This window comes from Methylocapsa aurea (assembly GCF_000746085.1).
GTDB classification, from domain to species: domain Bacteria; phylum Pseudomonadota; class Alphaproteobacteria; order Rhizobiales; family Beijerinckiaceae; genus Methylocapsa; species Methylocapsa aurea.
Genome location: NZ_KN050805.1, coordinates 57,672 through 115,342 on the forward strand (window position 1 = coordinate 57,672; position 57,671 = coordinate 115,342).

Genomic DNA, 57,671 nt, shown 5'->3' on the forward strand with positions numbered 1-57,671 from the left:
TCAAAGCTTCCACCATGCAGCGCGTATCGTCGACCGAAAGCGTCGTTTGCGTGACATAGGCCAGATTATTCTCGTCCAAAGGCTGCAATGTCGCGATATCGTCGAGCGTCTGAACCAGAATGATCGAACCGCTCGGCAATTGACCCAAGGTGCCAACCACTTCGGGATGTCCGGCATGGCCGACGAGGAGAACCTGGCGGCCTTGCCTGTGATGCAATTCAGCTTCGCGATGTACTTTCGTCACCAGCGGGCAAGTCGCGTCGATTGCGAAAATATTACGCGCCTCGGCATCCGCCGGGATCGATTTCGGCACCCCATGCGCGGAAAAAATCACCGGCTGCGTCGTGTCGGGAACTTCATCGAGCTCCTCGACAAAAATCGCGCCCTTGGATTTGAGCGTTTCGACGACATATTTATTATGGACGATCTCATGGCGAACATAGACCGGAGCGCCGTGAATCCGCAGCGCCTCCTCCACAGCATCGATGGCGCGAACGACGCCCGCGCAGAAGCCGCGCGGCGCGCAAAGGAGGACGTGTAATTTTGGCTTGACGGTCATGCGGCCCTTGGTCCGGATTCGCCCACGTTTATGAGTTAGCGGCTTCGCCTGTCAAGTGCGCGCTGGCGCCGCGCCTTCAAGATAAAAATTTATTGAGAGCGCGCGCCGCTCATCGCCGCGCGGCGAAAAACCGACGCAGCAAATCCCCCGCTTCGCTTTCGCGAATGCCGCCATAGAGTTCCGGCGCATGGTGGCAGGTCGGCAGCGCGAAGAAACGCGGACCGTGCTCCACCGCGCCGCCCTTCGGGTCCGCCGCGCCCCAATAGAGCCGCCGCACGCGGGCGAAGGAAATCGCCGCCGCGCACATGGCGCAAGGCTCAAGCGTCACATAAAGATCGCAGCCGGTCAGCCGCTCCGAGCCGAGCGTCCGGCACGCCGAACGAATCGCCAGGATTTCGGCATGCGCGGTCGGGTCCTTATCCAAAAGCACCCGATTGCCGGCGCTCGACACAATCTCGCCGGCGCGAACGATCACCGCCCCGACCGGCACTTCGCCGCGCCGAAAGGCGCCTTGCGCTTCGGCAAAGGCGCATGACATTGGGTCCGACTTAGGAGCAGACCTGGGATCAGCGCTGACATCGTCTTGCAATCGCCTATCCTCGAAGACGGCTTAGCTTCAGCTCCCGCCGGCGCGACGAATGCTGATAGCCTGTTTCCCTTTTACTCTCGCATTCTGCTATCAGGAATGATGCAAGATCATCCGACCAAGAACCGGCCTCCGTCGCGCGGCGCGCCCCGCCCGTCAAACAGCAAAGGCGCGCCCAAGCACAAAGGCGCGGCGAAGTTCAACGCGTCCAAATTCGATGCGTCCAAGCCAGGCGCGCGCCCGGCGCGCGGCAAAGCGCCAGCGATCGGCGCGAAATCAAAACGTGAGCCGGCCGAAGGCATCCGCCAGCCGCGCCAGAAGATCGCGCCTAAGTCTTTCTCCGGCGACAGAAACGCCGGTCCGCGACCCGAGAATGCGCCCAAAAAGACTCCAGGAGCGGCGTTCCGCTCGGATTCGACGGGAAAGCGCTCCGGCCATGCAGGCGCTCGAAAGCCAAACAAGGCGCGCGACGTCGAAGCGCGGGGCCGACAATCGCATCATCAAGACGCGGATCATCAGGAAATCCTTGCCCTGGAAGCCCTTGGCGAAGAAGCCGGCGCCGGGACGCAACGGATCGCCAAGGTCATGGCGCGGGCCGGGGCCTGCTCTCGCCGCGACGCCGAAGCCTGGATCGGCGAAGGCCGGGTCGCGTTGAATGGCGTCGTGCTGACCAACCCCGCGATCAATGTCGGCGACGCCGACCAAATCACGATCGATGGCGAACCGCTCGCCCAGCGCGCGCGGACGCGGGTGTTCCTGTTCCACAAACCACGTGGCCTCGTCACGACGGAGCGCGATCCCGAGGGCCGGCCAACGGTTTTCGACTATCTTCGCGAGCATTGGCCAGAAGGTCCGCGCGTCGTCAGCATCGGCCGGCTCGACATCAACACCGAGGGGCTCTTGCTGCTCACCAATGATGGCGGGCTCGCGCGCGTCCTTGAACTTCCCTCGACCGGATGGCTCCGGCGTTATCGCGTCCGCGCCAAGGGCGAAACCGATCAGGGCGTTCTTGACCGTCTCCGCCAGGGGGTGACCATCGATGGCGTCGATTACGTCGGCGTCGAAGCGACATTCGATCGCCAGCAGGGCGCCAATAGCTGGCTGACCATGGGATTGCGCGAGGGCAAGAACCGCGAGGTCAAGCGCGTGCTCGAACATATCGGGCTAGAGGTCAATCGCCTCATCAGGCTGTCGTTTGGACCGTTTCAGCTTGGCGAACTCGCGGAGGGCGCGGTCGACGAGGTGCGCACGCGCGTGCTGCGCGACCAGCTTGGACCTTCGCTCGCGGCCGCCGCCGGCGCGGATTTCTTGAGCCCAACGGGCGACGAAATGGAGCCTCCGCCGGCGTCCGAGCCGCCACGCCAAAGACAGGCGGGGACAAGGGGAGGCTCCGATCGCGCGAGCGCGCAGCGCCCGCCGTCCATGAGAGCATCCGGCCAACCAGACCGTGCGAAAGAGACGCGCCAATATAGCGCCCGCCCTTTCGAGAAAAACGCGCGTGAATCGCGGCGACCCGACCCTCAAGCCCAAACAAAGGGCAATGAAGCGAGGGGCAAACCCGCGCCCGGCCCACGCAAGCATATTTCCGCCTTGCGCACGGAAGACGGCGCTGGACGGGGAGCGCGCAAGCGCATCGAGCGGGCCGAAACCGAGGATCGCAGCGGCCGGACCGTCCGTGTCGAGCGGCTTGTCTCCACCGCAAGCAAGGACAAGCGGCAAGGCAGCCGCGAACCGCCGACGACCCGCAATGGTCGCCGCTTCGAAGCCGAGCGCAAAAACCGCGAGGGCGAGAGCGCCCGCCCGGCGCGCCGCTCCAGCGGATTTTCGGGGGCGGAGGGTTCGCGCGGGCCCAAGCGGGAGCGCTCGCAAAGGCCAGCGGGAGTGCAGGAGCGTCCCGCCTTCGGTTCGCGCAAAACCGAGCGGGACAGAACCTCCGATCGCCCGCAAGGGCCGACCCAATATGCAGCCAAGCCCCAACGGAACTATGAAGGAAAGCGCGGCGAGCCAAATCGCGGAGCACCCGAAGATCGCGCCGCTGCGCCAAAGCGTCCGGCGCGCCCGGCGGGCAAGACGGAGAGCGCTCGTCCGTTTAGCGCAGGCCGGTCCGCTGGCGGCGGCAAGTTCGCGGCGGCCGGCGGCTACAAAGGCGGCGGAAAGCCGGGCGGCAAAGGCGGCCCTGCGCGCGGGGCCGGAGCTGGAAGAAATGGGCCCAGCAAAGGGCGCCCGCGCGGCAAGCCTTGAGGCTACATGCGCATCGTCGGCGGCAGCTTAAGAGGCCGGGTGCTGAAGGGTCCCGCCGCGGACGCAATCCGGCCGACTTCGGACCGCCTGCGCGAGACGCTTTTCAACATTCTCGTTCACTCCTACGGCGATCCGATCCAAGGCGCGCGCGTCCTTGATCTTTTCGCCGGCACCGGAGCCCTGGCGCTTGAATCCCTGTCGCGCGGCGCGACTTGCGCCACGCTCGTCGACCAGGGCGCGGAAGCTTACGCCCTCATCCGCGCCAATGTCTCCGCTCTCGGCCTTGGCGATGGCGCGCGAATCCTGCGCCGCGACGCGCGCAAACTGGGGCAAGCGCCAGAGGGCGAACGCTACAATCTCGCCTTTCTCGATCCGCCCTATGGCCGGGGCCTCGCGCCGCCGGCGCTCATCGCCTTGCGCGATGGCGGCTGGCTCGAAAAGGACGCGCTCGTCCTCGTTGAGGAAAATGCCCAAGCGGATGTCCCTTTGCCGGAGGGCTTCGCACTACTCGAAACTCGCCGCTACGGCGATACGCAAGTGCTGTTTGTCCGCGCAATGTAGCCGGCCGTTCAAGGCAGGCCCGCGCTACTTCCCTACACGACGTTTGTTGCGCAATGCATATGTTGCAATGGGCGACGCATGAGCACGACCCCTCGTCCTTCGAGATGCGAGCTTCGCTCGCTCCTCAGGATGAGGGATCGATTATGGCCTGGCGTTAAGCGGCGGAAGAAGCAATTCCGATCAGGGCATCAACACCTTGTTGATGACATGGATCACGCCATTCGACTGCAGCACATCGGCGATCGTGATGCGCGCGGTGCGGCCCTTCGAATCGGTGATGTCGAAAGCCTTGCCTCTTTCCGTGATGGTAAGCGGCTCGCCCTGCACGCTCTTGAGCATCGCCTGACCGCCGCCTTGTTTCACAGCGTCGGCAAGATCGGCCGTCGTCAAACGGCCCGGCAGCACATGATAGGTCAGGACGGCAGAGAGCTGATCCTTGTTCTCTGGCTTCAGCAACCCTTCGACGGTTCCCGCGGGAAGCTGATTAAACGCGGCGTTGGTCGGCGCGAAAACCGTGAACGGACCGGCGCCTTGCAACGTATCGACGAGGCCCGCCGCCTTGACCGCCGCGACGAGCGTTGTGTTGTCCTTGGAGTTGACGGCGTTCTGGATGATGTTCTTGCTCGGATACATGGCCGCGCCGCCGACCATCTTGGTCATTTCGGCGAAGGCTGTTCCGGAGAGTCCAGCAACGGAGATGAAAGCGGCGGCAAATGCGATGCGATTGAATTTCATGGATGCGCTCCTCTTTAAGACTTGCCGGCTGTGTCTTGCCGGCATGTTGGTCTTTACGGAGGCCCGCGCGAAAAAGTTTCAGAGCCGTTGCAACGCCCGCCAGCCGATGTCGCGCCGGCAGAAACCTTGCGGCCAATCGATCGCATCGATCGCCGCATAGGCGCGCGCCCGCGCCTCGACCACATCAGCGCCAAGACCCGTGACATTGAGGACGCGGCCGCCATTAGCGAGCAGCCTTGTCCCCTCAACCTTCGTCCCCGCATGGGTGATCGTGACGAAGGGCATCGCCTGCGCGCGCGCGAGGCCGAGGATTTCGCTCCCCTTTTGCGGCGCTTCGGGATAGCCCTTGGCGGCGAGAACGACGCTGAGCGCGGTCAGCGGCGAGAGTCGCAGCGGTGGCTGTGGAAGATTGCCCTCGACGCAAGCGAGCATCAACGCGAGCAAATCCTCTTCGAGGCGCGGCAGCATGACCTGGGTTTCCGGATCGCCGAAGCGCACATTGAACTCGATCAGCTTGGGACCCGCCTCGCCAATCATCAGACCGGCGAAAAGCACGCCTTTGAACGGCATGCCCATCTCCGCCATGCCTTGCAGCGTCGGCTCAATGATTTCGCGCATGACGCGCAGGCTCATCGGCGCGTCCATCACCGGCGCTGGCGAATAGGCGCCCATGCCGCCGGTGTTGGGACCGCGCTCGCCTTCGCCGAGGCGCTTGTGATCCTGCGCCGAAGCGAAGGCCACTGCGCGCGCGCCATCGCAAAGGGCGAAAAACGAGGCCTCCTCGCCTTCGAGAAACTCCTCGACGACAATCGTTCGTTGGCCCCCGGCCGGTCCTGCTTGACCGAAGCCGCCTGCAAACATCGCCTCGATCGCGGCCTCGGCCTCATCGAGGCTCATCGCCACGACGACCCCCTTGCCGCTCGCAAGTCCATCCGCCTTGATGACGATCGGCGCGCCCTTTTCGCGCACATAGGCCGTGGCGGACGCGGCGTCGGAGAAGAGCGCATATGCGGCGGTCGGAATCTTGTAGCGGGCGCAAAACTCCTTGGTGAAGCCTTTCGATCCCTCAAGCTGCGCGGCGGCCTTGCTAGGCCCGAAGGCCTTGATCCCCGCCACCGCCAGATCGTCGACGATTCCGGCGACGAGCGGCGCCTCAGGGCCGACCACGACGAGATCTATCGCCATCAGCTTGCAAAAATTCGCCACCGCCGAGTGGTCGGTCACATCGAGCGCGACGGCGCGCCCCAAAGAGAGCATGCCGGGATTGCCTGGGGCGACAAAAAGCTCCCTCAGCCTTCGGCTTTTCGCAAGCGCAATAGCGATGGCGTGCTCGCGCCCGCCGGACCCGAGGAGAAGAACATTCATGGTCGAGCCATCGCCATTCGAAGGGGGATGTTTGACGCAAAGTCAGGCGTCGCCGCAATCCTTCCTTGCAATGCCATAGCTGCAGCCGAAAACATACCGGAAAGAGAGACTTGCCTACCCTGCGGCAAAGTGAAAAACTCCTCTTGCGACAGGTTGCCGCATGAACTCCTCGTAAAAGCTTTTATAGGGAGAAGAACGATGGCAGAGACGCCAAGATTCATGCAAGGTGTTTATCAGTTTGAAGGCAAGGGGCTCGACAAGCCGCTCCCGCCTCAATCAAAGATTGCGTATACGGTTCCTGGCGACAAGCGGGTGCGGCCAATTTATGTCCGCGCCGGAAATTCATCAGCCGAGATGGTCTGTCTGGTGTTGACAAGCAACGGCGACCCAATTCGCTATTGCCCTATAGGCGCCAAGAGCGGGATCGACGTCGGCCTTCACGTGATTGAAGAACGCGGTCCGGGCACGGCGCTGGAAGTGCTCGTCGCCGCCCCCGAAGGCGTCAAAGGCACGGTCGTCATCGATGTCGGCTTGATGGAAGCCTAGAGCATATTCCGAACGGATTGGTTCGATCTGTTCGACAAGAATATGCTCAGACTTCTTAACGGTGGAGCGATGTCTGATCGACCGAATGACCCCATTCGATCGGAAGGCGCTTTAGCCCGTCCGCCTCGACAAGACCCATGCCCGCGTCGCGCCGGCCGCTCGCAATGCGACGATCGCCCGGTGCGGCGCGATGCCCGCGCAGGCTGAGGTTGCTTATAATCCCCACGAACTCAGCGCCGCCGCCGAGGCGGATCATTGCCGCCTCAAACCCGCTCTCCGGCCTCCTTTGCGCAAGCGCGCATTCTCAACCTGGAAACACCCTATCTGCGGCCAAACAGCTTTTCGACGTCGCTGAGTTTTAGTTCGACATAGGTCGGGCGGCCGTGATTGCATTGGCCAGAGCCCGGCGTGCGCTCCATCTCGCGCAACAGGCTGTTCATTTCCTCGGCGCTGAGATGGCGCCCGGCGCGCACCGAATGGTGGCAGGCCATGGTCGCGAGCACATGGTCCAAACGCCTTTCCAGGGAGGCGAGGCCGCGCTCGTCCTCGCTGAGCGCGGCCGCAAGATCGCGCAGGAGCTGCTGCGCGTCATCGGTCCTCAAGACCGCCGGCATTTCATGAATCGCGAGCGCGCCCGGTCCGAAGGGTTCGACGACGAGGCCGAGTTCCGCAAGCAGCGGCGCGGCGTCGGTGAGGCGCTCGACGTCGCCCCGCCCCATTTCGACAATGATTGGCGCAAGAAGCGCCTGACGTTCGACCGCCATCGCGGCCCGCGCGGCCTTCAGGCGCTCATAGACGAGACGCTCATGTGCGGCGTGCTGATCGACGATGACGATCCCATCGCGGGTTTGCGCCACAATATAGGTCTGATGGATCTGCGCGCGGGCCGCGCCGAGCGGAGCGTCGATGTCCGCGGGCGAAGGCGGTTGCGCATGGGCCCGCGCATCGGCGGCGCGCGCATCGGCTGGTGAAGAGAACTCCCCAAACCCTTGCTGCGCCGGTTCCGAGAAGCCGGGATATGCCGGCGATTGCCGCCAATCCCAATTGGCCGATGGCGCGGGCCGGGCGGGAGTTCCGCGCTCGAAGCCGCGCCGCGCGATCAGGTCAAGCGCCGCCGCGCCATTGTTCGGGGTCGCGCGATGAAGCGCGGCTTGCAAGGTTTGCTTCAGCGCGCCGACGATGAGGCCGCGCACGAGCCCGCCATCGCGAAAGCGCACTTCGGCCTTGGCCGGATGGACATTGACGTCGACCTCGCGCGGATCGCAGGAGAGGAACAGAACCAGCGCCGGATGGCGCCCTTGCGGCAGAAAATCCATATAGGCGGCGCGCACCGCGCCAACCAAAAGCTTGTCGCGCACCGGGCGCCCATTGACGAAGAGATATTGAGACGAAGCATTGGCGCGATGCCAGGTCGGCAGCCCGGCGAATCCATCAAGCCGAATGCCTTCCCGCGCCGCCTCGACGCGCAGCGCATTGGCGCGAAACTCTTCGCCCAGAATATCGGAAAGGCGGGTCAAAAGCGCGGCTTCGCCAAGGCCGGTCGCGGCAAGTTCGAAGCTGGCGGCCTCGCTCGCCGTAAAGGTAAAGCGCACCGTTTGATGCGCCATGGCGAGGCGCTGCACGACATCGGCGGCGGCGCGCGCCTCGGCGCGATCGCTCTTCAAGAATTTCAGCCGCGCTGGAGTGGCGGCAAACAGATCTCGGATTTCGACCCGCGTTCCCTGGGGGTGGGCGCATGGCGCGACGGCGCGCTTGTCGCCCTGATCGACAAGAATATGCGCTCCATGCGGCGAATCCATTGCGCGGGAAAAAACTTCGAGCGTGGCGATCGAGCCGATCGAGGGCAGCGCCTCGCCGCGAAAGCCAAGCGTCGCGATGGCGGAGAGATCGCCATCGGGGAGTTTCGAGGTCGCGTGGCGCTCGACGGCGAGGTCGAGATCTTGCCCCGACATGCCCGATCCATTGTCGATGACGCGGATAAGCTTTTTTCCACCCGCCTCGATCGCAATGTCGATGCGGCTCGCGCCGGCGTCGAGAGCATTCTCGATCAATTCCTTCAGCGCGGAAGCCGGCCGCTCGACAACCTCGCCCGCCGCGATGCGGTCGACGAGAACAGGATCGAGACGGCGGATGGGCATGGGTCCTCCTTTTATGAGCAAAGTCCGACCATCCTCGGCGTCATTTGGCGCCAGAGCATATTTCGAGAATATGCTCAGCCTCTTTAACACTGGAACGATTTCCAATCGATCGAATGACTCCATTCGATCGGAAAGCGCTCTAGAGCCGGATTCAGACTTTGGACGGAATCGCGACGCGATCTCGTCCAAAGTCTGAATCCGCCTCTCATCAAAGAGTTAGAGCATGATGCCGAAAACCGGTTTCCACTTTTCGGCATCATGCTCTAGGGAGCGGAAATCGGTTAGGGTGGCAACCCTGCGCCTGCCGACGACGAGATGGCAATGGAAAAAGACCGCTTTGACGCCAGGCGCGGATTCGGCCTGATTCTGCGCCGCCTCGCAAGGCGCTTGTCCTTTTTCGAAAATCGGCTTTCGGCGTCACTTTGGCGAGAAAAGCTGTTGCGAAGCGTGCAGCGCTACGCGCCGAGCGAAGGCCAAGCTCCCCACCCGACAGCGCTCCTGCTGCATGGCTGCGCCGGCGATAAGGCGCATGCCGTCAATTGGGCGCGCCTCCTCGCGCGCCATGGGATCCTTGTCTATACCATCGACAGCCTGACTCCGCGCAACATCGATGTCTTGCAGGCGCGCTGCCTTGTCTGCACGGGGCTGCGCCTGCGAGGGCGCGAACGCAGCCGCGACATAACCGAGGCCCTTTCCTTTGTGCTGCAAGACCCCATGGTCGATCGTCGGCGGATCTCCCTCATCGGCTGGTCGCATGGAGCCTGGACCATCATGGAATGGATGCTCGACGAAAGGGCCGCGGCTTTCGCCGAGCAGGCGGATCTCGCCATCGCTTCCCTCGTCCTGATCTATCCCTATTGCGGCCTTGCCTCCAACATCCATGACAAAGACTGGAGCCGCCATTTGCCCATCATGGTAGCAACGGGAGGAAAGGATTCCATCGCGCCCAACAAGAAAGCTTTCACTTCTATCGAACGGCTTTCAGCAATCAACGCGCCGGTTGAGCATATGCATATCGAATGCGCGGGGCATGGTTTCGACGTCGAAGGAAATGCGCACTATAGCGCCGAGCAAACGCGGCGCCTCCAAGAGGCCGTTCTCGCGTTTCTGGGCCGCATCAATCGGTGAGCCGAAGATTCTCTTCCCCAGGCCGCAATCTCAAGAGGACGCCCTCACATCCCTTCCGGGCGCCCGGCGACGGCGACGAGCAGCTTCGCATCGCCGAACAGGCGCTTGGCCGCGCGTTTGGCGTCTTCCATCGTCACCGCGGCGATGAGCTTGTTGCGCTCGTCGAGATATTCGACGCCGAATCCTTCGGTCTGCAGATGGGCGAGCTGGCTGGCGATCTTGGTCGAGGTGTCGAAGCGCAGCGCATAGGAGCCGATCAGATATTTCTTCGCCTTGTCGAGCTCCTCCTCGGTCGGCCCGAGATCCGAGAGGCTCGCGATTTCGGTCTCGATCACGCCCATCGATTCGGCCGCGCGTTCGTTCTTGGTCGAGGTGCCGCCGGTGAGCATGGCGGCGTGATCATAGGTGACGAGCTGCGAATAGACCGAATAGGCGAGACCGCGCTTCTCGCGCACCTCGCGAAACAGCCGCGCCGAAAAAATGCCGCCGCCGAGAATATGATTGATGACAGTCGCCGCGATGAAATCCTGGTCCTTGCGGGCAATGCCCTGGCGCCCGAAACGGATGGTCGATTGCGGCACGTCGATGTCGACGACCCGGCGCCCGCCTTCGCCGGAAAACGCCACGGTTGCGATTGGCGCAAGCGCGCCTTTTTCGGGCAGAGCCCCGAAAACATCGTCGAGATGGCCGGCAAGCGTCGCCGCGTCGATGGCGCCGACCACGGCGATCTTCAGCTTGTCGCGCGCGAACGTGGCGGCGCGCATGTCGATCAGATTGCCTTGGGTCAGCGTCGGCAAAGTCGCGAGGTCGCCGCGCACCGGCAGGCCATAGGGATGATCAGGATAGGACGCCGAGCGGAAAGTGCGGCTGGCGACATAGTCGGGATCATTGGCCTCGCGCTTCAAGCTCGCCGCCACCTGGCTCAGCACCCGCTCAAAGGGCTCGGCGTCGAGACGCGCCTTGGTCACCGCAAGCTGCAACAGCTCAAAGGCGCGCGCGCTATTGCGCGACAGAGTCTGCATCCGCCCGCTCAAAATGTCGCGATCGGCCGAGAAGGACATTTCGATCGCGTCCTCGTCGAGAGCGCGATGGAAGCCCTCCGCGTCATAGGGACCCGCCCCTTCATCGAGCAGGCCGGCGAGAAGGGTGGCGACGCCCGGCTTGCCAATCGGGTCTTGCGACGCGCCGCCTTTGAAAGCGAATTCGAGAGCGACGAGAGGAACCGCATAATCCTCGACAAGCCAAGCTTCGATGCCGCCTTTCGAGACGACCTTCTGCACGGCGGCGGCGCGAGAGGGGCTTTGCGTGCTGGCGCGTGCGGTCATGAGCTTTGCATCCAAAAAATCCGCGTCCCGAAACACTCCGGGACGCGGCGAAAGAAGTATTCAGCCGGCAATGGGCGCTGTCTCGGCGGCGGCTTGCGCGGGCGCGGAGGCCGGCAGCAGAAATCCGGTCACGCTCCGCTTTTTGTCGAGCCAGCGCGCCGCCTTCCTTACGTCCTCGGCGCTCACGGCCTCGATCCGTTCGGGCCAATGCGCGACATCCTCAAGCTTCATGCCGGTCGCCAGAGCCGCGCCATACCAGCGCGCGAGCGTCGCCTGATTGTCCTGCGCATAAATCGCCTCGGCGACGAGACGGGTCTTGGCGCGCAGGAAATCGGCCTCGTCGACGCCGTTCGCGGCGACGCGGGCGATCACGGCGTCGATCGCAGCTTCAAGACGATCGAGCCCGACGCCGGGCGCCGGCACCGCGAAAACGTAGAAGCGCGTATCGTCGACCGCCGTGCCCTGGTAATGCGCTCCCGCCGCAACGGCGAGCTTGTCATCCATGACCAAGGTCTTGAAGAGAAGGCTGGTCTGGCCGCCGCCAAGGAGATGGGCGAGAACCTCGAGCGCCTCCGCCTCCCCCGGCGCTGCGGTGCGGTAGGAGGGCGCCAGAAACACGCTCTGGAGCGAGGGCTGCTCCACTTTTTCGTCGGCGAGCGTGACGAGACGGTGCGCGCGCGGCTGCGGCTCGCGCGGGCGGGTCCGCTTCGGCGGAACGCCGCGCGCCGGGATAGGGCCATAAATCTTTTGCGCGAGGTCGATGACCTCTTGCGGCTCGACATCGCCGGCGACGACGAGAATGGCGTTTTCCGGCGTGTAGAAACGATCGTAATAGGCGAGAGCGTCGTCGCGGCCGAGGTCCTCGATCTCATGGCTCCATCCGATAATCGGCTTGCCATAGGGATGATGGGTGTAGAGCGCGGCCTGGACGGCTTCGTTGAGCTGATCGGAGGGATCGGAATCGGTGCGCATCCGGCGCTCTTCGAGTACGACATCGCGCTCGGGCGCAACCACCTCGTCAGTCAGAACGAGGTTTTTCATGCGGTCGGCCTCGTATTCCATGCAGACGCCGAGGTGCTCCTTGGCGACCCGCTGGAAATAGGCGGTATAATCGTTGGATGTGAAGGCGTTCTCCTGGCCGCCGAAATCCGCGACGATTTCCGAGAACTTGCCCTGCGGATTGGCCTTGGTGCCTTTGAACATCAAATGTTCAAGGAAATGCGCGATGCCGGATTTGCCCAGCGGATCGTCCGCCGAACCGTTCCGATACCAGACCATATGAGTCACGACCGGCGCGCGATGGTCGGGAATGACGACGATGTCGAGACCGTTGGCGAGCTTCGCCTGGGTAATGGCTGGCCCCGCGGGTCTGGCCGAGGATGGCGCGGCGGGCGTGAGAAAAACGGCGCCGGACGCCGCCGCGGTGTGACCAAAAGACATCCGAGCCATCGCTTTCTTCAATCCATCGTGCTCAGGGAGCCGCGCCCAAGGCGGCGCTCCCGCGACATTCGTCCGCCCGCCGTTCGTCCAGCAAGCCGATTGAAGCGAATATAGGATGAAAAAACGAAAGCGTCATAGTTTTATCGCGACGAATAATCGCGACCGCCGCCACGGAGCGCATTCCGATCGCAAGGATCGACAAGGGTTCGCTTGGATCTGACATATTGGAGCATTTGCTCATCCAAAAAGTCTGCAACTTCTTGGGATCATGCTCGAAAAAGCGACATCGTTAAGCGGGCTCGACCTTGCCCGCTCTATCTGAGCCCGCTCGTCAAGCTCACGCCTTAGTTCGGGACCGATGTCTTGTGCCGCTGCGAACGAATATAGGCGGCCGCGTCGCCAACGTCGGGCTGATCCTTTGGCGCTTCGGCGGCGGTGGCTTTCACTGCGGCGGTCGCCTTCCGGTACCCCGGCGGCGGTTCAGTCAGATACTTGCGCGGCGGTTCGACGCCAGGCGTGAGGGTCTCAGGCTGTCCGCCTCCAACGACGGCTTGCAGGGCCTTCCAGGGCGCATAAAGACAAATTGGCGTGCCCGAACTCGCCTGACATTCGCTGGCGGGCCCCTCGGTCGGCAAATCGCCGCGGCCGCGCTGCAATTCCGCCTGGGTGAGTTCCGCGCGGGCATTTTCCATAAGTTGCGGCGCGGGCCGCTGCGATTCGAGCGCCGCCCGGCGCCTTTCCGCAATATCGGGATCGGCTGGCCATGATGGGTCGCGCACGGCCTCTTTCGGCGGGGGCAGATCCAATTTGGGCGGAAGAACAATTGGCGGCCGGGCGCGATAATCGATCGATTCCTTTTCCTTGTCGAACTGCAGTCCGACGAAGCCGAGAACCGAATTGAAGGGATTGGTGTCCTCCTGGGCCCTGGCCGGCAAAGAGCCGATCAGCCCCGAGGCGACAAGCACGCCAGCCGCGGCCATCAGAACGGCCCGCCCGCCGGGTTGAATTTTGTCGAAGACCATGACGTCCATCCTCTTCAAATCTCGCGGGCGAAAGCCGGCCTCCGCAAAGCCGCGAGTCTTTTTGCCGACCCCGCCCAAATCCTTGCCGCGCCCATAAACTTTGGCAAGCCCGCGCGTGACGCAAAGGTAGCGATAACGGCCATTTTAGGTAACTTCGCGGCAATTTGACGGCAGAGCGGGCGCCGAGACAGTTTTCCAAACATCTTTATTGGCCGGCGGCGCGCTCCGGCTCGCTGGCCTTGCCGGCCAAAAACACGGATTCATAAAGCAGAAGCGCGACGCCGACGACAATCGCGACATCGGCGAAATTAAAGACGTACCAGGAAAAGGAGCCAAGGTGAAAATGATAGAAATCGGCGACGAACCCATAGGCGAGCCGGTCATAGGCATTGCCGAGCGCGCCGCCGACGATAAGGCCCAGCCCAAGGCCGACGGTCTTGGTTCTGGCCCTCCAGAGCCAGAGGCCGAGGAGCGCCGTCGCCGCAACTGTTAGCGCCAGCAGGCCGTAACGCTCCATATCGGTGCGCGCACTGAGGAGCGAATAGGAAATCCCAGGATTCTTGGCGAAAATCACGTCGAAAAAGGGCGTCAGCCGCACCGGCTGGCGCGCTTCGATTCCATAGATAAAAATAAGCCAAAGCTTGTTGGCCTGATCCACCGCGAGAGTCGCCAGGACGGCCAGCGCGCCCAAGATCCGCGGCGTCATAGCCATCGGCCCATCGCCCTGAGTTCGCGCAGGGCCTGCGCATTGCGCGGCGTCACGTCGGGAAATTCGGGATCGCTCCCGACCAGCGTCGAGATTTTCCACGACCTCGCGCATTTTTTTCCATCCGCCCGGCGCGGCAGGACGGCGACGCCTGGAACCTCGTCAAGCCTAAAGGCCTCCGCCGGCCCCTCCCCCGCTTCGATCGCGATATCGGAGGTGATACAGATTTCGGAAAAATCCACCCCTTCGAGCAGCGCCCGCCAGGACTCCTCCGTGATGAAGACCCTTGGAGCGGCCTCGAGCGAAGAGCCGATTCGCTTTTGCGCCCGCTCAATTTCCAGCGCGCCGGTGACGACCGAGCGGATGCGACGGATGATTTCCCATTTGGCGGCGAGTTGGTCATCGCGCCAGGCGTCCGGAACCTTGGGAAAACCTTCGAGATGAACCGAGAGCGCGTCGGGGTAGCGCGACAGCCAGGCCTCCTCCGAAGTGAAAGCGAGAATCGGCGCGAGCCACAGCGTGACGCAGCGAAAAATCTGTTCGATGGCTTCGAGCGCCGCCCGCCGCTTTTCGCTCGAAGGCGGTTCGCAATAGAGCGCATCCTTGCGAATATCGAAATAGAAGGCCGAAAGATCCGAGTTCAAGAAAGCCGACAGGCGCGCGACGATGCGCTTATAATCGAAACGCTGATAGGCGTCGGCGATCTCGCCATCCAATTCGGCGAGCCGATGCAGCATCAGTCTTTCGAGTTCGCCCATCGCGGCATAGGAGACCGCGTCTTTCGCATCGTAATGGGCGAGCGACCCCAGCATCCAGCGGATCGTGTTGCGGAGTTTCCGGTAGGTCTCCACAAAGGTCTTCAGGATTTCCGGACCGATGCGGAGATCGTCCGAATAATCGGAGGCCGCCACCCAGAGCCGGAGAATATCGGCGCCGGCGTCCTTGATGATCGTTTGCGGCGCGGTGACGTTGCCGGCCGATTTCGACATTTTCTGGCCCTTCTCATCGAGAACGAAGCCATGGGTCAGAACGGCGTCATAAGGCGCCCGCCCGCGCGTGCCGCAGGATTCGAGCAGCGAGGAATGGAACCAGCCGCGATGCTGGTCCGAGCCTTCGAGATACATGATTTCATCGGCGCCGCCGTCGCGCAGCCGATGAATGCCGGCAAGGCCGGGAAAATGCGTCGGATCGTCCAGCGTGAAGGCGTGAGTCGAGCCGGAATCGAACCAGACGTCGAGAACGTCGTCGATTTTTTCGTAGTCGCGCGGGTCGTAGTCTGGCTCCAGAAAACGGTAGGAAGCCGATTCGCCAAACCACGCGTCGGCGCCGTCTTCCTCGAAGGCCTGTGCGATGCGTTGATTGACCTTCGGGTCCTTGAGGATTTCCTTGGTTTCCCGATGGACGAAGATCGCGATCGGCACGCCCCAGGCGCGCTGGCGCGAGACCACCCAATCGGGGCGATTGGCGATCATGCCAGTGATGCGGTTTTCGCCGGCGGCGGGATACCACTTGGTGAGGGCGATTTCGCGCAGCGCGATCTCACGCAGGGTAGGAGCATTCCTTAACGCACCCTCGCCCTTCGAGACGGCGCTTCGCGCCTCCTCAGGATGAGGGTTTTGAGAAGTTGTTCCCATAGACTTGTCGAGCGCGATGAACCATTGCGGCGTGTTGCGGAAAATGAGAGGCTTTTTCGAGCGCCAGGAATGCGGATATTGGTGCTTCAGCTTTCCCCGCGCCACCAGATTGCCGGCGTCGATCAAGGCCTTGATCACCGCCTCGTTGGCGTCGCCCTTATTGCCTTTGTCGTCGATGACGCGGCGGCCTTCGAAGCCAGGAGCTTCGTTGGTAAGGAAACCGTCGGCGTCGACGGTGTAGGGGATGCGGGTTTCGATGTTGCGCTCAGCAAGTTCGCGGCCATGCGCCATCCAGATGTCGAAGTCGTCCCGGCCGTGGCTGGGCGCCGTATGGACAAAGCCGGTGCCCGTATCGGCGGTGACGTGATCGCCATCGAGGAGCGGAACAGCGAAGTCGTAGCCGGTGATCGCTGTCGCGAGCGGATGGCTACAAACAACATCGAGCAAAAGTCCGGGTGTTATCCGGGCTGGCAGGCGCTCGTAGCCCTCGACCTTTGCGGCGCTGAAGACGCTATCGGCAAGGGCATCGGCGACAACATAATGCGAGCCGACTCTTGCCCAATTGCTTTCGGGAGCGGCCGTAACGCGGTACAATCCATAAGCAATCTTCGACGAAAAACTGATCGCCCGATTGGCGGGAAGCGTCCAAGGCGTGGTCGTCCAGATGATGATGGCTGTCCCATCCGGCAACATTGGCTGCATCATCGGGATAGGCTTGCCAGGCTCCAGCGGGCGACCTTCAGGCGACCAAGACTCTTTAACCGGAAACGCCACATACACCGCATCGCTGACGTGGTCTTCGTATTCCACCTCCGCCTCGGCCAGCGCGGTCTTCTCAACAACGCTCCACATCACCGGCTTCGAGCCGCGATACAATGTCCCGTTCTCGGCGAATTTCATGATCTCGCGGGCGATCTGAGCCTCGGCCGGATAGCTCATTGTCAGATAGGGATGATCCCAATCCCCGGTCACGCCAAGGCGCTTGAATTCTTCCCGCTGCACATCGACCCAATGCTCCGCGAAAGCGCGGCATTCGCGGCGGAATTCGATGACTGGCACGGCGTCCTTGTTTTGGCCCTTGGCGCGATGCTGCTCCTCGATCTTCCATTCGATCGGCAGGCCATGGCAATCCCAGCCCGGCACATAGTTCGAGTCTTTGCCGAGCATCTGCTGCGAGCGCGTCACAAGATCCTTGAGAATCTTGTTCAGTGCATGGCCGATATGGATATTGCCATTGGCGTAGGGGGGGCCGTCATGGAGGACGAATTTCGGCCGTCCCCGCCCCGCCTCGCGCAGGCGGCGATAGAGCTCGATCTCCCGCCAGCGGGCGAGCAGCTCCGGCTCTTTTTTCGGCAATCCGGCGCGCATCGGAAAATCCGTCTGCGGCAGATAAAGGCTCTTGGAGTAATCCTGGCCATCGGGCTTCTTGTCAGCCGTTTTGACCGTCGTCTGTTCATTCATGATTGTTTTGGCCTGCTCGAGCGTGGCGCGGCTCCCGCCGCTGAATGGGCGTGACGTCCCCGGCTGGGCGCGAGCGGCAAAGTGCGCGACTTTGGCGCTCAGGCGCGCGCCGGGCCCATAATTCGGAGCGGACGAGACGGGAGCATGAACATAATGCGTTCTAGCAACAGAACCCGAAGGAATAAAGCTTTTCGGCGCCGCGTCGCCGGACCGCTCTATGCCCACCGCTTTGACGCGCGCCAAAGCGTCCATTGACGCCGCCATTGCGGCAGCGCGACCGCCGTCTCGAATGGATCGTAGCCGCGCTTTTCCATCTGGCGGAGATAGGGTCCGCAAAGCGCGGCGGGCAGAAAGGCGGCGCGGCCCCGATCGGGAAGTCCCGGCAGCCGCGCCGCGAAAATGTCGAGATGGCGATGGGCATGGGCGCGAAGCTCCTCCAGCGCGGCCAGAACCTCCGGCGTCGCCCGCCCGGCAGCAAAATCCTCCCGCTGCGCCCCAGTTTTGCGCAAAATCTCAAGCGGAACATAGAGTTGTCCGCGCGCACCATGCCAAGGCAAGGCGCGCAGGATGCCTGTCAAGGCATAGGCGATCCCGGCATGCTCGGCCGCGCCGAGCCCGTCGGCTGGCTCATCCGGATTGAGGATCAGCCGCGCCAAACGAAACAGGCTGGAGGAGGTCGCCCTGGCATAGGCCTCAAGCGCCTCGAGCGTTTCCATCGGATCGTCATAGAGGTCGAATATCCGCGCATCGATCAATTCGAGCAGCGCCGGTTTCGGCAGGCTGAAACGGGCGATCGCATCGAGCAGCGCCGCCGCGACGGGATTGGCCGAGGCCTCGGCCCCCTCTGGCGCATCAAGCGCATCGCGCCACCATTGATGCCGAATTTCGCCGAGCAAAGGCTCGGAGACGATTTCCCGCACCCGCGCGATCTCCAGGTTGAAAGCGTAAAGCGCGTGAAGGTGCGGGCGCAGAGCCTCAGGGGCAAACAGGCTCGCCAGCCAGCGATCGGGATCGTCGCGACGCAGCAGCATCTCGCAATAGGCGTAATCGGCTTCGCTCGCCTCCGCCGGCCGCGCGCCCATTATGGCACGGCCAGAAGGGCCGCGGCGACCCGGCGCTTTTCGCCCAGAAGAATGGAATAGGTGCGCGCCGCGGCCCCGGTCGGCATGGGCTCGGCCCTGATCCCGGCCTCACGCAGGCGCTGGCGTAGCGCAGCGCCTAGGGGGACAAGCTCCAGTCCGGTTCCGATCAGCAGATGTTCGATCGACCCCGGCGGCTCGGTGAAAAGCGGCGCGAGCGAGGCGACGCCGATGTCCGCCGCGTCAACCGCGCTCCAGGCATGGATGCCCGAAGGCAAAGCCAGAATCGAGCCGCGATGCGACATCCCGCCAAACCGGAAGCCGCCCGCTCCATATCCCTCGATCGGATGAGCGCCCGGCAAAAAGCCAGCATATTTTTGTTCCGCCATGATCGCATCGCCCGCGCGCATCCATCAGGATCGCGCCGCTTACGCCGAAGCCTTCCCGAGCTTGCCGGCGGCCGGCGGCGCCGTCCCGACGGTTTCACTGCGCAGGCCAAGATAGATCAGCATCGGCGAGCAAATGAAAACCGAGGAATAGGTCGCAACGAAAATGCCCCAGATCATCGCGATCGAGAAAGAGCGGATGACTTGCCCGCCGAAAACCACGAGCGAGAGCAGCGCAAGAAACACGGTGGTCGCGGTCATGACCGTGCGGGGGAGCACCGCATTGACCGAGAGATCGATCAATTGGTCGGTCGGCATTCTGCGATATTTCCGCATCATTTCGCGAATGCGGTCGAGCACCACGACGGTTTCGTTCAGCGAATAGCCGACGATGGTGAGAATGGCGGCGATCGACGTCGTGTTGAATTCAAGCCGCGTCAAAGCGAAAAAGCCGACGGTCAGGAGCAGATCGTGCATTGTCGCGATGATGGCGCCGACCGCGAATTGCCATTCGAACCGGAACCAGAGATAGCAGAGAACCGCGACGATCGAAATGACGACGCCGAGCGTGCCCGATTGCACGAGTTCGCCGGAGACGCGCGGGCCGACGACCTCGGTGCGGCGGATCTCATAGCCATCACCGATCGCCGCCTTCACGCGGCTCACGGCGACCTCTTGCGCGGCGTCGCCGCCCTTTTGAAGGCCAAAACGCAAGGTCACATCGGAGGGCGCGCCAAAGCCCTGCACCTCGACATCGCCCACGTCCATATGTTCGGCGGTCGCGCGCAATTTAGCGATGTCGGCCGTCCCGGATTTGGCGCGCAATTCAATCAGCGTGCCGCCGGAGAAATCGATCCCGAAATTCATCCCGAGGCTGAGAAAGAGCACGACCGAGGCGATAGAGAGAACCGCCGAGAACGGATAGCTCACGCGGCGGAACCGCATGAAGGGAAATTTGGTGTCCTCTGGCGCCAGGCGCAGCAGCTTCATTGGTAAGACCCTTTGCCGCGCCCGCGCGGCCGACCCTCGCACTAGACCATTTTCTAGGCAAAGTGGAAATAGATTGGCGAGACCTAAATCGGCAGCCTGGCCGGCCGCTTGTAGCGATACCACAGCGTGATCATCATGCGCGTCATCGTCACCGCCGTTATGATGGTGGTGAGAATGCCGAGCGCCAGCGATACCGCGAAACCGCGCACCGGTCCCGAGCCGAGAAAGTAAAGGATGGCCGCGGCGACGAACATGGTGACATTCGAGTCGACGATGGTTGCGAAGGCGCGGTTGAAGCCAGCGTCGAGCGCGGAGAGGATCGAGCGGCCCTGATGCGCCTCCTCACGGATGCGCTCATAGATCAAGACGTTGGAATCGACCGCCATGCCGATGGTGAGGACGATCCCCGCGATGCCAGGCAAAGTGAGCGTCGCGCCAAGGAGGACAAGGCCCGCAAAAATGAAGGCGATATGGACGGCCAGCGCGATATTGGCGAAAACGCCGAAGACGCCATAGGTGATCAGCATGTAGAAGGCGACGAGGCCGGCGCCGACATAGGCCGCGCGTTTGCCGGCGTCGATCGAATCCTGGCCGAGGCCAGGCCCAACGGTGCGCTCCTCGACGATGGTGAGCTTGGCTGGAAGCGCGCCCGCGCGCAAGAGAATCGCCAGCTTATTGGCGTCCTCGACGGTGAAACGCCCAGAAATTTGGCCCGATCCGCCGGTGATCGGACCCAAGATGCGCGGCGCCGAGATTACCTTTCCATCAAGAACGATGGCGAAGGGCCGGCCGACATTTTCCGAGGTCACCTCGCCGAATCTTTGCCCGCCGCGAATATTGAAGCGGAAGTTGACGATCGGCTCCTGCGTGCGGCTATCGAACCCCGGCTGCGCGTCGGTCAAGTCCTCGCCCTGCACCATCACCCGTTTCTCGACCGGCAATTTTGCGCCGGGCCGCTCCGTATCGTCGAGGGATTCGGTTTCGGACGGATCGGCCCCGGGTTCGGCCACAAGGCGAAACTCGAGCTTGGCCGTGGTGCCAAGAATTTCCTTGAGCTTGCCGGTGTCTTGCAGGCCCGGCACCTCGACGAGGATGCGGTCTTCGCCCTGGCGCTGGATATTGGGCTCGGTTGTGCCGAGCGCATCGACGCGGCGGCGCAGAACTTCGATCGATTGCTCGACGGCGCGGCGAATCTTGGCGCTAACGCCAGCCTCCGTCACCGTGAATTGGACGAGACCGCTTTCATTTTCGGTCACATCGAAGGCGGGAACGCGGGAGCCATCCGCCGAAGCGCTCGCCGCCGAAGCCGCCAATTGCTTGAGTTTGGGCATGACCCTGGCGCGCTCGGCCGCATCCGGGATGCGCACTTGCACCCCGCGCTGCAGCACGCCAATTCCGCCGGTGATAGCAATCTTTTCCTCGCGGAGCGTGCGGCGGACGCTGTCGCGCAGATTGTCGATCAGCGATTTCGTCACCGAGGCGCTGTCCACCTCGAGCAAGACATGCGAGCCGCCCTGCAAATCGAGACCGAGCACGATCGCGCGCGCGGGAACCCACGACGGCAGATGCGCGATCAGCGCCTCGCGGTTTTCGGGGCTCAAAAGGCTCGGCACGATTACGAGGACGGCGAACGCCGTCATGGCCAGGATGGAGACGATCTTCCAGGTCGCGAAACGCAGCATGGCGTTGCAATTTATCCAGAATTTGGGGCCGGAAGCCCAGGGTCAGGCGGGTTCAGGCTTGGTCCTTGACGGGTTCGCCCTTGGACCGAACATCGGCGATCATGTTGCGGATCACGCGGACCCTGACATTGGGGGCGATTTCCAGTTCAAGTTCGGCGTCGTCGATGATTTTGGTGACCTTGCCGATCAGCCCGCCATTGGTGACGATGCTATCGCCCCTGCGCATGTTCTTGATGAGATCGGCATGCTCCTTCGCCCGTCTTTGCTGCGGCCGCATGATCAAGAAATACATGATGATGAGGATCAGCACGAAAGGCGTCAGCGTGCCGATCATATCTGTCGCGCTGGGGGGCGCTGCCCCGGCGGCTTGGGCGAAAGCAGATGTGATCAACACGTTCCCTTCTCCATGTTCATGTGCATCGTCCGGCGCTCCCGCCTGGACGGCGCGCGAATATAACCGGAGTCGTCATGAAAGCAATGGCGCGCGAGCGCCTGCGTCGGCATTGGGCGCTTTGAGCATATTCTCGTCGAACAGATTGAATCAATTGTTCGGAATATGCTCTGGGCGTCGAGATGGAAAGCGCTCGAGCCCCGGGCGGCTTCGCGTTGAATTCATCACGCTCTATGCCTTATTGGCTTTGGGCAGGATTCTGGCCCAAGAAGCCTGGACTTTTGTCCCGCTCCAAGTGGAGCACTCTTCTGGAGCGTTGCGACAATGAACAAAGACTCCGGCGGCGGCCCTGCCGACTCCCTGTCCGGCAAGGCCCTGGAGCGGATCGCGGCGGCGCTCGAAAAACTTCTTCCGGCCGAGCCGCCGCCCTGCGACTTCGATTCCGCTGACGCCTTTGTCTTCGCGGCGGCGGCGGCGCGGCTGCAGCCCGTCGGGCGGGTCAACCGCGTCGACATGGCGCTGCTGCGCGGAATCGACCGGTTGCGCGATATTCTTTCGGACAATACCGAACGTTTCGCCAAGGGCTTTTCCGCCAATAACGCCCTGCTCTGGGGCGCGCGAGGCATGGGCAAGTCTTCTCTCGTCAAGGCGGCGCATGCGGAAATCAATGCCCGGCTCACCGCCTGCCCCGGCTTCAAACCTCTTAAGCTCGTGGAGATTCACCGCGAGGACATCGACAGCCTTCCAGGGCTCATGGCGCTGCTGCGCGAGGCTCCCTATCGTTTTCTCGTCTTTTGCGACGATCTTTCCTTCGACGCCGCCGATACGAATTACAAATCCCTGAAAGCCGCGCTGGAAGGCGGAATCGAAGGGCGCCCGCGCAATGTCATATTTTATGCGACGTCGAACCGGCGCCACATCCTGTCGCGCGAGATGGTCGAGAATGAGCGCGGAACGGCCATCAACCCCGGCGATTCGGTTGAGGAAAAGGTCTCGCTATCGGACCGTTTTGGGCTTTGGCTCGGCTTTTATTCCTGCTCGCAAGAGGATTATCTGGCGATGGTCCTGGGCTATGCTGAATATTTCGGCCTGCTGGCGGACCCTGCCGGGATTGAGCGCGAGGCGATCGAGCGCGAGGCTCTGGAATGGGCGGTGACGCGCGGCTCGAGATCCGGGCGCACCGCTTGGCAATATATCCAGGACCTCGCCGGAAGGCTCGAGAAGACGACCGAGTAAAGGAAGGGGCGGCCGCTCAAGCCGCGGCGTCGATCCCGCGCCGCGCCTGGACATAGGCGAGGGCCGCGCGCAAGACCCCGGCGTCGGCGCCTTGGCGCACCGCCTGCGTCGAAAGATGGCGGCGCCAGGCGCGCGCGCCTGATCTTCCATTGAAGAGGCCGAGAAGATGCCGCGTCATGGCGTGGAGAGGAATCCCCTCGGCCAGGCGCGCCTCGACATAGGGAATGAAAGCTTCTACCGCCGCCGCCGGATCGGCGACCGGCGCCGGCTCGCCGAACAGCATTGGATCGACGCCAAGAAGCAAAGCCGGATCCTGGTAGGCGGCGCGCCCGACCATCACGCCATCGACATGGCTGAGTTCAGCGCGCATCTGATCCAGGCTCGCAAGCCCGCCATTAAGAGCGATCGGCACATTAGGAAAGCGGCGTTTCAGATCATGGACGAGACCATAGTCCAACGGGGGAACGCAGCGGTTCTCCTTGGCTGACAGGCCTTTCAGCCAGGCCTTGCGGGCATGCACGAAAAGCCCATCGGCCCCGGCGGCGATCACCGCATCAGCAAGCTCTCCAAGCGCGACGACAGGGTCCTGTTCGTCGACGCCGATGCGGCATTTGATGGTCACCGGAAGGGCGACCCGCGCCTTCATGGCGCTGACGCAATCGCCGACGAGATCGGGTTCGAGCATGAGGCAAGCGCCAAAGGCTCCGCTCTGCACCCGCTCGGAGGGACATCCGACGTTGAGATTGATCTCGTCATAGCCGAAATCGGCGCAAATCCCCGCCGCCGCCGCCAATTCAGCGGGATCGCTGCCGCCAAGCTGCACGGCGAGGGGATGCTCGGCTTGATCAAATGCAAGCAGCCGATCCCGTTGGCCATGAATGACCGCCGCGCTCGTCAGCATCTCTGTGTAAAGGCGCGCCCGCCGCGACAAGATGCGATGGAAGTAGCGGCAATGCCGGTCCGTCCAATCCATCATAGGCGCGACGGAAAATCTTACATCTCGACTTGTCAGCATTTCCTGTCGGCTTCAAATTCGCCTATGTGGCCGGAGCGCCCAGCGCGACGCCCCGGAATGTTAAGCGGACCTGCGCGAAGACCGATCCATCGTTACGGGCGAGCATCCGCAAGGATTACATCGGCTGCTTTTTCCCCCACCATATAGACTGAGGTCACAATGAAAAATCCCGGAATTCTGGGAAACACCGATGCATCCACAACCCTCAGGCCCTGCGTCCCCCTGACCTTGAAATTCCCATCGAGGACAGCCATCGGGTCGCCGTCCCTGCCGATCGCGCAGGTGCAGGAGGCGTGATGCCCCCAGGACTGATATCGCACGAAATCGCGCAGCTGTTCATCCGTTTGAACGGCCTCGCCGGGCTGCTCTTCTTCGACGATTACACCCCGCTCCCGCAAAGGCGCCGCCAGTTTCCGGACAAATTTGACGCCCTCGACGACGGAGTCCAAGTCCTTTTTCTGGCTGTCATTGCCTTCTTCGAAATAATGGAAGTTGATGTAGGGCCGCTCGCGCGGATCGGTCGATTTTAGCCTGACCTCCCCGGCGGTGTTATTCGTATGCGCCTTGAGAATGGCCCAGGTCAGATAGTTCAGCTTGGTCACGACATCAACAGAATAGGTTGGGAAATAGCCCCTAAAATACCCCAGTATGGCGAAGCAGAAGAGGTCGGGCAGCGGTCTTTGCGGAACCGATCGCTTGATCACGGCCAACACGGCGCCGTTGGTGGCGTAGACGCCCTCCCTCTTGCCTTCCCATTCGGCGTATTGCGGATCGCCTTTCGCATATTTAGCGTCTTTCAGGACGCCCCAGTCCTCCTTGACCCTATTGACCACGCCGACTTCGTAGCGATCCTGAAGGTTCGAGCCAACTCCCGGTAGATCGACGCGAACCGGAATGGCGTGCTTTTCAAGCTCCTCCCTCGGGCCGATTCCTGACAGCATCAGCAATTGAGGGGTATTGAAGGCGCCGCCCGCCAGGATCACCTCCCGGGACGCATGAACTTCGCGCTTTTCGCCAAGCTCGCCGCTTGGTCCTTTATGGGCTTGATAAAGACGGGCGCCCTTCAGATATTCCACGCCAACCGCGCGGTTGCCTTCATCGAATAGAATGCGCGTAGCGAGGGCGTCCAATTCAATCGTCAGATTGTCCGGATATTTGGCCTGCGCCTCGAGCAGGCGCTCGCGCGTGCTCGTCCGGGAGTGGCCGCGGGTCGCGAGCGGCGGATAGTGGATGCCAATTGCGTTCTTGACGACGAGACGCCAATCGTTGGGATCGCCTTGGCCAAGGACAAACCATAGGAGCCGCTTGAGCGGCGAGGCCAGCGCCTTGATCTCGCCTTGCACCGATTTCTTGAGAAAATTTACCAGCTGTCCGTCTTTGAGCGCTTCTTTCGGAATAGACTTTTCGGTGTGCAGCCAGCCCTTCCAGCCGTGCCGCGTGGGGTTGAATCCAAGCGCGGCCAACCACCGGTAGAGAAAAACCCGGTGCTGGCAATTCTCCAGCCTTTCGAAATATTTGCGCATGTTGCTTGCGCTCCACGAGGCGTCATCGGTAAGCCGCGCCAACGAGTCCCAGTCTTCGTTGTGCGGATACACGGTGATCATGGCGTTATGCGCGGTGCATCCGCCAAGACAGCCTGCGCGCGGATATAAAACGCCGTCGACTCGCTCCCCGTCCCAATCCTCGCGATATTTCGTGTCTTTTTTCTGTAATTCGTCCTTGGTGAAATGACGGACCCAAAAATCCCACGCCATCGCCTTGTTTTCAGTCGAAATGGGGTGAAACACCGGGACTTGATAATCATCCGGAAGCCGATTTTCGTCCGGATAGGGGGCGTCTCCGCCGGCCAGCTTCATCGGGTCTCCGCCGGCCTCCAGCACGAGAACTTTTCGGCCTTGTTCCGCCAAACGCGCCGCTACCGTGCCTCCGCCAGCGCCCGAGCCGACAACGATATATTCGAAGCTGGCATTGTTGCTGATGCTCATGACTTTTCCTCGCCTCGTTTTTATGCCGGAGCAGGGGCGACATTTGGCGCGCCCCAACGACTTGTCCGCGACAAGCGGGGATCGCGCCAGGCTGCGCCAATCCGCGATCCCGACAGGTCGCGGGGACCAGGCGTCATGAACGATAACGCCGGCTCCCGCGCGCTCACATTGTCTTCAAAAAGGCGATCAAGGCCCGTTTGTCATCGTCGCTCAGGCCAGGCTCTTCCTTGAAAAAGTCGGTGCCGAAATAATGCCCGCGGTTGACAATGAAGTCCGGGCACTTGCTGTTTTCCAGCAATGGATTAACGACATTGGCAAAGACCGCGCGCGCCTCTTCGTCGGTCGCCGATTGGGGCAGCGACTTGAGATCCCGCTTGATCTTCAGCAATAGGTCCAGAATCTGGACCTTATGTTTTACATTGGCGATGATCCCTTCTCTCTTATCGAGGTCGAGGTTGGAGAGCAGGGCGATTGGCGTGCCTTTCGGAATTGGGCCAATCTCAACCCCTTCGTCGCTGAAGAATTTCACGAAGTTCAAGGGCCCGACCAAAGGCTGAAGAAAATCAGGCAAAAATCCCTTCGGCGCCCGCAGGTAGCTTGTTGCGTTGGTCAGGTCGATCTGACCGCGAAGCATCTTCCCGGAAGCGGTCTTATAGTCGATATTGCCGGTCCGCTTTTCGGGCCAAAGCATCTGTTCGATCGAGCCTTCGAAGGATTTCATCCGGCTCGCCACCGACGGGCTTGGGTCGAACGGGCCGACAGTATTGTTGAGCAGGAATGGCGCGGTGGACCATAGGCTGATCAACGAGGCCGGACGCGTGTAGCCGCGCCCGCCAGCCGGCATCTCAAAGGACCTCGGCTCCCCGGTGAAGGGATGATGCACCGTGATCGTCCCGACCGATGGGAGATCCTTGTAGGATTGAGACGAGAAATCGTTCCAAATGTTCCCTTCGATTGCATTCGTAGCGAGTGGGCTGCACGCATTGGTTTCCAGCAAAGTCACCGGAATTCGCAGCTCCGTCGACAGGAAATTATCGGCCAGGAAATCATCCGCGGCGACGATTGGCTTGATCTCCTTCTTGTACTCGTCCGACTTGGTCCAATCCCAATAGGCGTTCCAACACTTGAGATAATCCTTGCCGACGCAGCCATTGTTGGGGAAGAACGAATAGGCCTTCTCCGGCAATTTGCTGGAATGGCAACGGGCGCATCTTTCGCCGAACATCTCTTTACCGCGATTCAAGACCGCCGCGTCGGCGGTCAGAAACGCGTCGCCGCCGGGAGCGTTTTTCAAATAATCGGGCTTGGCGGTCGCCAGGAAGAACAGAGCCAAGTCCGGCGTCTGGTTTTCGGTCGCCTGCCAATAAGAGGAATGGTCGCGGCCGACCGCGATCTGGATCGGGGTTATCGGCTTGCCGCCGATGACGGGATTGAAGTGCTCCAACCACTCTTCGCTAAACATTCCAATGTTGATGAAGACGCGGTTGAGAGAGCCCAAGGCGCCAACCGAATCGGATCCATCCTTGAGCACCCGCGGGGTCCAGACCGAGTCCGGCTTGCGGAAGAATTTGCTAAGGGGCGAGTCCGCCGGCACGAAGTCGTTAAGCTGCTTGTTGTTGAGTCCGCCGCCGGCCAATTTCTCGCCGCCGAACTTCAAGGCGTTTTGCAATCGCGCGCCGAGATTGTAGACGGCGTTCATCGTGCGCGGATTGCCGATATAATCGCTGGAGACCAAAGACGTGTCCAGCGCTCCAGGGCGGGAGGTGTGGAACAGCTGATAGGGGAAGCTCGACTGATCGACGGTCCATGTAAAGATGCGGTCCCACCAGAAATACTGGGCGCCGGGATTCGAATTGAGATTTTCCCATTTGGGGTTTTCAGGATCTTGCGGAGGGTTCGCCGGGTTTGGCCCGACGTGGCAAAACCCGCAGGACATGCCAACCCGATAGGGCCGGACCAGTTTCCGATCGTTGTAATAGTCTGGATCGGTGTAGAATTTTTCTGGGTCCCAGTTTTTCGCCGCTTCCTCGTCAAAATCCGGGTTGGGAAACAGGCGCAGGCCGACAATGCCCGTCGCATAGCCATAGTAAGAGCCGACCGGAATATTGCTTCCCCGCGCGCCAATCTTGACGCCCGGATATTTCGCCTCGTTTTCGAACGGGTCCGGTGCGCAGCCAGGATCGCGGACGTCGAGCCACAAGCCGTATCGGTCCTTCCGAGGTCCGGTTGGCTTGGCGAAACAGGGCTCATTCACCAGCCCAAGATAATTCCAGCGATTGGCGCGGCTGAACTTTAGACTTGGATGGTTCGACAATGTTTTCAAAAAGTCGATATTGCCGAAGGTTCTGTAGCCCAATTCATTCCAGAACCGGTCGTTGCCGGCTGTCCAGACAATCCAGTTGTTCCGGCCCGCCGCCGCGGCTTTGACGGCCTGCTCCGGCGTTATTCCCGGAACATAGGAGGCGAGAGCCTTGGCCAGGGCCTCGGGAGATTTTGTCGCTCCATAATCCATGTCGCGAAAATAATCTTCGTCCGAACCCGCCAAGGTTTCGGCTGTTCGCCCGACACATTTGGCTTCATCCAGAACCTCTCCGGCGCCTGAGCCGCAGAAAATCGCCGGTCCCGCCAATCCGGCGCGAGGAAAGCCCGCAAGCGCCGAAATCGTCAGGATCGCCAAAAAGACTGCGATTTTCGATAATTTAATCTCCATGCCATCCTCCCCTTCATTTCGTTCCGTGCGCACAGCCGTGGCCGGCGACGGTTCTCCGACGTCGGCTCCACCGCGCGTCGTCGGCGCCTGCTCCCCTTCTCTTGCTCTCCTGCTTTCGCTCAATTGGAGAGCTTCCGGACGAACTTAACCATTCGTCCCGGCCGTCAGGATCAAACCGCTCGTCTACGCCGCCGCAAGACGACGATGCCGACGATCAGCGCCAGCAAGGCGACAATCAAACCCGCGATCACTGCGGGATGCGACAAATATCGAACCACATAGGGCCCCCATGGTCCGGGCGCCTGCGGCTTATAAGGCCATGGCTCCGCCAGATAGGGGAACTCCGCCAGCAACGGCTTGTCATTGACCGTCGCGCGCGGCCATTGGTCCGAATCGATGAAGGAGTTTTCCTGCAGGGGGCAATCGCCCTGCTGACAGGTCAGCAACGCGACGTCATCCTGAAGCCGGCGTCCGTTGGGAAATCCCGCCGGCCTTTGATTAGTGTAGACCATGACATCGGGGACATAATCGTAATGCCGGATCAAAAAGCCGCTGAGTTGATTGAGATTGGCGAGCGGCGGCGCTGCGTCTTTCAAGAAATCCTGAATCTTGGCTCTCGTCTCCGCTCTTTCCTTGATCGCGGCCACATGTTGGCTCGGCGGGATCGTGTTTAGGAATTCGAACCGTCCCAACTGCGTCCGGTTGGAGCGCCCGACATGATCGATCTGTTCTCCGTTGGCCACGCGGTGGCTGGTCGCCCAAAGCAGCCAGTTCTGTTGATTGTCGGGAAATGATGACTTTGGAATGCTGATCGCCATCGTGACCACATTCACTTTGAAAAACTTCGGAAAGATAAATGGGTCATCGCGGATGCCGACATAGACCCTGATGTTTTCCGGATCCTTCAGCCCCTTGAACGACTGCTCCTTGACCGTCACGTCATTGTTCAAGCGGAATTTCAGCGTGACATCGGGACTTATGGTCTCCGGCGCGGCAATCGTGCCGCCGTAGCGCGCGAGATCCTCGAGATCGCCGAAGGTTACAGGACTGTGAAGGTCCATTTGGATATTAAATTCGAAGGGCTCGAAATTATAGGGCGGCGGCCCGATCAGAGACCTCCTTACGTCCAGAATAGCGATCATCCGGTCGCCTTCCGGGAAAAAGAAAAGCCCGGTGAGATTTGCTTCCTGCTCGTCCTCGGGCAGCAACATCGGGTCGGCATGATCTGAGGCGCGACTCGAACAGGAAGCGAAGGCGGCAGCAAGAAGAACAAATAATGCCAATAGCTGTTTCATATATTGCTTCCCTCCGATTGACGAATCCCCTTCGCCGTCCGAGATCCAAACAAATTTGGCGCTTCCTCAATACGCCAGAAGCGAATAACTTAGCCCTTTGAACGCGCGTCCTGTCTCCAGCGGCTCACATTCCCATTCAAACCTGGCGCGCAGCGATCCAATCGAAGTCTCGACTTGCGCTGGAGCTGATGAGGCGGCATTCTCGACGTTAGATATGCAATGAACTATACAACCGAGCGATCGCCATCCGGGTTAGAAGCAAAAATCCATAAACAATAATTGCCTATCGGTAGGCCGCTAAAATAACAGTAGAGCACGATCACATCAACGTAAAACAGCTGCGTCTCCACGGTAATTATTTCAACGCCGAATTTGTTCCGACGAACGCGCAAGGGCCCGGAGAAAATCGGGCGCTTCCTGGCGACGCCGCGCGAATGCAATTCGGGACGCCCGATCAGGCGTCCAGAGCATGGGCAAAGGGCGAGACGTTGTATTTCGATTCGCGCCGCCTGCTCCAATGGATCGCCGCCATCGCTCTTGTCGTGGCGCTTGCCTCGCCTCTGGCGGCGTTCGCCGAGCCATTCATTCCGCGCGACGATGACGAGGTGCTGGCGCGGCTGCCGCTGTCCGCCGAGCCGGTCAACAAGGAGATGCGCGAATTGCGCGCCGCCCTTCGCAAGACGCCTCGGACGGTCGAACGGGCGGTCAAGCTCGCCCAGCTCTACATCAAACTTGGAAAGGCGGAGTCCGATCCGCGCTATTATGGCAATGCTCAAGCGGTGCTGTCGCCTTGGTGGCGAGCGCCCGAGCCGCCGTCGAATGTGCTTTTGCTCCGCGCCTTCATCAAGCAGAATCGACACGACTTCGATGGCGCATTGCAGGATCTGGAACAGGTTCTGGCGCGGGACCCGAGCAGCATGCAGGCTTGGCTCACGCGCGCAGCGATCCTGCGCGTGCGCGCAAGCTATGATCAAGCGCGGCTAAGCTGCCTGCCTCTTGCCAATTCCAACGATCCATTGCTCGCCATGACTTGCCTTTGTGACGTGAATAGTTTGACCGGGCGCGCGCAGGAAAGCTACGATCTTTTGCAAGCGTTTCTACGAAGCCACGACGCAGCATCCAATGAGCAACGGCTCTGGACTTTCACTGTCTTGGCGGAAATGGCGGCGCGAATGGGCAAGAACGCGGAAGCTGAGTCCTTTTTCAAGGACGCGCTCGCGCTGGAGCGTCCAAGCGCCTATCTGCTTGCCGCCTACGCCGATTTTCTTCTGGACCAAGGGCGGCCCGCGGAAACAGTTGCGTTGCTGGCCGATAAGACGGCCGTTGACAGTCTGTTGCTGCGCTTCGCCTTGGCCAAGCAGAAACTTGAAGCCGACGATCTACCGGAGGTCATTGCCAAGATACGGGACCGGTTCAGGGTGAACCAGTCACGCGCTGAAAATCCTCCCCAGGGCGATGAAGCGCGCTTTGCCCTGTATCTCCTGGGACAATCAGAAGAGGCATTGCGCCTCGCCAAGGCCAATTGGTTGACCCAGCGCGAACCGCAGGATGCGCGCATATTGCTCGAAGCCGCCCTTGCCTCCCATGATCGCGCGGCGGCGCAGCCGGTTATCGATCTGCTGGCTCAGACAGGAATGGAGCATGTGCGCCTCAAGCATTTGGCGGACCAGCTCGAAAAACTGCCGGGACGCTAACGAGGCCGCTCGTCGCGCCTGTCGCCTGCCCCCTATGGCGGGCGGATCGCCAAGGTCATTTCGTTGATAATGGCGCGCCAACACACGCGCCGCTCTAAACTCAGATCGGGCGCGGTTCAGGCTTGAGACCCGCGATGACGCTATCTTGTATGCGCTTGCGGGCCTGATCCTCGCTCTCGCCCGGCCGCGGCGTCACCGCAAACGGCGCATCCCCCGTCAAGAGCCCCTTCATGATGTGGAAGCCAAGGGCGCGATAGGCTTCCAATTGCTCCTCGCTGAAAAACTGATCGCCGGTCGTCTCATGCGGAAACGCCCGGTTACGCCGCTTGTAGTCGAGCAGGTAATCGTCCTCGTCGCCACTCAACGACGCCTTGACGTAAAGAAGGATTCCTTTTTCGTTTGGCCCATATTGGATCTCGCCGGCGGCGCAATGGGGCCCCCGCAAGCAGGGGATGGCGGAGCCGTCCGCATCGGCCTTGTCAAAGGCCTTGTTGATATTCAAACTCCCATCGCGGATGGCTTGCCAGGGCAATTCGATGATCGCGCCAAGGTCGATGCGCGCATAGCGTTCAAGGATTAGAAGCGAGCCGAAGCCCATCGTCGGGTCGGCCTCGGCGTCGATCACTATAATCAACTGGCAGCGCCGCTTCATCAGCGAATAGAGACCGAGATTCTCGAGATTGCCGCCGTCGGTGAGATAGACTGTCGGGCTGACCTCGGTGATCCAACTGAACATTTCCTTGATCAGGAGGAAGCTCGGGCTCTTCTCGGTGATCCACCCCAATATTTTTGTGAACCGGAGAAAGCTCCCCGATTGCGGCATTCGCTTTAGCAAAGCGCGGGCGCCGCCGACTGCTTTCGGATTGCGCAGCCAATAGCCAAGCCGGATATTCAGGAGCGCAAGCGTCAAGGTGAGCGGCCTGATGGTCGCCGAGCCCATGTTGGCCGAGATCGCGGCCCCCGAAATCGCCATCGCCGTTCCAAGGTCGAGCGCCGTCTCCTCCGCCTCGATCCGCTTCGTCCCAACGTAGCCCGTCGCATCGCTGCCGGTGTATTCCGGGCTGAAAATGAAAAAGTCGGCATTGCGGCCGCGCTTGTTGGCGTATTGCGACCCTTCGATGTTCAGAGACGCGTTGATGATCGGATAGGGAGATAATTTGACGTCGATCTGGTGAAGCTCCGGCTCCGCCGCTTCGAGATCGCCATGCGGGTCGCGCTTTTCCGCATCAAACAGAAACGCCTTGCTGAGGCGGTCGCGATACAGGCGGTGAAGGGAGGTCGCATTGGGATTGATAAACAGCGCGACGATCAGACTGACGCCAAACGCCACAAAATAGAGTCGCGCCGCGACCGTCTCGCCGGCCCAATGCGCGAGGTCCTGAACCTGATTGATGGCCTGCGGCGCGAGCCCCGCGAGCGCCTGCAGCCAGTCCGGAGCATCGGCTGGCCGAAGCCCGATAAAGGTCAGCCGGATGTACAACAGCCAGAGGAAAAATGGGACGACGATCGCGGCAAACCATAAGGCGGCTTTGGCTGCGATTTTCTTGAACCAGGCCCGCCAGCCCGTCGCGCGCTTCGCAGCGGCGATGATCTCGGTCAGGTTTTTGGAGAAATAGGCGAAAATGGCCCCGATCGACGCGAGATAGGGGGTGACGCGCACGACCAAGGTCTCCAAGAACGCGCCAAAGCAAGCGCTCGACAAAGCCCAATCAGAACAGGCGCCGCCTTCCGTTGACAAGCGCTCTGTCAGCGCAAGAAGAATGAAAGGCTGCGTCTCGAACCACACGGCGAGAAGCGTCGCGAAAAACAGCGCTTTCGAAACGGCGACAAGCCCGCCGTTCAGTTCGGCGCTGTCTCCAGGCTTGCGCATCCATGCGAACCATGTCCGCCAAAAATGCGAGGTTGAGATCGATTTGGCGAAAGCCCAAAAAATAAGGAAAACGACGTTCAGCACGCCAAGGCAGAGGGTGAACCAATAGCCATGCAGCCCCCATAGCGGCTTTGAGGCTGGCAGGCCTAGCGCGGCGACGCCATCGGCGAGATTCCATATGAGAAACTTCGGCTCGTCCAGCGAATCCACGGTTGGATGGAAAACAAGCGTGATCCAGACGAAGAACAACAAGATCGGCAGGATAATGAGCGCGTTGGCGACGAGGCCGCGCGCGATGATTCCTATCGCTGTGGCGACGTCCAAAAGGCCATGGGGAATAAGGTAATTGGAGAAGTCCCGGATGTGGCGGACCGAGGCGGTGTCGTCGAAAGATTTTGGGTTGGTAAAGGGAAAATCGCCCTTGGTCGACTGCATCGCGGCGGTCATCGCGCAACCGATATAGCCGCCCCCAGACACCGTCGAGAGATAGTCGATCCCCTCGATGCCGGAGTGGGCGTGCAGCGCCTGCAAGGTCCCAAGCCCGAAAGACGCCGACCGGATGCCGCCGCCAGAAAGCGCAAGGCCGGTGAACGGAGCATGGGTGCGATCCCTGCCCTTATTGTCCCTGATATATTGGCGGCGCTCGTTGATCGCGACGTTCTCCGCCGCCGTGACGGAATTTGGCGGAAGCCTCGGCCGAAGCTCGTCGGGCTGACAAGCGTCCACATAATCGTGATCGCCGCGCATAAGCTCCCCCCTTCGAACTCGCCGCTATCTTTGTCGCGTGCGCCGAATGCGGACCCTGGCTCCGCCCGCGCTCGAACGATCGGCGACGGCTAGGCTGGACTCGAGCTAGCATTGACGCTTAACAACAGCACACAGTCCAAATGCGGTCCAGCGGAATGTAGGACCCGAGCGCGCGCTAGCTTGACGTAAGTTCATGATACGTTCGCAAGCGCGCCTCAATTTTAGCCAAGAATGGTCTGAGTCAGGCTGCAATGAATCAATTAGCGGTATTCAAATCGTCTCTCAAAAAATATAAGTCCGCTAATCCGCCCGGTTCGGTCCAGTCATTCCGGCTGGCGCTTTCGTCTGAGGCGCGAGCGACGGCGCCTGAGGCCTCGGAATACGTCTTGGAATAACGTCTCGGAATGAAGCATTTTGGAAAGAGGGGCATGTTCGATAGCGTCACCGTAACAGCCCCTGCCCGTCTTCATCTCGGCTTTCTCGATTTGAATGGTGGGCTGGGCCGGCGCTTCGGCAGTCTGGGGCTGGCGATCGATGCGCCAGCGACCCGGCTGTCGATTCGCCGCGCGGCGACGCTGGAGGTCGAGGGCGTTGAGCGGGACCGGGCCATGCGCCATCTCGAGCTGCTCGCCCGGCGCTTCGGACTTCAATCTGCGTATAAGCTGATCGTGCGCGACGCGATCCCGGCGCATGCCGGCCTGGGCTCGGGGACGCAGCTCGCGCTCGCCATCGCCGCCGCCTTGCGGCGCCTCGAAGGCCTCGCCCCCGATGCGCCGGACGACGCCGCGCTGCTGCAGCGGGGCGAGCGCTCCGGCATTGGCGCTGGACTGTTCGACCGCGGCGGGTTGATCGTCGATGGCGGGCGCGGCGAGCTAACCCGGACGCCGCCGGTCATCGCCCGCATGGAATTCCCGCAAGAATGGCGCGTCATCCTGGTGCTCGACAAGCGAATCGAGGGCGTGCATGGGCCGCGCGAACGCGAAGCCTTTGCTCAGCTTGCGCCGTTCAAAGCCGCCGCCGCCGCCGAAATCTGCCGGCTCGTTCTGGTCAAGGCGCTGCCCGGCTTGGCCGAACGCGATCTCTCGTCCTTCGGCGATGCGATCGCCCGCATTCAAGACGTCGTCGGCGAATATTTCGCGCCAGCCCAAGGCGGCGCGCCGTTTGCGAGCCCGGCCGTGGCCGAAGTCATGCGCGAGCTTCGCAGACATGGCGCGAAAGGAACTGGCCAATCATCCTGGGGACCGACCGGCTTCGCTTTTGCCGTCAACCTGCATGAAGCGCAGCATCTTTGCGATCTCGTGCATGAAAAAGTCGTAACCTTGGGTGTAGACATAGCGATCTGCAACGGACTTAATCACGGCGCCCTCGTGAAGGGAGAGTCCTTCGCAGCCGTCAACTAGGGGAAAATGCGTGGCCACGAAAAATATTTTGCACATGCTCAGTCCGTTGAAGCACATGAGCCCTTTCGACGTGAATATGGCCCTCGACGCCGGATTTGATTCCGTCACGCCATACACGGGCGTCACGCTCGACGAAGTCACGCCATTGGTTCAGGACGCCATGTTTTCGCGTTCGCCGCGAGACGCCGTTCGCACAACCGTTTTCTTCGCCGGAAAGGACGCCGGCCTCGCCCTCGACATGATGGAGCGGCTTAAGGCGACCTTGCTCAAACCGTTCGAGATTTCCGCCTTCGCCGATCCCGCCGGCTCCTTCACGACGGCCGCCGCCATGGTCGCTTGCGTCGAAAAAATCCTGAAGGAAAAGAAAGGCCGGAGCCTCGCCAAGTCGAAAATCCTGATTTTCGGCGCGACCGGCGTCGTCGGCTACGCCTCCGCCGTCATCGCGGCGCTGGAAGGGGCCGATGTCACGCTCGCCGGCTATGACGGCGCCGCGCGCGTCCAAGGCAAGGCGGACGACATCAAGAAACGGTTTGGCGCCGAGTCGCGCGGCATCGATGGAAGCACCCCTGAGAAAGTGCTGGAGGCGCTGGTCGGGGCCGAGATCGTGTTTTGCGCCGCGGCCGCCGGAAAACAGGTCTTGTCGAAAGAGGCGCTCGCCTCGGCGAAGTCGCTCATTATAGCCGCCGACGTCAATGCGGTGCCGCCTGCGGGCGTCGAAGGTCTTCAGCTCATGGACTATGGCGCGGAACTGCCCGGCGGCATTCTCGGCATTGGGCCGCTCGCGATCGGCGACGTGAAATATAAGACGGAGGCCGGGTTGTTCCAGCGCTTGGCGACGTCCTCCACCCATCTCGCCCTCGATTTCCGTGACGCCTTCGCTCTCGCGCGTGAAATCGCCTGAATCCGGCGCCGCGATCCTGATCGCGGCGTCTTCCGGACGCGCCCTGGCGGCCGCCGCGCGGCGCGCCGGCTACCGGCCCCTCGTCGCCGACTTGTTCGACGACGCGGACACGCGCGTCCTGGCCGAAGCGAATTGCCTCGTCGCCGGGGACCTCGAAACCGGTTTTGAAAGCGCGGCTTTGATCGCCGCGCTTGAAGCGCTTGCCGAGGAAGCGGACCCGGCCGGCCTCGTCTATGGCGCCGGCTTTGAGGATCGCGTCGACCTCCTTGATGAACTCGCGCGGCGCTGGACCCTGTTCGGGAACCGGCCGGAAGCCGTGCGGAGCGTGAAGGACCCGCTGGCCCTTGCGGCTCTCTGCGCGGCCTTGGACATTCCGCACCCGGAAATCAGCCTCAAAATGCCGTCCGCCAGCTCCGACTGGCTCGTCAAGAGCATTGGCGGCTCAGGCGGCGGCCATGTCGCGCAAGCGGGGGCATGGCGGGCGGACGGCGAGAAAATCTATTTTCAGCGCATCGCTCCAGGCGATCCGGTCTCGATCCTGTTTCTCGCCGATGGAGCAAAGGCGCAGTTCCTGGGAGCCAGCCGGCAATGGCCGACGCCAACGCCCGACGAGCCGTTTCGTTTCGGCGGCGCTCTGCGCCCAGCCGATCTCGCGGCGAAACTCGAAACCCGCCTGGCGGCGCTCGCTGGGACCATCGCCAGCGCCTGCGGCCTTCGCGGCCTGAACAGCATCGATCTTCTGGTCGATGGCGATGACTTTACATTAATCGAAATCAATCCCCGGCCGGGCGCGACGCTCGATATTTTCGAGGACCGCGACGGAATGCTGTTTCGGGCGCATCTCGATGCCTGCCTCGGCGCCTTGCCGGAACGCCCGCTGGAATTCGAGGGCGCCGCGGCCGCGGCGATCGCCTACGCGCGCGGCCCCATCGCCTCGATGCCGGCGCTGGACTGGCCGGATTGGGCGTGCGATCGACAAAAGGCGCAAAGCGCCTTGCATTTGAACGATCCTCTTTGCACGATAAGGGCGCGCGCCGATCAGCCAGCGCGGGCGCGTAGGCTCATGGATGAGCGGACCGCCTTTATCCTCGACAAAATAGAACACCTTGGGAAGGAAGCGGCATCTTGAGCACTACCGAACTCAGCATCAACACTCTGACCGGCCACGCGGTCGACCGCCTGATCGCGCAGGCCGCTCAATTGCGCGTCGCTGTCTCCAAAGGCGAGAAGGGCGAGACGCTTATCGACGCCGGCAAGAATGCCCGCGGCGGGATCGAAGCCGGCTTGCGCCTCGCTGAAATTTGCCTTGGCGGCCTTGGAACGGTCGAACTCGCTCCGACAGGCTCGAATCCAAAATGGCCGTTTCAGATTTCGGTTCGCAGCACCGATCCGGTGATCGCTTGCCTCGCCAGCCAATATGCCGGCTGGGCGCTCTCGCATGGCGAGGGCAAGAGCGCGTTTTTCGCGCTGGGCTCCGGTCCCGGCCGGGTCCTCGCGCGCAAGGAGCCACTGTTCGCAGAGCTGGAATATCACGATCGCGCAGAGCGCGCGACGCTGGTCCTCGAAGGCGACCGCGCCCCTCCCCCCGAAATCGTCGAAAAGGTCGCGCATGATTGCGGCGTCAAACCTGAAAACCTCACTTTCATCTTTGCGCCGACGCAGAGTCTCGCCGGCGGCGTTCAGGTCGTGGCGCGCGTGCTTGAAGTCGCCTTGCACAAGACGCACGAATTGAAATTCCCGCTCTCGCGCATCGTCGATGGCCTCGCCTGCGCGCCGCTTTGCCCGCCGCATCCCGATTTCATTCAGGCCATGGGACGGACCAATGACGCCATCATCTATGGCGGCCAGGCGCATCTTTTCGTGACCGGCCCCTCCGACGACGCAAAGGCTTTAGCCGCGGCGCTGCCAAGCACCACCTCGCGCGATTACGGCCGGCCTTTCGCCGAGGTGTTCAAGGCCTATAAGGGTGACTTTTACTCGATCGATCCGATGCTGTTCAGCCCGGCGCGGGCCATTGTCACCGCCGTCGAGACCGGCGAAACCTTCCACGCAGGCCAGGTCGATCAAACTTTGCTCGATGCCTCTTTCTCATAAGGTCAGCGCGCCGGCGAGGGCCGCTGGCGCGCCTAAAATCGCCATCGCCGTCGATCTCTATGATTGGCACGCGCGGGATTTGACCGCGGCTTTCGCGCGGGCCGGCGCGCTTGCCGCGCCGATCCGCCTGGGCAATTGCGGCTTCGACACCGGACGCCCGAGCGGCCTCGTCATTCCCGGCTTCGGCGCGGATCTGCCGGACGCGGTCTTCGTGCGCGCGATCGGCTCCGGCAGTTTTGAGAGCGTCACGCTGCGTCTTGGCGTCCTGCACAGCCTTGGCGCGGTCGGCGTGCCCGTGGTGAACAGCGCGCGGACGGTAGAGCTCTGCGTCGACAAGGCGGCGACGAGTTTCGCCCTCGCGCAACGAGGCATTCCTACGCCGCCCACTTGGACCGTCCAGTCAGAACAGGCGGCGCGTCAGATCGTGCGGCGCGAGGCCGGACGCGGCCCGCTCGTCCTCAAGCCTTTGTTCGGCGCACAGGGATTTGGCTTGAAGCTGATCCGGCGCGCGGAGGATCTTCCCCCGTTCGAAGCGGTGGAAGGCGTTTATTATCTACAGCGCTTCGTGGCCGTCGAGCGCAACGGCTTTCGCGACATGCGGCTTTTCGTGTCGCATGGCGAGGTCATCGCCGCGATGACGCGCCATGCCGCCCATTGGATCACCAATGTCAAACTCGGCGCTCGGCCGGAATGGTTCGAGCCGGACGCCGAAATGATCGATCTCGCCTTGCGCTCGGCGGCGGCTGTCGGCGCGGATTTCGCCGGCGTCGACATTATCCGCGACGCCAGCGATGCTCCCCATGTGCTCGAAGTGAACAGCATGCCGGGGTGGCGCGGCCTGCAGAAGGTCGCGCCTTTCTCGATCGCCGACAGGCTTGCGCGCCATCTCCTTTCGCACATTGGCGCGGGCAAGGCGGAGGCGGCGGGGTGAACGAAATCGCGGAAGCGTTCATCGCTTCATGCCGCGACGAGATCGAAGCGCCCAAACCCGGCAATGTGCATATATTTGCCGATGGGCACGGCATGACGGCGAAGGATTTTCTTCGCAGCGCCGAGGCCGCCGCGCCTTCATTGTGCGACGCATCGGCCTCGGTCGGCGCGCGGATTTTCGGCGCCGTCGAGGCGACCTGGGCGGAGGTCGCAATGAACACCAATCTCGGCATCATTCTCCTTTGCGCCCCGCTCGCCGCAGCAGCAAGCAAAGGCGATGATTTGCGCTCCGCCGTGACGAAGACGCTCGCGCAATTGACGCAGGCGGACGCCGAATTCGCCTTCCGCGCCATTCGTCGCGCCTCGCCCGCCGGCCTTGGCGAGGCGCCCCGCCACGACGTCCATGCGGCGGCGGACGCAACCCTGCTCGAAACGATGCGAGCGGCTGCCGGGAGAGATCGGATCGCCTACCAATATGTTTCTGATTTCGCGGACATATTCGGGCTCGGAGTGGCGGCGCTCGGCGACGCGCGGCTGAAGCGCTGGCCCGCGCCCTGGCCCGTCGTTTGCCTCTATCTTGCTTTTCTGGCGGGTTTCCCGGACAGTCACATCATCCGCAAGAAGGGTCTTGGCGCCGCAACCGAGGTTCAACATGAAGCGCGGCAAATACGCGACCGATTTATAAAGACATTAAACCCAGCGGAAGCGCTCCCCGATCTCCTGGCCTTCGACCGACGTCTGAAGGCTTCCGGCCTCAATCCGGGAACCAGCGCGGATCTCACCGTCGCCACCGTCTTCGCGGATCGAATAAGTCGCATCTTGATCAAGCGGCGCAATGATGATTGACTGCGGCCGCGGAAATTTGCCGCTGCTATCTGGCCAACCGGCCCGGCGAGCGCCGGGTGTTGACAACAAGGATAATCATCTGCATTTGTCGAGCCCGTTCGGCAGCAGTTTGGAACAAACCCAAGGGGGATTTAAAGCATGGCCAAGATAAACAGGCTCCTCGTCGGCGAATCGCTCGTCGGAGACGGCAACGAAGTCGCTCACATCGACCTGCTCATCGGACCGCGCGGCAGCGCTGCGGAGACCGCATTCGCCAATGCGCTCACCAATAACAAGGATGGCTTCACCACGCTGCTCGCGGTGGTGGCTCCGAACCTCCTCGTCAAGCCCGCAACCGTCCTGTTCAACAAAGTGACCATCAAGAACGCGAAGCAGGCCGTTCAGATGTTCGGACCGGCTCAGCGCGGCGTCGCCAAGGCTGTCGCGGATAGCGTCGCCGACGGCGTCATCCCGCTCAAGGAAGCCGACAACGTGTTCATTTCGGTCGGCGTTTTCATCCATTGGGACGCCAACGACGACCAGAAGATTCAGGATTTCAACTATCAGGCCACGAAGGAAGCGATTTCGCGCGCCATCAACGGCGAGCCGACCCCGGCCTATGTCGTTGCGCAGCGCAATGTCGCGAAACATCCTTTCGCGCCGAATTGAGCGCAGTCGAAAATAGAAAATTGCAAGGGGGGCTTTGGCTCCCCTTTCTTTTTGTCCCTGCGCAAGCTCTGAAAAAGCTACCCTCGGGGATCTTGTATTTTGCTTTGTGGCATCGGTTGGCTTGTCCAGGACGTCCGCGACCTCTCAGCGTCATGCGCGCGTAGCGAGATCCGCGCCGGTCAATCGGCCATCGTGCAGCGCAGAAGCAACGAGAACGCCGTGGATGCCTGCTTGCGTCAGACGGCTGAGATCCGAAGGACCGCGAAGGCCGCCCGCCGCATAGACCATGGAATCCGGCGCGCGGCGCTTGAGGGCGCCGAGGCGATCGAGATCCGGGCCGGCGTCGCCGCCGACGCGCGCAAGATCCATGACAATGACGCGCCGTGGCCACAAATGCTTTGCATCGCAGAGCGCCTCGGGACCAAGAAACCTCTGCCCGCAAAAGTCGAGCGAGAGAATGATCCGCTCATCGCCGCCAAGGTCCTCAAGCGGCGCAAGGCTATGCAGGGTTTCGCTTCCAAGAACAAGATGGGCGCGCGGATGGCGCGCGAGCCATGCACGCGCTTCCTCCGTATGACTGACGCCTGCGTCGACCCAAAATGTCACGGCGGGAAAGGCCTCGCTCAGCGCCGCGAGGCTTCGTTCCTGCCCGCCGCGCGATTCGATCGCATCGAGGTCAGCCACATAGAGCGTGTGAAAAGGATGAACGCTCAAAAGCCCGGAGACGACGTCGAGGGGCGCGCTTGTTTGCGCCAGCGGCGTAACGATTGGCGCATAGGAGTCGCGGCGGCCAAGACGGGCGCGGACCACGGCGCCCTGTTTCAGATCGATCACTGGTATGACATCCATCGCGTTTCTGCTTCATGGCGCTAGAGCATTTTCGAGCGAAGTGGATACCGGTTCGCGTTAAGAAAATGCTCTAGCGGTTCGAATGCCTGATCCTGTCCCAAAAGCGGCGCCTGTTCACATGCTATGCTTAGAGCCGGATGACTTCGGATGGAATCGCAGCGCGATTCCATCCGAAGCCTTAAATCCGCCTCTCATCAATGAGTTAGAGCATGATGCCGAAAACCGGTTTCCACTTTTCGGCATCATGCTCTAGCAAAAGGGTCTGCTGGATTCTCCACATGCAAATAATCATCGGATGGGACATCGGCGGCGCGCATCTCAAAGCCGCCCGCGCGGAAGACGGAATCATCACCCATGCCGCGCAAGTCCCCTCCCCGCTTTGGCTCGGCCTGGAGGAACTTGATTGCGCTTTTGCGCAGGCGCAAGCGATCGTCGGTCGAGCTCCCCTCAACGCGATCACGATGACAGGTGAATTATGCGACGCCTTCGCAACCCGCGAAGAGGGCGTCGTTGGGCTCGCCGGCGCAGCGGAGCGTTTGCTGGCGCCCGGCGCCGTGTGGTTTTACGCCGGGCGTTCGGGCTTTGTCGGCGCGCCCGAAATCGCGGCTCATGCATCCGACATCGCATCCGCCAATTGGCATGCAAGCGCGGCGCTGAGCGGCCATCGCGCGCCCCAGGCCCTCTTCATCGACATGGGCTCGAGCACGACAGACATCATTCCCATTGCCGGAAGCCGGCCCGCCGCGCTGGGCTATGCCGACGCGGCTCGGCTCGGCCATGGCGAACTGGTCTATACCGGCCTCGTGCGAACATTCCTGATGGCTGGTCCGAAGCTCGTTCCGTTCGCTGGGCAATGGACGCCGTTGATGAATGAATGGTTCGCCGATATGGCGGACGTCCATCGCATTCTTGGGCAATTGCCTGCGGGCGCCGATTTGACCGACACGGCCGACGGCCGCGAGAAAACGGCGGCGGCTTCCCGCGCGCGGCTGGCCCGGATGATCGGACGCGACAGTTGCGAGGCTGACGCCGCCGCATGGGACAGGCTGGCGCGTTTTTTCGCCGAAGCGCAATTGCGCGAGATCATGGACGCCGCCGCTCTTGTTCTGTCGCGCAGCATTCTTGACGCCGGCGCCCCCATTGTCGGCGCCGGCGTCGGACGCGGCGTCATCCGCCAAATCGCGCATCGATTTGAGCGGCCCTTCGTTGCTTTCGACGAATTGATCGAGGCCCTCCCGGAGGCGCGGAGCAAAGCCTGCGATTGCGCGCCGGCCTGCGCCGCAGCGCTTGTGGCGGCGGCTCAATTCTCCGCATAAAAGGACTGGCGTTTCTGCATGAGCCAGGACCAGGCCTCGCGCTCTGCCGGCCCCGCCGTCTTCTCGATCGCGATGGCCAGATAGGCGATTTCATGATCGACCTTCTCGCGCGGCAGCATATGCAAACGCGTAATCAGGATGGCGCATTCGAGGACCGCATTGCGGGCGCGATTGAACCCTTCGAAAGGCGCATGGCTTTCCATATGCAGAACCTTGCAATGGAAGCGCGGACGCTCCGGATGCTCATCAACGCGGACCACGGCGAGTTCGGCATGGGCGAGAGCCGCGGCCAGACGCGGCGGAGGCGCCTTGACCGCCGGGATAAGCGGCCAGTCGCGCCGACCGGTGACGAGGCCCGCGAAAATACGCGGATCATCGCTGTAATTGGCGGTCGCAAATGGAACGCTCAAGAGATTGTCCAGCGTCGTCGAGGGACGAAACGGCGCGAGGACCCATCCCTCCGCCTCCTCGATGAGGCCGAGGGGGGCGAGATGCGCTCTACCCGACGCATCGATGGTGGTGACGATGGTTTCGCGGATCATCGCCGCTTCGCCCTATCCAGAGCCAATCTCCGTATGCTTCCTTTGCAATGAAGCTCCCGGCCTTGCTCCAACGGAGCGTTGCGTCGCCGATCACTCACGGACCTTGCCGCGCAGCGTGTGGCCCGCTTCGCGCAGACGGTTCTTATCTTCTTCAGGCCGATCGGCTCCACAGCCCCAGTCGAGCGGCTCGTCCTGCGCGTAGCGCTTGCCGAGCGCAAAGGCGATCTCGGCCTTGGCGAGCTCGGCGCCGAGATAGAAGGCATGGGCGCCATCCGCCTCGACGCCAAGTTTGGGAAATAATGAAAAGGCGTCGCGCGCCACATGGTGACCCTCGCGATTGAAAATATGCAGCCCATCCTCGGCGGTCGCAATCCGAAAACTTGCGTCCCGCACTTCCTCCGCCATCTCCTCGATCTCCCGCCGCGATGACGGATAGGGCGCGCGATCGTGAAGCTGCAGGAGCCCCGCGTCATAGCCCTTGGGCGTGGCGCCGTCTGCGGCGGCCGCCAGCATGAGGCGGCGCGCGGCGTCATGCTCCTGGAGCGTGCGGCGCGTATGCGGACTGACCTGGACGGTGAGCACATTGCGGATCGCCAGCTCCGAACAAAGTCCGATCAGCACGGCGGTGACGCCGCCCGAATCCGCTTCGGTCAATTCGGTGAGATTGCCGGTGCCCATCATCATCTCAGCTTGAGGAAGGCGGCGCCGGGTTTCGACATAACGCGCCAGCGAAGCGGCGAAGCCGAAATGAATCGGGTCGAGAATGGGATCGACGATGTAGGAAAGCCCGCGTTGCTCGGCGAGATGCGCGGCGCGCACCAGGGAGTCGATGTCGCCATGCGGCGAGGGTACAAGAATTGGAGTTGCTCCAGAGCCGGCGGCGATGTCGAGGCTGCTCTCATCAAGGCTCAGGAGAAAATCGGCGCCAGCCCCTGCCCCCCGCGCAAGTTCGCCCGGATCGGCGGAATCGACGCTGACTCTGTGGCCCGCCGACTTCAAGGCCCGGATGGAGTCTTCAAGGCCGGGAAAGGGCGTATCGGGCAGACAACCGACATCGATTACATCGGCGCCGGCCTTGCGCATGCCATCCGCGCGGGCGAGCAAAGCCTCGATCGACAGCGCGGGAGCATCGATGATCTCGGCGAAAATCCGAATGTCGTAACGCGATAAATCCCTGGCCTGCCCACCCCGCCCGAGATAGGCGGGGAGATCGCTCAATTCATCCGGCCCGCGCATGACCGGCGCATTGAGCGCGCTCGAGAGCCGGGCGAGATCGGCGCGGCAGCGGCCCGGCAGAATGATGCGGTCCGCTCCAACGGGCCGCGGCAAGCGGCGCAGGATGATCGCTTCCGTCATCAAGGCGGCGACTTTGACGCCGATATCGCAAACCTCCCAGCTGAAAGGGGTCTCGCCCAAGGACCGCAACAGCCTGTCGAGGCGCGGATAGGCGAGATGACCGGTGAGGAACAGAAAGCGCTCGCTCATGGCGCCGGCAATTCGCTCCGGCGGCGGGCGATAAACTCTTTCAGGTCGCTCAGGCTCTCGGCCACGCTTGTCTCATCAAAGCTTTTGAGCTTCTCGAAATTCTCGAGGTCGATCTTGCGCGGAAACACCTTCACCATTCCCTTGGGGGAACGCGTTTCGAGCTCCGGCGCGGTGTCGCACGCGAAAACAATGGTTGGGACGCGGCACTTGCCAGCCTGGGCGAAAACATTACTGGCGAGATTGTCGGAAATTCCATAGACGAATTTGGCGACGCTGTTCGACGTCGCGGGCGCGACGACGAGCGTATGGTAGACGCCATGATAGAAATAGCCGACCTGCGGCGAACTCGCGGCGGTGTCGCTGAAAACGCGGGCTGATTTCGGCAGGTCGAGTTTCTGCTTATACATGCGCAGCACTTCCGCCGCCGCCTTGCTGACGAAGACGTCGACATTCTCCAACTCGCGCACGAGATCCAGGCATTCGTTAAAGAAATGACCGGACCCGGTCAGCGCCCAGCCCCAGCGCGGGGTGACGACATTGCTCATGCTCGCACCAATCTTAAAAGGCTCCGATAGACTCTAAGGAAGCGCAACGCCCGCGCCCGGCATGCCGCCACGCTGCAAGATCTCCGCGGCGCCGGCAAGCGACGCCGGACCGGCGAGCCAGACCTCGGCTTTGCTCTGCGCGGCGAAATGCGGGAACAGCGGATCGACAATTTGCTCGGCGGCGAGTTCCCGGGCGGACGCTCCGCCGATCGCATCGCGCGATTTGATGAGGAGAAGGCGGCGCGCCCCATAGACTCCGGCGAGCCAGGCCGCGAGCGAATCCGAGGTCGCCTCCCAGGAGGCGGGCACTTCCAAAGCGCCAAGCACCATCTCGGATGGCAACCAGATCGGAATTTTTCCAGCGTTCAATGCGTCGTCCATTTCGCAGCGGGAGGCCGCCAAAGCGAATGCATCCGAATGCGCGCCGAGCGCGATGGCGAATTGCTCCATCGCCAGAAGCGCCATGCGATGGGCCGCGACGTCGTCAAATCCGATCGCCTCTTGGGCGCAACGCACGCCAATCGCGAAAGGGCCGCCGCCTGGAACGAGGATAAAGGGCCCCCCCCAGGAGAGCAGCGCTTTGAGCCAGGCTTCGCGTTGCGGCGAATGCGCGAGGCTGCCGCCGAATTTGACGATGGCGGCGCTCAATGATTTCTCGGACCTCTCGGATTTCTCACGCCGCCAGCCGCTTCCGACAGGCTCGGAAAAAGCTGATCGACAGCGCCCGCTTCAATCGCCCGCTCGCGTTTGATCTCGACGCCAACCTTGCCGCAAATCACGTCGAGCTTTTCGATGCGCACGCAAATCCGCAAGACGCTCGGGTGCCGCAGAACCGAATCCGCGAGTTCCCTCGCCAGGGTTTCGATCAATTCGACATGGCCCCGGCCTAGGATGATCTTGATCGCGTCGACGATGAGGTCATAGGAAAAAATATCGCGCATATCGTCGGAGTGATGCTGATTGCGCCGGACATCGACGTCGACGTTGAACCGCACATTCTGTTGCAGGCCGCGTTCGAAATCATAGGCGCCGATGGAGCATGGCATGACGAGATCATGCACGAAGACTCTATCGGTCTCGGTCGAACGCTCTTGCGTTGCGGTATAGCCGCGTCCCAAAAAGCGCCAATCGACCCGCGGCTCGCCGGGGGCCGCCTGGCTGTCGGCTTCCTGCGGAATAAGATCCCGGATCATCCGCACCGAGGCCGCGTCGATCCCGGCCTCACGCGAGCGGCCGAGGCACAAGGACCCGCGAAATCCGAGATAATTCGGCTGCAGCGGAAGCAGCCGCGGCACGTCGGGCGCCTCCAGCGACCCAGCGAGGCCCGAGATCAGTCCAGCCTCCCGGCAGCGATCGAGAAAGCCGGCCAGCGCGGCGACATCCATATGATCGAGAAGACGCCTCTCGCCTTTTGTCGCCGTATCGAGCATGGCGCCCATGAAGCCATGCTTGGCCATCAGCCGCACGAGATCGAGGTCAGGCGCGCGATCTGCGAAAAGAACGCCGACGAGCTTCACTTCGCCCGCAAGGAGGTCCAACGCGCGAATGCACTCGGCTCCGCCTTTGTCCGATGGAAAGCCGACCTTGACATAGTCGACCCCAGTCGCGGCGATTGTCGCGACCGCCTCGACCGCCGCCTCCGGCGATGCGAACCGGTCGCCGGCCGTCGCGCTGACCCGCCGGCGTTTGCCGACCGCGCGGACAATATCGGCGACGAGGCGGGGGTCGAGCGCGCCAAGCGCTCCCTTCGCCGGATCTTTCAGATCGATGATGTCGGCGCCGCCGGCCCAAACCGCTTCCGCCTCGGCAGGGTTGGTTACACTCGCGAGCATCAAAGCCATTATGGCGCATCCTTGGGTGGCGTTGGCGAAAGGGTCAGGCGCCCGATCAGCCGAACTCAGGCGTTGCGGACGCAAGCATCCGGGCGAAGGCGGCGCAAGCGCAACGACCGCCGCGCCGCGAATGTGGGGCGGCGCGAAAGAGGCTTTTGATGACTTGCCTTTGGAATCGCCGCGCTCCGGCGCATAAACCCGCGCCGATGCTCAAAGCCGCTGATATATTTTGGCGATAAATATAGGCTTGGGGCCGCAATTGCAATTGCGCCAAAGCGGCGGGCGCGTTCATGTTTCCTCGATCCGGGCGGCGATCAGCCCGCGCAGCCGCTCCAGCGCGCCGCCGGCCCGCCGGCGCAGCGGCGCGCCATTGCAGGACCCCGCCGCAGCGGCGCCGCGGACGCTGTTGGTGAGAAAAACCTCATCCGCCGCGGCTATATCTGCTTCCTCGAGCGAAGCCTCCACCGGCGTCAACCCAACCTGGTTCGCCAAGGAGAGCGCGAGCGCTCGCATGGCGCCAGGCAATGCGCCATCGGAAACCGGCGGCGTTTCCAAACGTCCCTCGCGAATAAGGAAAAGGTTGGCGATGGTCGCGCAGGCGACCGCGCCGCGCGTATTGAGCATCAAGGCCTCATCGGCGCCATGCGCCCGCGCTTCCTCAAGGGCGATCAGATTGTCGAGATAGGGCAGCGCCTTGATGCGCGAGACCGGCGAGAACTCGTTGCGCCGGGTCCTCCTCGCGATATGGAGCGAAAGCGGAGAGTCGCGCGGCGCCGGCATCGGCGCCAGCGTCATTAGAAGGGTTGGATGCGGAGCGCCGGGCGGGGCGAGGCCGCGCGGACCCGCGCCGCGGGTCACCGTGACCCGGAGAATGGCGCTGTCTGCCGCCTCGGCCGAAAGATAGGAGGCGACATCCGCCCGAAGCCTGCCGAGATCGACCGCCTGCGCGAAATCCAGAACCTTCAAGCCGGATGCTAGCCGCTCCAGATGCGCGTCAAGATCGAAGGCCCGGCCGTTCCGCACCCGCATCGTCTCGAACACGCCGTCGCCGAGCAGGAAGCCGCGATCGGCGATCGCAACATGCGCTTCCTCCGGCGCGCAAAGCTTTCCGCCCAGCCACGCCCGCATCATTGCCGCCCAATGAACCCCAGGAAATTTTGCAGCAAGCGATGCCCTTGCTCGGTGAGGATCGATTCAGGATGAAACTGAACGCCGAAAGTTGGATGTTCGCGATGTTGCAAAGCCATGATCTCGCCCTCCGGAGACCATGCCGTCGCGGCGAGTTGGCGTTGATCCTCGTCAAGCTCGACGATCAACGAATGATACCGGCCGACGCTCAACGGATTTGGCAGGCCTTGGAGAATGCCGGAAGCCTCGTGCCGCACCAGGCTCGCCTCGCCATGCATCGGGCGCGCGGCGCGCACGACGCGCCCGCCGAAAACCTGGCCGATGCATTGATGGCCAAGGCAAATGCCGAGGATCGGCGCGCGGCCGGAATATTCGCGCACAAGCTGATTGGATGCTCCCGCCTCGTTGGGCGTGCAGGGTCCGGGCGAAATCACGATGGCTTGCGGGCTCTCGCGCGGCAGGGCCGCGTCATTGCGCACCACCACGGGCGTCGCGCCGAGTTCGCGCAAATAATTGGCGATCGTGTGAACAAACGAATCGTAATTGTCGATGACGAGGATCATCGGGCCAACTCGGTGGCGCCGAAGGCCTCGAAGATCCGCCGCGCCTTGTCGAGCGTTTCTTCATATTCGGCCGCGGGATCGGATGCCGTGACGATTCCCCCGCCGGCCTGCACGACGCAAGCGCCGCCGCGAAAGCTCGCGGTGCGGATGACGATGTTCAAATCCATCGTTCCATTGAATCCGAGATAGCCGATGGCGCCGCAATAAGGGCCGCGCGCATGGCCCTCCAGCTCCGAGATGATCTCCATCGCGCGAACCTTCGGCGCGCCGGTAATGGAGCCGCCGGGAAAGGCCGCGGCCAGGACATCGACGGCCCTCTCCCCCTCGCGCAGACGCCCGACGACAGAGGAGACAAGATGATGGACGGTGGCGAAGGACTCGAGGCCGCAAAGCTGCGGAACCTGCACCGAGCCGGGCAGGCACACTTTCGAAAGATCGTTGCGCAGCAGATCGACGATCATGACATTCTCGGCGCGATCCTTGCGGCTTTCTTTCAGCGCCTGCCCTTGCAGGCTGTCGAGAACCCCATCGGCGAAGCGGGGCCGCGTGCCCTTGATCGGCCGCGTCTCGACGCGATCGCCAACGACCTTCAAGAACCGCTCGGGCGAGGCCGAGGCGATGACGAAATCGGCGTGGTCGAGATAGGCGGCGAAAGGAGCGGGATTGACCTTGCGCAACCGCCGGTAAAATCCGAAATGATCGAAATCCGGCGGCGCCGCGGCTTCGAATCGCTGCGACAGATTTGCCTGGAAGATGTCGCCCGCGAGGATGCGCTCGATGACTTCGCTGACCGCGCGCTCATAGCCCTCCCGGGTGAAATTGCTGGTCCAGCCTTCAAGGGAAAGCTGTCCCATTCCTCGCGAAGCGGCGGGACGCTTGAGCTCCGCTTCGAACCACTGCCCGCGCTCGATCGCGCGGCGCTCGCGCGCCGCCGGCTCCTTTTCAGGAAGCCCGGTCGAAAGAATCCAAGCGCGGCGCTCGACGCGGTCGAACGCGACGACCACGTCAAAGAGCCCAAGAGAAAGATCGGGAAAGGCGAGATCGTCCAAAGCGGGCTTTGGCAGCCGCTCCAGACTGCGGCCAAGTTCATAGGAAAACAGCCCCGCCGCTCCGCCCTGAAACGGCGGCAGGCCAGGCGCGGAAGGCAATTGATGCTCCGCCAGGACGGATTTCAACCGCGAGATCCAGTCGCGATCGGTTTCGCGTCCCTTGACCCGCGCGAATGGATCGGCTGCGATAAAACTGTAGCGGCCGAGATTTGGATCGGCCATCGCGCTGTCGAGAAAGGTCAGGAACGGGAGATGGCTGAGCGCATGCGCCGCGTCGGCTGGATCGCAAGAATTGATTTCGATGACATGCATTGACCTGCCTCTGAAACGTGATCCAACCTTGTCGAGAACCTCCACGTTCTTTATCGCGTTGCTTGCGGGACACGGCCTTTGGACCACCGTGACGGACCATTGAATCCCCGCGGGCTGAGCCGGAGCCCCTGCATGTCCAGGATCCGAGGCTTGCTCCCAGCCCCCGGCTAATCTGCGCCCGCTTGCTTGGTTGGCTCGGGCGGTTTGGGAGCGTCCGGCGCCGGCGAGTCCTTCGGCGCTGGCGCGGGAGTCTTTGGCTCCGCAGGCTTAGGCGGCGCGGCCGGACGAGCCGCCGGCCGTCCCTTGTAGGCGAACCAGCCGCGGGCGCGCCCTTCCAGCGCCAAGGAGCCCGGAGCCGCATTCAAACGGCGCCTCCCAATAGGAGGCGAGCCGACAGCCGAATCGCTGGCCATGGGCCTATTTACGCACTGATTTTGCATGGACTTCTCCTCCGGTAGTCCTATTCGCCGGTAGTCCCATCGAATGAGAACCCAGCTTAACAACGACCGAGCTTCCCGAAAGAACGTCCAAAGCCGTCCGTATGCATATCATTGCCGGTAGCGTCAACACTCAATATGGCGAGCAAACGCGCGCCGCATAAGGGCGCCCCCGCGAAAAAGTTCACGCATCGCCTTGCACCGATTGGGCCCATACCGTAGCATTAGCCTCGATACGGCTTCAAGTCCGCGCGCGGACCGCAAAGCGGGTGAGGCAGGGGATGCCCCAATCCCTGCATCCCCAATTTCAGCCCCAATTTTTTCACCCTAATTGCAGCCTCAAGACGCATTCCAAAACCCCAAGAATCGCTGAAAAAACGCCCGGGCGTCCCGCAAGAGCTTGCGGGCGCAAGCGTTGGAGCCTATCAGCACGCAGCTGGAAGTTTGAGTGGCGCGGTTGTCGCGCTTGTCTATGAATGCCCCCGGGACGGTGGGAGCGCCCGCACGAAAAAGCGCGGATGCATGCCGCGCGAGAAGCTCTGGAGGAATGAGTCATGGTTGAGGCCCGGATAGACGGGAAGTCCGCTTCGATCGAAGCGGCCGCCGAGCGCTCGGCGGAAATTCTGTCGCGCGCGCGCCTGCCCGTCATTGCCGGCCTTGGGACCGATATTGCCGGCGCCCGCGGCGCAATCTTGCTCGCCGAACGCCTTCGCGGCGCCTATGATCACATGCAGTCGGACAAGATTTTCACCAATCTCGACGTCAATCGTCAGGCCGGCCTGATGTGCACGACGCCGAATGAAGCGCGGCATCGCGCCGATGTTCTGGTTTTCATCGGCAAGGACCTCACCCGGATCTGGCCGCAGCTCGTCGAACGTTTGGCGCCAGGCGAGATCCCAATGTTCGATCTCCCCCACGAACCGAGGAAGATCGTGTGGATCGCGCCCGGACGCAGCGCGGCGGAGCTCAAGGGAATCGCGGTCGAGACTCTCGACTCGTCTGATCTGCACGCGACGCTCGGAGCCCTGCGCGCCAGGGTCGCCGACAAGCCCATTACCGCCGCCAAGGGCGCAAAACGCAAAATCGACGAGGTCGCGGAGATCCTCAAGAAAGCGCGCTTTGGCGTCGCCATCTGGGGCGAGGAGCTTCTCGACCGGCTGGCGATTGAAATGCTCCACGGCCTGATCCTCGATCTCAACAAGTCGACGCGGTTCTCCGGCCTGCCTCTTGGCGCCGACGCCAACTCGACCGGCGTGACCCAGGCTTCGGGCTGGATGACCGGCGTCCCAATGCGAACCTCCTTCGGCCGCGGCTACCCGGAACATGACACATGGCGTTTCGACGCCAATCGGATGATCGAGAGCGGCGAAGCCGACGCCGCTCTGTGGATCTCCGCCTATGGCCAGAAGGCGCCGGATTGGAAAAAGCAGGTCCCGCTCGTCGCGCTGGTTCCGCCGCAAACGCGTTTTTTCCAGGAGCCGCAGGTTCTGGTGGAAGTCGGCTGTCCCGGAATCGATCATGATGGGGCGGAGTTTTCGCGGGAGCTGGGAACGATCGTCGCCCGCAAGGCCTCGCATCCGAGCGACGCGCCTTCGGTCGCCGCCATCATCAACCGCATCGCGCAACAGATCGGTGGAGACGCCTAAATGCTGATTCTACTCAAGGGCGGCCGGCTGATCGATCCGCTCAACGCCCGCGACGAAATTGCCGATCTTTGGATCGAGGACGGACGCATCGTCGCGCCGCCGCAGGGCCGCCAGCCGGATCAAACGCACGATGTCGCCGGCAAGATCGTCATGGCCGGCGCCATCGACATTCATTCCCACATCGCCGGCGGCAATGTGAATACCGCCCGTCTGCTGCTTCCTGAACTGCACCGCACCGCGAGGCCGGGCGAATTGTCGCTCGCCACCGCCAAATGGTCGACCTTCGAAACCGGCAATATCTACGCCGCAATGGGCTTCACCACCGTGGTCGAGCCGGCCGTCGCGCCGCATCAGGCGCTCCAGGCGCATCTCGAACTCTCCGACATTCCGATCATCGACAAGGCGACGCTCACCGTCCTCGGCAATGATGATTTCCTTCTATCCTTGCTGCGCGATGGCGAAGGGCCGGCGGCGATCGCCGACTATGTCGCGGCGACATTGGCGGCGAGCAATGGCCTCGGCCTCAAATGCATCAACGCCGGCGGCGCGACTGCGTTCAAATATAACGCCCGGACCTTTGGTCTCGACGATGTCGTGCCCTTCTATGATGTCGCCTCGCGCAAAATCCTCGAAGCCCTGCAGCGGGCGATCCAGGATCTCAAAGTCCCTCATCCGCTGCATGTGCATTGCAACAATCTCGGCGTTCCGGGCAATGTCTCGACCGCGATCGCGACGATCGAAGCGGCGCGCGGCCTGCCCTTGCATCTCGCGCATCTGCAATTCTACGGTTATGGGGATGAAGGCGACCACGGATTTTCCTCCGCCGCCGCCGCGCTCGCCGCGGCGGTCAACGCCGCGCCCAATGTCAGCGTCGATGTCGGTCAGGTGATGTTCCAGCAGACGGTCACCATTTCATCCGACGTGCTGCGGCAGTTCAACGGCGTCTCCTCGGCCAAGCCGAGGAAATCCGTGATCTACGATGGCGATGCGAACGGCGGCGGCATCGTTCCCTACCTCTATCGCGAGAGCGATTTCGTCAACGCCGTGCAATGGGCTTGCGGGCTGGAATTGTTCCTGCTGATCAACGACCCTTGGCGGGTTTTCTTCACCACCGATCATCCGAATGGCGCCCCCTTCACCGCCTATCCGGACGTATTCGCGCTGCTTATGAGCCGCGAGGCGCGGGCGGAGGCGGCGGCGCGGGTGCCGCAGGACGCCCTCGCCCATTCGACGCTGCCCTCCATCGCGCGCGAATATAATCTCAACGAAATTGCGATCATGACCCGCGCCGCGCCAGCCAAGCTCTTCGGATTCAAGGATCGCGGCCATCTTGGCGAAGGCGGAATCGCCGATGTCGCGGTCTATTCGCCCGACAAGGACATAGCGAAAATGTTCCGCGCCGCGCATCTTGTCTTCAAGGATGGCGATCTCGTCGTGCGCGATGGGCGCGTTGCGCATTATCGCTGGGGCAAGGCGCTCAAGGTCAATCCCGGCTATGACAAGGCGATCGACCGCCGTCTCGCCGGCTATTACGAACGCCATTTCGGCGTCTCGCACAACATGTTCGCGGTGCCGGAGCATATTCTTCCGCATTCTGATCCGTTCCAGGAGGTCGCATGCGCCCAATGATCAGGAACGGCGTCCGGATCGACGATTCGTTCGCCGAAGCTTTCCCCATGCGCGGCACGGCGATTATCATCACCGGCCCCAATCAACGCTGGGCGAAGCAAGCCGCAACCACCATGACCGGATTCGCCACCTCCGTCATCGGCTGCGGCGCCGAGGCCGGGATCGATCGCGAATTGCCCAAGAAGAAGACGCCGGACGGGCGCCCCGGGGTTCGGGTTCTGCTCTTTTCCATGTCCAGCGACACATTGCAGACGCAACTGGTCACCCGCATCGGCCAATGCGTCCTGACCTCTCCGGGCTCGGCCTGCTTCGCCGATCTCGACGGCCCCGACAGATTGTCGATCGGCGACAGCATCCGCTATTTCGGCGACGGCTGGCAGGTGTCGAAGAAGTTCGGCGGCCGGCACTTCTGGCGCGTCCCGGTCATGGATGGCGAGTTCCTCTGCGAAGCGACGGTGGGGCTGACCAAAAATGCGGTTGGCGGCGGCAATCTCCTCCTCATGGGCGCCGATTGGAAGTCGACGATGCGCGCCGCTGAACTCGCCGTGGAGGCGATGAACGAGGTCGAGGGCGTGATCCTGCCTTTCCCTGGCGGCATCGTGCGTTCGGGCTCCAAGGTCGGCTCCAAATACAAGACCATGATGGCCTCCACCAATGACGCCTATTGCCCGACCCTGCGTGGGGCGGTGGCGACGAGCCTCGACGAGGATGTCGGCTGCGTCCTCGAAATCGTCATTGACGGCTTGACCGAAAAGGCGGTCGCCGACGCCATGCGCGTCGGCATCGCGGCAATCGTCAAGCTTGGGCCAGAGAATGGCGCGTCGCGCATCGGCGCCGGCAATTATGGCGGCAAGCTCGGCCCCTTCCACTTCCATTTGAAGGATCTCTTGCCGTGAAGCCACTTGTCCTCGCCCTCGAACAAGAGCCCGATCAAAGGCTCGATCTCAGCCCGCTCTGCCCGCATCTGCTCGAAGGCAAATCGGCCAAGGAAATCGCCGAAATCGAACTGCAGACGACGCGCGAGAAAGTCACGGTCGGCGACCTGTTTCATATCCGCGCCGGCAGCGCCCAAACGATCCGGTTCGAGGGCGGCTCGACTCGGCTCGACAATATCGGCTTTGAGATGAAGAGCGGCGAAATTGTCGTCGAAGGCGATTGCGGCAAATCAGTCGGCCGCAATCTCAGCGGCGGCAATCTGATCGTCGCCGGAGACGCCGGCCCTTTCGCGGGCTCCTGCATGTCCGGCGGTCGGCTTGAAATCTGGGGCGATGCCGGCGACTTCCTCGGCGCCCCGCTCGAAGGCGAGATGGAGGGAATGAGCGGCGGCTTGCTGATCCTGCGTGGTTCGGCCGGCGCGCGCGCCGGCGATCGGCTGCGCCGCGGCACGATCCTCATCGAGGGCTCCGCCGGAGATTATCCGGGCAGCCGCATGATCGCCGGAACCCTGATCCTGCTTGGGGAATGCGGCGTCCTGCCCGGCTACCTGATGCGGCGCGGCACCATTGTCCTGGCCAATCCACCCGCGTTGGCGCCGACTTTCGTCGATTGCGGCGTCCACTCATTGGCCTTCGCCAGCGTCTTCTCCCGCTTGCTGGAGCCGGAGAGCCGCGCCGCGGCCAAACTCCTGGCCGGTCCGCTCAATCGTTTCGCCGGAGACATGGCCGCTCTCGGCAAGGGAGAGATTCTCTATCCCGCATGACGAACAATTCCCTGGACGCCGCTCCCCTATGATCGAACGCCGCGACCGGTTCCTCGGACTCCTTGGCGCGCGCTCCGTCATCATGGGCATCTTGAATGTCACGCCGGATTCCTTCTCCGACGGCGGCAAGTTCCAAAGCCTTGACGCCGCCATAAGCCAAGCGAAGAAGCTCGCCGCCGACGGGGCCGACATCATCGACGTCGGCGCGGAATCGACGCGCCCGGGACATACGCCAATATCCGAAGACGAGGAGCTTGCCCGGCTCGAACCCGTTCTTGGCCAATTGACGGCCGGCGTCGACGCGCCCTTTTCGATCGACACCTCCAAGGCCCGCGTCGCGCGCCGCGCCGCCGAACTTGGCGTCAGCGTCGTCAACGACGTCTGGGGCCTGCAGAAGGACCCCGCCATGGCCGATGTCGTCGCCGAAACCGGCGCCGCCGTGGTGGTCATGCATAATCGCGACGACGTCGATCCCGATCTCGACATCATCGCGGATATGCGCCGGTTTTTCGATGAGTCGCTGCGTCTTGCCGACAAGGCGGGGATTCCGCGTCATCGCGTCATGCTCGATCCGGGCATTGGGTTCGGCAAGACCCGGGCCCAGAATCTCGACGCCTTGAGGCGTCTTGCCGGCCTGAAGGACTTCGGCTTGCCGATCCTCGTCGGCGTCTCGCGCAAATCGCTGTTCGGCGAGCTTCTCTCAGCCTCGGTCGAGACCCGCCTCATCGGCACGCTCGCCGCCAATCTTACCGCCGCCGCCAAAGGCGCCTCGATATTCCGCGTTCACGATGCGGCGGAACATCTTGCCGCTTTCAAGGTTTTCGATGCCATCGAACGCGCCTGACCTCCAGGGCGCCGGCCCGTTGACGGAAACCGGTCTGGGCCTCGGCAGCAATATCGGCGACAAGCCAGGCAATATTTTGCGGGCGCTCGCCCTGCTTCAGGAACGCGGCGTCATTCGCGTGACCGCAATTTCATCCATGTACCGCACGCCGCCTTGGGGTTATGTCGATCAGGATTTCTTCGCCAATGCCTGCGCCTTGGGAGAGACTCGCCTCGGCCCGCTCGAGCTTCTGGCCGCGACCAATGCCGTCGAACGCGATATGGGCCGCCAGACTTCGGTGCGCTGGGGGCCACGTCTGATCGACATCGATATTCTCTTCCATGGCGACGCGCCATTCGAAACGGCGCAGTTGAAATTGCCGCACAAAGATCTTTTCGAACGCGCTTTCGTGCTGACTCCCCTGGCCGAGATCGCGCCTGACCTGCACCTCCTCGGCCGCTCCGTCAAGG

General features: G+C 62.3%; 50 protein-coding genes (2 of these 50 cut by a window edge). 20 read left to right on the forward strand and 30 right to left on the reverse strand.

What is annotated here, in order from left to right; translation table 11 throughout:
- Positions 1-559, reverse strand: the 5' portion of a protein-coding gene (ispH, locus tag DL86_RS17420) for a 4-hydroxy-3-methylbut-2-enyl diphosphate reductase (RefSeq protein ID WP_051953693.1). 398 nt of this gene lie to the left of the window's left edge; only the first 559 of its 957 coding nucleotides appear in the window; the start codon lies at positions 557-559; its stop codon lies off the left edge, out of view.
- 109 nt (positions 560-668) lie between these two features.
- On the reverse strand, positions 669-1,097 hold the full coding sequence (locus DL86_RS17425; protein WP_036264253.1) for a nucleoside deaminase: 429 nt from the start codon (positions 1,095-1,097) through the stop codon (positions 669-671).
- 147 nt (positions 1,098-1,244) lie between these two features.
- Between DL86_RS17425 and DL86_RS17430 the strand changes: the two genes are divergently transcribed.
- Both DL86_RS17430 and rsmD read left to right on the forward strand, forming a co-directional pair.
- The gene (locus tag DL86_RS17430; protein WP_051953695.1) at positions 1,245-3,386 is read left to right on the forward strand and encodes a pseudouridine synthase; all 2,142 of its coding nucleotides are present in this window, start codon (positions 1,245-1,247) and stop codon (positions 3,384-3,386) included.
- A 6-nt stretch (positions 3,387-3,392) separates the two neighbouring features.
- Complete coding sequence (gene rsmD / locus DL86_RS17435; RefSeq protein ID WP_036264255.1) at positions 3,393-3,947, forward strand: 16S rRNA (guanine(966)-N(2))-methyltransferase RsmD; 555 nt, start codon at positions 3,393-3,395, stop codon at positions 3,945-3,947.
- A gap of 180 nt (positions 3,948-4,127) precedes the next feature.
- On the opposite strand, the gene DL86_RS17440 is transcribed toward rsmD, so the two are convergent.
- A complete protein-coding gene (locus tag DL86_RS17440; RefSeq protein WP_036264257.1) occupies positions 4,128-4,682 on the reverse strand; it encodes a fasciclin domain-containing protein in 555 nt (184 codons plus the stop codon).
- Positions 4,683-4,760: 78 nt separating this feature from the next.
- On the reverse strand, positions 4,761-6,047 hold the full coding sequence (purD, locus tag DL86_RS17445; RefSeq protein ID WP_036264265.1) for a phosphoribosylamine--glycine ligase: 1,287 nt from the start codon (positions 6,045-6,047) through the stop codon (positions 4,761-4,763).
- 198 nt (positions 6,048-6,245) lie between these two features.
- Here purD and DL86_RS17450 point away from each other — a divergent pair, with 198 nt between their 5' ends.
- A complete protein-coding gene (locus DL86_RS17450; protein WP_036264267.1) occupies positions 6,246-6,593 on the forward strand; it encodes a type 1 glutamine amidotransferase family protein in 348 nt (115 codons plus the stop codon).
- A 55-nt stretch (positions 6,594-6,648) separates the two neighbouring features.
- On the opposite strand, the gene DL86_RS17455 is transcribed toward DL86_RS17450, so the two are convergent.
- Positions 6,649-6,849 (reverse strand): hypothetical protein, encoded by a 201-nt coding sequence (locus DL86_RS17455; protein ID WP_036264269.1) that lies wholly within the window; start codon positions 6,847-6,849, stop codon positions 6,649-6,651.
- A 64-nt stretch (positions 6,850-6,913) separates the two neighbouring features.
- Entirely contained in the window at positions 6,914-8,731 is a 1,818-nt protein-coding gene (mutL, locus tag DL86_RS17460; RefSeq protein ID WP_036264562.1) for a DNA mismatch repair endonuclease MutL, read from the reverse strand.
- Positions 8,732-9,052: 321 nt separating this feature from the next.
- Between mutL and DL86_RS18950 the strand changes: the two genes are divergently transcribed.
- Positions 9,053-9,859 carry a dienelactone hydrolase family protein gene (locus tag DL86_RS18950; protein WP_162180456.1) on the forward strand — a complete coding sequence of 269 codons (807 nt, stop codon included), beginning with the start codon at positions 9,053-9,055 and terminating at the stop codon, positions 9,857-9,859.
- 44 nt (positions 9,860-9,903) lie between these two features.
- On the opposite strand, the gene DL86_RS17470 is transcribed toward DL86_RS18950, so the two are convergent.
- The 10 genes from DL86_RS17470 to yajC form a co-directional block, all read right to left on the reverse strand.
- Positions 9,904-11,184 carry a M16 family metallopeptidase gene (locus DL86_RS17470; protein WP_036264566.1) on the reverse strand — a complete coding sequence of 427 codons (1,281 nt, stop codon included), beginning with the start codon at positions 11,182-11,184 and terminating at the stop codon, positions 9,904-9,906.
- Between the two features lie 60 nt (positions 11,185-11,244).
- A complete protein-coding gene (locus tag DL86_RS17475; RefSeq protein WP_425348941.1) occupies positions 11,245-12,633 on the reverse strand; it encodes a M16 family metallopeptidase in 1,389 nt (462 codons plus the stop codon).
- A gap of 335 nt (positions 12,634-12,968) precedes the next feature.
- Complete coding sequence (locus tag DL86_RS18955; protein ID WP_156964730.1) at positions 12,969-13,646, reverse strand: hypothetical protein; 678 nt, start codon at positions 13,644-13,646, stop codon at positions 12,969-12,971.
- 205 nt (positions 13,647-13,851) lie between these two features.
- Entirely contained in the window at positions 13,852-14,358 is a 507-nt protein-coding gene (lspA, locus tag DL86_RS17490) for a signal peptidase II (protein WP_425348942.1), read from the reverse strand.
- Positions 14,349-17,447 carry an isoleucine--tRNA ligase gene (gene ileS / locus DL86_RS17495; protein ID WP_036264570.1) on the reverse strand — a complete coding sequence of 1,033 codons (3,099 nt, stop codon included), beginning with the start codon at positions 17,445-17,447 and terminating at the stop codon, positions 14,349-14,351. Before ileS ends, lspA begins: the two co-directional genes overlap by 10 nt.
- Positions 17,448-17,662: 215 nt before the next feature.
- A complete protein-coding gene (locus DL86_RS17500; protein ID WP_036264279.1) occupies positions 17,663-18,529 on the reverse strand; it encodes a phytoene/squalene synthase family protein in 867 nt (288 codons plus the stop codon).
- Entirely contained in the window at positions 18,529-18,915 is a 387-nt protein-coding gene (locus DL86_RS17505; RefSeq protein ID WP_084573021.1) for an Mth938-like domain-containing protein, read from the reverse strand. Before DL86_RS17505 ends, DL86_RS17500 begins: the two co-directional genes overlap by 1 nt.
- A 39-nt stretch (positions 18,916-18,954) precedes the next feature.
- Positions 18,955-19,902, reverse strand: coding sequence for a protein translocase subunit SecF (gene secF, locus DL86_RS17510; RefSeq protein ID WP_036264285.1), 948 nt, complete (start codon positions 19,900-19,902; stop codon positions 18,955-18,957).
- Positions 19,903-19,985: 83 nt separating this feature from the next.
- On the reverse strand, positions 19,986-21,584 hold the full coding sequence (gene secD, locus DL86_RS17515; RefSeq protein WP_036264287.1) for a protein translocase subunit SecD: 1,599 nt from the start codon (positions 21,582-21,584) through the stop codon (positions 19,986-19,988).
- Between the two features lie 52 nt (positions 21,585-21,636).
- A complete protein-coding gene (gene yajC, locus DL86_RS17520; RefSeq protein WP_036264289.1) occupies positions 21,637-21,978 on the reverse strand; it encodes a preprotein translocase subunit YajC in 342 nt (113 codons plus the stop codon).
- A 321-nt stretch (positions 21,979-22,299) separates the two neighbouring features.
- Here yajC and DL86_RS17525 point away from each other — a divergent pair, with 321 nt between their 5' ends.
- The gene (locus DL86_RS17525) at positions 22,300-23,211 is read left to right on the forward strand and encodes an ATP-binding protein (protein WP_036264291.1); all 912 of its coding nucleotides are present in this window, start codon (positions 22,300-22,302) and stop codon (positions 23,209-23,211) included.
- A 16-nt stretch (positions 23,212-23,227) separates the two neighbouring features.
- Here the strand turns inward: DL86_RS17525 and dusA are convergent, their stop codons facing one another.
- The 4 genes from dusA to DL86_RS17545 all read right to left on the reverse strand — a co-directional run bounded on the left by dusA (position 23,228) and on the right by DL86_RS17545 (position 30,216).
- On the reverse strand, positions 23,228-24,226 hold the full coding sequence (dusA, locus tag DL86_RS17530; protein ID WP_036264294.1) for a tRNA dihydrouridine(20/20a) synthase DusA: 999 nt from the start codon (positions 24,224-24,226) through the stop codon (positions 23,228-23,230).
- 92 nt (positions 24,227-24,318) lie between these two features.
- Complete coding sequence (locus tag DL86_RS17535) at positions 24,319-26,211, reverse strand: GMC family oxidoreductase (protein ID WP_051953701.1); 1,893 nt, start codon at positions 26,209-26,211, stop codon at positions 24,319-24,321.
- 163 nt (positions 26,212-26,374) lie between these two features.
- Positions 26,375-28,921 (reverse strand): hypothetical protein, encoded by a 2,547-nt coding sequence (locus DL86_RS17540; protein ID WP_036264297.1) that lies wholly within the window; start codon positions 28,919-28,921, stop codon positions 26,375-26,377.
- 170 nt (positions 28,922-29,091) lie between these two features.
- A complete protein-coding gene (locus tag DL86_RS17545) occupies positions 29,092-30,216 on the reverse strand; it encodes a DUF4331 family protein (protein ID WP_051953704.1) in 1,125 nt (374 codons plus the stop codon).
- A 488-nt stretch (positions 30,217-30,704) separates the two neighbouring features.
- Here DL86_RS17545 and DL86_RS17550 point away from each other — a divergent pair, with 488 nt between their 5' ends.
- Positions 30,705-31,910, forward strand: a complete 1,206-nt coding sequence (locus DL86_RS17550; RefSeq protein ID WP_156964731.1) for a tetratricopeptide repeat protein — start codon at positions 30,705-30,707, stop codon at positions 31,908-31,910.
- A gap of 100 nt (positions 31,911-32,010) precedes the next feature.
- Here the strand turns inward: DL86_RS17550 and DL86_RS18960 are convergent, their stop codons facing one another.
- Positions 32,011-34,527 carry a patatin-like phospholipase family protein gene (locus DL86_RS18960; protein WP_051953707.1) on the reverse strand — a complete coding sequence of 839 codons (2,517 nt, stop codon included), beginning with the start codon at positions 34,525-34,527 and terminating at the stop codon, positions 32,011-32,013.
- A 428-nt stretch (positions 34,528-34,955) separates the two neighbouring features.
- On the opposite strand from DL86_RS18960, the gene DL86_RS17560 reads away from it, so the two are divergent.
- From DL86_RS17560 to fae, 7 genes are all read left to right on the forward strand, one after another.
- Positions 34,956-35,927: a beta-ribofuranosylaminobenzene 5'-phosphate synthase family protein gene (locus tag DL86_RS17560; protein WP_036264299.1), complete on the forward strand. Its 972-nt coding sequence runs from the start codon at positions 34,956-34,958 to the stop codon at positions 35,925-35,927.
- Positions 35,928-35,937: 10 nt separating this feature from the next.
- Positions 35,938-36,828 carry an NAD(P)-dependent methylenetetrahydromethanopterin dehydrogenase gene (locus DL86_RS17565; protein WP_280949004.1) on the forward strand — a complete coding sequence of 297 codons (891 nt, stop codon included), beginning with the start codon at positions 35,938-35,940 and terminating at the stop codon, positions 36,826-36,828.
- Positions 36,815-37,957 carry an ATP-grasp domain-containing protein gene (locus DL86_RS17570; RefSeq protein ID WP_036264579.1) on the forward strand — a complete coding sequence of 381 codons (1,143 nt, stop codon included), beginning with the start codon at positions 36,815-36,817 and terminating at the stop codon, positions 37,955-37,957. Before DL86_RS17565 ends, DL86_RS17570 begins: the two co-directional genes overlap by 14 nt.
- Positions 37,954-38,922 (forward strand): methenyltetrahydromethanopterin cyclohydrolase, encoded by a 969-nt coding sequence (gene mch, locus DL86_RS17575; RefSeq protein ID WP_084573009.1) that lies wholly within the window; start codon positions 37,954-37,956, stop codon positions 38,920-38,922. Before DL86_RS17570 ends, mch begins: the two co-directional genes overlap by 4 nt.
- On the forward strand, positions 38,906-39,853 hold the full coding sequence (locus DL86_RS17580) for a RimK family alpha-L-glutamate ligase (RefSeq protein ID WP_036264306.1): 948 nt from the start codon (positions 38,906-38,908) through the stop codon (positions 39,851-39,853). The genes mch and DL86_RS17580 overlap by 17 nt, the downstream gene beginning before the upstream one ends.
- Positions 39,850-40,698 (forward strand): triphosphoribosyl-dephospho-CoA synthase, encoded by an 849-nt coding sequence (locus DL86_RS17585; RefSeq protein ID WP_036264309.1) that lies wholly within the window; start codon positions 39,850-39,852, stop codon positions 40,696-40,698. The genes DL86_RS17580 and DL86_RS17585 overlap by 4 nt, the downstream gene beginning before the upstream one ends.
- A 138-nt stretch (positions 40,699-40,836) precedes the next feature.
- Positions 40,837-41,346 (forward strand): formaldehyde-activating enzyme, encoded by a 510-nt coding sequence (gene fae, locus DL86_RS17590; protein ID WP_036264312.1) that lies wholly within the window; start codon positions 40,837-40,839, stop codon positions 41,344-41,346.
- Positions 41,347-41,496: 150 nt separating this feature from the next.
- On the opposite strand, the gene DL86_RS17595 is transcribed toward fae, so the two are convergent.
- A complete protein-coding gene (locus DL86_RS17595) occupies positions 41,497-42,180 on the reverse strand; it encodes a HisA/HisF-related TIM barrel protein (protein WP_342585879.1) in 684 nt (227 codons plus the stop codon).
- A 293-nt stretch (positions 42,181-42,473) separates the two neighbouring features.
- Here DL86_RS17595 and DL86_RS17600 point away from each other — a divergent pair, with 293 nt between their 5' ends.
- Positions 42,474-43,511 (forward strand): hydantoinase/oxoprolinase family protein, encoded by a 1,038-nt coding sequence (locus DL86_RS17600; RefSeq protein WP_036264314.1) that lies wholly within the window; start codon positions 42,474-42,476, stop codon positions 43,509-43,511.
- On the opposite strand, the gene DL86_RS17605 is transcribed toward DL86_RS17600, so the two are convergent.
- From DL86_RS17605 to pabB, 8 genes are all read right to left on the reverse strand, one after another.
- A complete protein-coding gene (locus tag DL86_RS17605) occupies positions 43,496-44,053 on the reverse strand; it encodes a DUF447 domain-containing protein (RefSeq protein ID WP_036264315.1) in 558 nt (185 codons plus the stop codon). The genes DL86_RS17600 and DL86_RS17605 overlap by 16 nt on opposite strands.
- Positions 44,054-44,143: 90 nt before the next feature.
- Positions 44,144-45,538, reverse strand: a complete 1,395-nt coding sequence (locus DL86_RS17610) for a DUF6513 domain-containing protein (protein ID WP_036264316.1) — start codon at positions 45,536-45,538, stop codon at positions 44,144-44,146.
- Positions 45,535-46,083, reverse strand: coding sequence for a flavoprotein (locus tag DL86_RS17615; protein WP_036264318.1), 549 nt, complete (start codon positions 46,081-46,083; stop codon positions 45,535-45,537). Before DL86_RS17615 ends, DL86_RS17610 begins: the two co-directional genes overlap by 4 nt.
- Before the next feature lie 33 nt (positions 46,084-46,116).
- The gene (locus DL86_RS17620; protein WP_036264321.1) at positions 46,117-46,731 is read right to left on the reverse strand and encodes an amino acid kinase family protein; all 615 of its coding nucleotides are present in this window, start codon (positions 46,729-46,731) and stop codon (positions 46,117-46,119) included.
- Positions 46,728-47,924, reverse strand: coding sequence for a (5-formylfuran-3-yl)methyl phosphate synthase (locus tag DL86_RS17625; protein WP_036264324.1), 1,197 nt, complete (start codon positions 47,922-47,924; stop codon positions 46,728-46,730). The genes DL86_RS17620 and DL86_RS17625 overlap by 4 nt, the downstream gene beginning before the upstream one ends.
- Before the next feature lie 279 nt (positions 47,925-48,203).
- On the reverse strand, positions 48,204-49,046 hold the full coding sequence (locus DL86_RS17635; RefSeq protein ID WP_051953709.1) for an aminotransferase class IV: 843 nt from the start codon (positions 49,044-49,046) through the stop codon (positions 48,204-48,206).
- Complete coding sequence (locus tag DL86_RS17640) at positions 49,043-49,606, reverse strand: anthranilate synthase component II (protein ID WP_036264329.1); 564 nt, start codon at positions 49,604-49,606, stop codon at positions 49,043-49,045. The genes DL86_RS17635 and DL86_RS17640 overlap by 4 nt, the downstream gene beginning before the upstream one ends.
- The gene (pabB, locus tag DL86_RS17645) at positions 49,603-50,967 is read right to left on the reverse strand and encodes an aminodeoxychorismate synthase component I (RefSeq protein WP_036264332.1); all 1,365 of its coding nucleotides are present in this window, start codon (positions 50,965-50,967) and stop codon (positions 49,603-49,605) included. Before pabB ends, DL86_RS17640 begins: the two co-directional genes overlap by 4 nt.
- A gap of 991 nt (positions 50,968-51,958) precedes the next feature.
- Between pabB and DL86_RS17655 the strand changes: the two genes are divergently transcribed.
- The 6 genes in view from DL86_RS17655 to folK are tightly spaced (at most 28 nt apart) and all read left to right on the forward strand, a layout consistent with a single transcriptional unit that may run on beyond the window.
- Positions 51,959-53,050, forward strand: a complete 1,092-nt coding sequence (locus DL86_RS17655; protein WP_036264335.1) for a molybdopterin-binding domain-containing protein — start codon at positions 51,959-51,961, stop codon at positions 53,048-53,050.
- Complete coding sequence (locus tag DL86_RS17660) at positions 53,051-54,679, forward strand: formylmethanofuran dehydrogenase subunit A (RefSeq protein ID WP_036264337.1); 1,629 nt, start codon at positions 53,051-53,053, stop codon at positions 54,677-54,679.
- Complete coding sequence (gene fhcD / locus DL86_RS17665) at positions 54,667-55,575, forward strand: formylmethanofuran--tetrahydromethanopterin N-formyltransferase (RefSeq protein WP_036264338.1); 909 nt, start codon at positions 54,667-54,669, stop codon at positions 55,573-55,575. The genes DL86_RS17660 and fhcD overlap by 13 nt, the downstream gene beginning before the upstream one ends.
- Positions 55,572-56,378 (forward strand): formylmethanofuran dehydrogenase subunit C, encoded by an 807-nt coding sequence (locus tag DL86_RS17670; RefSeq protein WP_036264340.1) that lies wholly within the window; start codon positions 55,572-55,574, stop codon positions 56,376-56,378. Before fhcD ends, DL86_RS17670 begins: the two co-directional genes overlap by 4 nt.
- A 28-nt stretch (positions 56,379-56,406) precedes the next feature.
- Entirely contained in the window at positions 56,407-57,222 is an 816-nt protein-coding gene (gene folP / locus DL86_RS17675; protein WP_036264342.1) for a dihydropteroate synthase, read from the forward strand.
- Positions 57,223-57,241: 19 nt separating this feature from the next.
- On the forward strand, positions 57,242-57,671 hold the 5' portion of the coding sequence (gene folK / locus DL86_RS17680) for a 2-amino-4-hydroxy-6-hydroxymethyldihydropteridine diphosphokinase (protein WP_425348943.1). The gene runs 80 nt beyond the window's last position; 430 of the gene's 510 nt are visible here — the first part of the coding sequence; it begins with the start codon at positions 57,242-57,244; the stop codon falls past the right edge of the window.

Coding starts and splice junctions, on each gene's coding strand:
- DL86_RS17425 (WP_036264253.1), bottom strand. CDS start 1,097: ATGTCATGCGCCTTTGCCGAAGCGCAAGGCGCCTTTCGGCGCGGCGAA.
- DL86_RS17430 (WP_051953695.1), top strand. CDS start 1,245: ATGATGCAAGATCATCCGACCAAGAACCGGCCTCCGTCGCGCGGCGCG.
- rsmD (WP_036264255.1), top strand. CDS start 3,393: ATGCGCATCGTCGGCGGCAGCTTAAGAGGCCGGGTGCTGAAGGGTCCC.
- DL86_RS17440 (WP_036264257.1), bottom strand. CDS start 4,682: ATGAAATTCAATCGCATCGCATTTGCCGCCGCTTTCATCTCCGTTGCT.
- purD (WP_036264265.1), bottom strand. CDS start 6,047: ATGAATGTTCTTCTCCTCGGGTCCGGCGGGCGCGAGCACGCCATCGCT.
- DL86_RS17450 (WP_036264267.1), top strand. CDS start 6,246: ATGGCAGAGACGCCAAGATTCATGCAAGGTGTTTATCAGTTTGAAGGC.
- DL86_RS17455 (WP_036264269.1), bottom strand. CDS start 6,849: ATGATCCGCCTCGGCGGCGGCGCTGAGTTCGTGGGGATTATAAGCAAC.
- mutL (WP_036264562.1), bottom strand. CDS start 8,731: ATGCCCATCCGCCGTCTCGATCCTGTTCTCGTCGACCGCATCGCGGCG.
- DL86_RS18950 (WP_162180456.1), top strand. CDS start 9,053: ATGGAAAAAGACCGCTTTGACGCCAGGCGCGGATTCGGCCTGATTCTG.
- DL86_RS17470 (WP_036264566.1), bottom strand. CDS start 11,184: ATGACCGCACGCGCCAGCACGCAAAGCCCCTCTCGCGCCGCCGCCGTG.
- DL86_RS17475 (WP_425348941.1), bottom strand. CDS start 12,633: ATGGCTCGGATGTCTTTTGGTCACACCGCGGCGGCGTCCGGCGCCGTT.
- DL86_RS18955 (WP_156964730.1), bottom strand. CDS start 13,646: ATGGTCTTCGACAAAATTCAACCCGGCGGGCGGGCCGTTCTGATGGCC.
- lspA (WP_425348942.1), bottom strand. CDS start 14,358: ATGGCTATGACGCCGCGGATCTTGGGCGCGCTGGCCGTCCTGGCGACT.
- ileS (WP_036264570.1), bottom strand. CDS start 17,447: ATGAATGAACAGACGACGGTCAAAACGGCTGACAAGAAGCCCGATGGC.
- DL86_RS17500 (WP_036264279.1), bottom strand. CDS start 18,529: ATGGGCGCGCGGCCGGCGGAGGCGAGCGAAGCCGATTACGCCTATTGC.
- DL86_RS17505 (WP_084573021.1), bottom strand. CDS start 18,915: ATGGCGGAACAAAAATATGCTGGCTTTTTGCCGGGCGCTCATCCGATC.
- secF (WP_036264285.1), bottom strand. CDS start 19,902: ATGAAGCTGCTGCGCCTGGCGCCAGAGGACACCAAATTTCCCTTCATG.
- secD (WP_036264287.1), bottom strand. CDS start 21,584: ATGCTGCGTTTCGCGACCTGGAAGATCGTCTCCATCCTGGCCATGACG.
- DL86_RS17525 (WP_036264291.1), top strand. CDS start 22,300: ATGAACAAAGACTCCGGCGGCGGCCCTGCCGACTCCCTGTCCGGCAAG.
- dusA (WP_036264294.1), bottom strand. CDS start 24,226: ATGCTGACAAGTCGAGATGTAAGATTTTCCGTCGCGCCTATGATGGAT.
- DL86_RS17535 (WP_051953701.1), bottom strand. CDS start 26,211: ATGAGCATCAGCAACAATGCCAGCTTCGAATATATCGTTGTCGGCTCG.
- DL86_RS17540 (WP_036264297.1), bottom strand. CDS start 28,921: ATGGAGATTAAATTATCGAAAATCGCAGTCTTTTTGGCGATCCTGACG.
- DL86_RS17545 (WP_051953704.1), bottom strand. CDS start 30,216: ATGAAACAGCTATTGGCATTATTTGTTCTTCTTGCTGCCGCCTTCGCT.
- DL86_RS18960 (WP_051953707.1), bottom strand. CDS start 34,527: ATGCGCGGCGATCACGATTATGTGGACGCTTGTCAGCCCGACGAGCTT.
- DL86_RS17560 (WP_036264299.1), top strand. CDS start 34,956: ATGTTCGATAGCGTCACCGTAACAGCCCCTGCCCGTCTTCATCTCGGC.
- DL86_RS17580 (WP_036264306.1), top strand. CDS start 38,906: ATGCCTCTTTCTCATAAGGTCAGCGCGCCGGCGAGGGCCGCTGGCGCG.
- fae (WP_036264312.1), top strand. CDS start 40,837: ATGGCCAAGATAAACAGGCTCCTCGTCGGCGAATCGCTCGTCGGAGAC.
- DL86_RS17600 (WP_036264314.1), top strand. CDS start 42,474: ATGCAAATAATCATCGGATGGGACATCGGCGGCGCGCATCTCAAAGCC.
- DL86_RS17605 (WP_036264315.1), bottom strand. CDS start 44,053: ATGATCCGCGAAACCATCGTCACCACCATCGATGCGTCGGGTAGAGCG.
- DL86_RS17610 (WP_036264316.1), bottom strand. CDS start 45,538: ATGAGCGAGCGCTTTCTGTTCCTCACCGGTCATCTCGCCTATCCGCGC.
- DL86_RS17615 (WP_036264318.1), bottom strand. CDS start 46,083: ATGAGCAATGTCGTCACCCCGCGCTGGGGCTGGGCGCTGACCGGGTCC.
- DL86_RS17625 (WP_036264324.1), bottom strand. CDS start 47,924: ATGGCTTTGATGCTCGCGAGTGTAACCAACCCTGCCGAGGCGGAAGCG.
- DL86_RS17635 (WP_051953709.1), bottom strand. CDS start 49,046: ATGATGCGGGCGTGGCTGGGCGGAAAGCTTTGCGCGCCGGAGGAAGCG.
- DL86_RS17640 (WP_036264329.1), bottom strand. CDS start 49,606: ATGATCCTCGTCATCGACAATTACGATTCGTTTGTTCACACGATCGCC.
- pabB (WP_036264332.1), bottom strand. CDS start 50,967: ATGCATGTCATCGAAATCAATTCTTGCGATCCAGCCGACGCGGCGCAT.
- DL86_RS17655 (WP_036264335.1), top strand. CDS start 51,959: ATGGTTGAGGCCCGGATAGACGGGAAGTCCGCTTCGATCGAAGCGGCC.
- DL86_RS17660 (WP_036264337.1), top strand. CDS start 53,051: ATGCTGATTCTACTCAAGGGCGGCCGGCTGATCGATCCGCTCAACGCC.
- fhcD (WP_036264338.1), top strand. CDS start 54,667: ATGCGCCCAATGATCAGGAACGGCGTCCGGATCGACGATTCGTTCGCC.
- folP (WP_036264342.1), top strand. CDS start 56,407: ATGATCGAACGCCGCGACCGGTTCCTCGGACTCCTTGGCGCGCGCTCC.